At 71.4% G+C, this 44,667-nt stretch carries 30 protein-coding genes and 1 pseudogene; 21 read left to right on the top strand and 10 right to left on the bottom strand.

The window, feature by feature from the left end:
• The 6 genes from ABZ826_RS33335 to ABZ826_RS33310 all read left to right on the top strand — a co-directional run.
• On the top strand, positions 1-834 hold an 834-nt coding region (locus ABZ826_RS33335), incomplete at its 5' end, for a transposase (protein WP_361456882.1).
• Positions 835-999: 165 nt separating this feature from the next.
• Complete coding sequence (locus ABZ826_RS33330; protein ID WP_361456879.1) at positions 1,000-1,224, top strand: ferredoxin; 225 nt, start codon at positions 1,000-1,002, stop codon at positions 1,222-1,224.
• Positions 1,225-1,375: 151 nt separating this feature from the next.
• On the top strand, positions 1,376-2,962 hold the full coding sequence (locus ABZ826_RS33325; RefSeq protein ID WP_361456876.1) for an ABC transporter substrate-binding protein: 1,587 nt from the start codon (positions 1,376-1,378) through the stop codon (positions 2,960-2,962).
• Positions 2,959-3,909 (top strand): ABC transporter permease, encoded by a 951-nt coding sequence (locus tag ABZ826_RS33320; protein WP_361456873.1) that lies wholly within the window; start codon positions 2,959-2,961, stop codon positions 3,907-3,909. The genes ABZ826_RS33325 and ABZ826_RS33320 overlap by 4 nt, the downstream gene beginning before the upstream one ends.
• A complete protein-coding gene (locus tag ABZ826_RS33315) occupies positions 3,906-4,766 on the top strand; it encodes an ABC transporter permease subunit (RefSeq protein ID WP_361456870.1) in 861 nt (286 codons plus the stop codon). Before ABZ826_RS33320 ends, ABZ826_RS33315 begins: the two co-directional genes overlap by 4 nt.
• Positions 4,763-6,343 (top strand): ATP-binding cassette domain-containing protein, encoded by a 1,581-nt coding sequence (locus tag ABZ826_RS33310; protein WP_361456867.1) that lies wholly within the window; start codon positions 4,763-4,765, stop codon positions 6,341-6,343. The genes ABZ826_RS33315 and ABZ826_RS33310 overlap by 4 nt, the downstream gene beginning before the upstream one ends.
• A gap of 68 nt (positions 6,344-6,411) precedes the next feature.
• Here the strand turns inward: ABZ826_RS33310 and ABZ826_RS33305 are convergent, their stop codons facing one another.
• Positions 6,412-8,076 (bottom strand): (2,3-dihydroxybenzoyl)adenylate synthase, encoded by a 1,665-nt coding sequence (locus tag ABZ826_RS33305; protein ID WP_361456864.1) that lies wholly within the window; start codon positions 8,074-8,076, stop codon positions 6,412-6,414.
• Between the two features lie 259 nt (positions 8,077-8,335).
• On the opposite strand from ABZ826_RS33305, the gene ABZ826_RS33300 reads away from it, so the two are divergent.
• The 10 genes from ABZ826_RS33300 to ABZ826_RS33255 all read left to right on the top strand — a co-directional run bounded on the left by ABZ826_RS33300 (position 8,336) and on the right by ABZ826_RS33255 (position 31,914).
• Entirely contained in the window at positions 8,336-15,016 is a 6,681-nt protein-coding gene (locus ABZ826_RS33300; protein WP_361456890.1) for an amino acid adenylation domain-containing protein, read from the top strand.
• Positions 15,013-20,583, top strand: coding sequence for an amino acid adenylation domain-containing protein (locus tag ABZ826_RS33295; protein WP_361456861.1), 5,571 nt, complete (start codon positions 15,013-15,015; stop codon positions 20,581-20,583). Before ABZ826_RS33300 ends, ABZ826_RS33295 begins: the two co-directional genes overlap by 4 nt.
• Positions 20,580-21,752: a saccharopine dehydrogenase NADP-binding domain-containing protein gene (locus ABZ826_RS33290; protein ID WP_361456858.1), complete on the top strand. Its 1,173-nt coding sequence runs from the start codon at positions 20,580-20,582 to the stop codon at positions 21,750-21,752. The genes ABZ826_RS33295 and ABZ826_RS33290 overlap by 4 nt, the downstream gene beginning before the upstream one ends.
• The gene (locus ABZ826_RS33285) at positions 21,749-23,920 is read left to right on the top strand and encodes a Gfo/Idh/MocA family oxidoreductase (protein ID WP_361456855.1); all 2,172 of its coding nucleotides are present in this window, start codon (positions 21,749-21,751) and stop codon (positions 23,918-23,920) included. Before ABZ826_RS33290 ends, ABZ826_RS33285 begins: the two co-directional genes overlap by 4 nt.
• A 9-nt stretch (positions 23,921-23,929) precedes the next feature.
• Entirely contained in the window at positions 23,930-25,189 is a 1,260-nt protein-coding gene (locus ABZ826_RS33280; protein WP_361456852.1) for a cytochrome P450, read from the top strand.
• Positions 25,186-26,019 (top strand): alpha/beta fold hydrolase, encoded by an 834-nt coding sequence (locus ABZ826_RS33275; RefSeq protein ID WP_361456849.1) that lies wholly within the window; start codon positions 25,186-25,188, stop codon positions 26,017-26,019. Before ABZ826_RS33280 ends, ABZ826_RS33275 begins: the two co-directional genes overlap by 4 nt.
• 73 nt (positions 26,020-26,092) lie before the next feature.
• Positions 26,093-26,821: a class I SAM-dependent methyltransferase gene (locus ABZ826_RS33270; protein WP_361456846.1), complete on the top strand. Its 729-nt coding sequence runs from the start codon at positions 26,093-26,095 to the stop codon at positions 26,819-26,821.
• A gap of 32 nt (positions 26,822-26,853) precedes the next feature.
• A complete protein-coding gene (locus ABZ826_RS33265) occupies positions 26,854-28,704 on the top strand; it encodes an ABC transporter ATP-binding protein (protein WP_361456888.1) in 1,851 nt (616 codons plus the stop codon).
• A complete protein-coding gene (locus tag ABZ826_RS33260; protein ID WP_361456843.1) occupies positions 28,701-30,458 on the top strand; it encodes an ABC transporter ATP-binding protein in 1,758 nt (585 codons plus the stop codon). The genes ABZ826_RS33265 and ABZ826_RS33260 overlap by 4 nt, the downstream gene beginning before the upstream one ends.
• Positions 30,459-30,516: 58 nt before the next feature.
• Complete coding sequence (locus ABZ826_RS33255) at positions 30,517-31,914, top strand: salicylate synthase (RefSeq protein ID WP_361456840.1); 1,398 nt, start codon at positions 30,517-30,519, stop codon at positions 31,912-31,914.
• Positions 31,915-31,941: 27 nt separating this feature from the next.
• Here ABZ826_RS33255 and ABZ826_RS33250 read toward each other — a convergent pair whose 3' ends face one another.
• Positions 31,942-32,622, bottom strand: a complete 681-nt coding sequence (locus ABZ826_RS33250; protein ID WP_361456837.1) for a class I SAM-dependent methyltransferase — start codon at positions 32,620-32,622, stop codon at positions 31,942-31,944.
• 260 nt (positions 32,623-32,882) lie between these two features.
• On the opposite strand from ABZ826_RS33250, the gene ABZ826_RS33245 reads away from it, so the two are divergent.
• From ABZ826_RS33245 to ABZ826_RS33230, 4 genes are all read left to right on the top strand, one after another.
• On the top strand, positions 32,883-34,391 hold the full coding sequence (locus ABZ826_RS33245) for a Y4yA family PLP-dependent enzyme (protein WP_361456834.1): 1,509 nt from the start codon (positions 32,883-32,885) through the stop codon (positions 34,389-34,391).
• Entirely contained in the window at positions 34,388-35,728 is a 1,341-nt protein-coding gene (locus ABZ826_RS33240) for a pyridoxal-phosphate dependent enzyme (protein WP_361456831.1), read from the top strand. The genes ABZ826_RS33245 and ABZ826_RS33240 overlap by 4 nt, the downstream gene beginning before the upstream one ends.
• Before the next feature lie 2 nt (positions 35,729-35,730).
• A complete protein-coding gene (locus tag ABZ826_RS33235) occupies positions 35,731-36,939 on the top strand; it encodes an aminotransferase class V-fold PLP-dependent enzyme (protein WP_361456828.1) in 1,209 nt (402 codons plus the stop codon).
• 78 nt (positions 36,940-37,017) lie between these two features.
• Complete coding sequence (locus ABZ826_RS33230) at positions 37,018-37,785, top strand: class I SAM-dependent methyltransferase (protein WP_361456825.1); 768 nt, start codon at positions 37,018-37,020, stop codon at positions 37,783-37,785.
• 33 nt (positions 37,786-37,818) lie between these two features.
• Here ABZ826_RS33230 and ABZ826_RS33225 read toward each other — a convergent pair whose 3' ends face one another.
• The 8 genes and pseudogenes from ABZ826_RS33225 to ABZ826_RS33190 all read right to left on the bottom strand — a co-directional run bounded on the left by ABZ826_RS33225 (position 37,819) and on the right by ABZ826_RS33190 (position 44,087).
• The gene (locus ABZ826_RS33225; protein WP_361456885.1) at positions 37,819-38,355 is read right to left on the bottom strand and encodes a GNAT family N-acetyltransferase; all 537 of its coding nucleotides are present in this window, start codon (positions 38,353-38,355) and stop codon (positions 37,819-37,821) included.
• A 173-nt stretch (positions 38,356-38,528) separates the two neighbouring features.
• Positions 38,529-38,958, bottom strand: a pseudogene (locus tag ABZ826_RS33220) (TIGR03943 family protein); the annotation flags it as partial.
• Between the two features lie 279 nt (positions 38,959-39,237).
• On the bottom strand, positions 39,238-40,119 hold the full coding sequence (locus tag ABZ826_RS33215) for a metal ABC transporter permease (RefSeq protein WP_361456822.1): 882 nt from the start codon (positions 40,117-40,119) through the stop codon (positions 39,238-39,240).
• The gene (locus tag ABZ826_RS33210; RefSeq protein ID WP_361456819.1) at positions 40,116-40,985 is read right to left on the bottom strand and encodes an ATP-binding cassette domain-containing protein; all 870 of its coding nucleotides are present in this window, start codon (positions 40,983-40,985) and stop codon (positions 40,116-40,118) included. Before ABZ826_RS33210 ends, ABZ826_RS33215 begins: the two co-directional genes overlap by 4 nt.
• An 11-nt stretch (positions 40,986-40,996) precedes the next feature.
• Positions 40,997-41,935: a zinc ABC transporter substrate-binding protein gene (locus ABZ826_RS33205; protein ID WP_361456816.1), complete on the bottom strand. Its 939-nt coding sequence runs from the start codon at positions 41,933-41,935 to the stop codon at positions 40,997-40,999.
• Positions 41,936-42,052: 117 nt separating this feature from the next.
• Complete coding sequence (locus ABZ826_RS33200; RefSeq protein ID WP_361456813.1) at positions 42,053-42,499, bottom strand: transcriptional repressor; 447 nt, start codon at positions 42,497-42,499, stop codon at positions 42,053-42,055.
• A gap of 290 nt (positions 42,500-42,789) precedes the next feature.
• Complete coding sequence (locus ABZ826_RS33195) at positions 42,790-43,758, bottom strand: GTP-binding protein (protein ID WP_361456810.1); 969 nt, start codon at positions 43,756-43,758, stop codon at positions 42,790-42,792.
• Positions 43,759-43,799: 41 nt separating this feature from the next.
• A complete protein-coding gene (locus ABZ826_RS33190; RefSeq protein ID WP_361456807.1) occupies positions 43,800-44,087 on the bottom strand; it encodes a hypothetical protein in 288 nt (95 codons plus the stop codon).
• A 222-nt stretch (positions 44,088-44,309) separates the two neighbouring features.
• Between ABZ826_RS33190 and ABZ826_RS33185 the strand changes: the two genes are divergently transcribed.
• Positions 44,310-44,462, top strand: coding sequence for a hypothetical protein (locus ABZ826_RS33185; protein ID WP_361456805.1), 153 nt, complete (start codon positions 44,310-44,312; stop codon positions 44,460-44,462).
• Positions 44,463-44,667: the final 205 nt, after the last annotated feature.

The following is a 44,667-nucleotide window of genomic DNA, read 5'->3' as shown; positions in this document are numbered from 1 at the left end:
GAGGGCGAACTCCCCTATGCCAGACGGCTTCTGCCCGCACTGGACACGACGATGCTCCTGCTGGCCGACGCGGCCTTCGACGGCAACGAGTTCCTCGACACCGTCCATCGGAGCGGGGCGCGGTTCCTGGTCCGTTCCGGGGCCCGCCGCGTCCCCACCCCGGTCGCGCACCTGGGCGACGGCTCCTACCTCGCCCGCATCGGCTACGGCGTCCTGCCCAAACTGCTGCCGGTGCGCGTCATCGAGGCCGCCCTCACCGTCACCCTGGCCGACGGCACCGTGCGCACCGAGCAGTGGCGGCTGATCACCAACCTGCTGGATCCCGTCCGCTACCCGGCGGCCGAACTCGTCGATCTCTATCACCGCAGGTGGGAAGCGGAAACCGCGTATTTCTCGATCAGGGCGACGATGCTCGACGGCCGTGTCCTGCGCTCCCGCAGCATCGACGGCCTCGACCAAGAGGTCTACGCCCTGCTCACCACCTACCAGGCCCTGACACGCGCCGGCAGCGACGCTCTCACGGGCCACCCGGAGATCCCCCACCAGCGGATCAGCTTCACCGTCACGCTCACCGCTGCCGCCGATACTGTCACCGCCGCCCGCGGAATCTTCCCCGAGACAGTCGTCGGCCTGGTCGGCGCGATCGGCCGGGCCGCCCTGGACGACCTCCTACCCGCCCACCGCCGTCAACGCGTCAAGGCCCGCACCCGCAAGAACCCCACCAGCAAGTACGGACCCAACGCCGGACAGCACCCCCAGCAAGCCCAGAACTACACCGTCCGCGCCGACATCGGATTCTTCGAGCACGGCCTCAGCAGCCGCTCAAGGCGCTAACGCGACGGTGTTGGACTCTCAGTACCAAGGCGATCAAGGCGGTCGACAACATCGGCATCGAAGCCGCGGTCGCCCGCCTATCTTGTTGAATATGGATGTCGTTTTCGACTATTGTCTGATTGTCGCATTGGCGACCGCGTGCGTGGCTGCAGGGGAGGGGCCCTCATGACCTTGACGGACCGAGCGTCCGGAGCCGGGAGAGTCAGTGCGGAGCGGGATCGGCGCGTGGGGGCGGGACAGTGCGTGCTGCTCGCCGCGCCGGCCGTCTTCGACCAGGACGAGGAGGACGGGCTCGTGCTCCTCCTCGCCGAGTGGCCGTCGGCGTCCCAGTCGGACGCCGTACGCGACGCCGTGTGGGCCTGCCCTGCCGGGGCGCTCACACTGCGGTAGTCAGCAGTCGGTCCGGTTGTGGCGAGGTCGGTACAGCTCGTCAGCACGCGCTCGTCGTCCACCAGCCACCTCCCAGTGCTTTGGCATCACTTCACGCGCCGCGGACGTCTCCCGGTGCTCGGTTGAGTTCAGCAGAACGTCAAGGAGAAGCATGTCCAGACAGATCGATCGCCGTGTCTTCCTCCGCCGCGGCGCGGCGGGTGCCGCGGCTCTGGCGGTGGGACCCGGCCTGCTGGCGGCGTGCTCCACCGACGAGCCCGGCTCCGACCGGAAGTCCGGGTCAGGTTCCTCGCCCCGCTCGGGCGGCACGCTACGGGCCGCCTTCGTCGGAGGCGGCGCTTCCGAGACGCTCGACTTCTTCAACGGCCCGTCCGCTCTGGACCTGGTGCGCGCCCGGGCCTGGCACGGCACCCTGGGCAACCTGGACCCCAGCGGGCCCGACGGGGTGCGCTACGGCGTGCTCAAGGGCATCGACATCTCCGACGACCTGTCGACCTACACGCTGCATGTGCGGCCCGGCGTCCGCTTCACCGACGGCTCCGAACTGACCTGCGCCGACATCCTGCACTCGCTCAGCGCCCTCGCGGCGCAGAGCAAACTGCCCGTGTACCGTCTCGCCGCCGCCAACTTCGACCTCGCACACGCCAAGGCCGACGGTGACCTGAAGGTCGTACTGCCCACCCTGCGGCCCATCGCTGACGGCCGGATGATCCTCTGCCAGGGCAACTTCCTCGTCGTCAAGGACGGAACCAAGAGCTTCCGCAAGGGCATGCCCAGTTGTGGCCCCTTCCGGCTGACCGAGTTCACGGCCGGCCAGGGATCGGCGTTCGAGCGCTACGACGACCACTACGGTCACGTGCCCCATCTGGACGGCCTGGAGCTGCGGTCGATCGCGGACTCGACCGCCAGGGCGGGCGCGCTCACCAGCGGTGAGATCGACTTCGTCCATGACCTCTCACCCGTTACCGCGCGCACGCTGGACGGCAACGGGAAGGTCGAACTCGTCCCCACGAAGAGCCCCTATCTCGTCGGCCTCTCCTTCCAGATGAACATGAGCGTCAAGCCCTTCGACGACCCGCGGGTGAGGGAGGCGTTCAAGCTCGCGGTCGACCGGGAGGCCATGGTGAAGACGGTGTTCTACGGCAACGCCGAGGTCGGCAACGACCTGCCCTCCATGGGCTTCTCCGACTACGCGGAGAGCCTGCCCCAGCGCGCCCACGACCCGGAGCGGGCCCGTGCACTCCTCAAGGAGGCCGGGGCCGACGGGATGAAGGTGACGCTGACGACCGGCCCCGAGACGCCGGGCATGGTGGAGATGGCCGCCCTCTTCGTCGAGGACCTCAAGAAGGTCGGCGTCCAGGCTTCGGTCCGCGAACTGCCCGCGGGACAGCTTTACGCCGACTTCCCCGCGTACGCGGCGCTGCCGCTGGTCGGTTCGTACCAGATACCCATTCCCGCACTGTCGACCTACCAGATGAGCACGGCGGGCGGATCGCCGTCGGCGTTCGGCTGGAAGGAGGCCGGGACCGACGCCCTTGTCGCCAAGGCCCGCGCCGAGAGTGACAAGGCCGAGGCCAAGAAGCTGAGCACGCAGGCGCAGCGCCCGCGCTGGGAGGACGGCAACCAGGTGTTGCCGGTCTTCAAGCCGAACCTGAACGCCCAGGCCCAGGGGGTCAGCGGGATACGCGACGATCTCTTCGAGCAGTTCCCCGGCTTCTCCCAGGCGTCGCTGGCGTGAGCCTGGTCGCGTTCATCGGCCGTCGCCTCGCGGGGGCGGCCGTCCTGCTGGTGCTGCTGTCGGCCGCGATCTTCGCGGCCACGGCGGTCCTCCCGGGAGACGCCGTCAGCGCGGTCGCCGGGGTGGACGCGTCCGAGGCCCAACGCGCCGAGGTCCGAGCCGAACTCGGGCTGGACCGGCCGGCCGCCGAGAGGTACGTGGACTGGGTGGCCCGCGCGGTCCGGGGGGACCTGGGCCACGGCTTCGTGGGGGAGCGGCCGGTCGCCGAGGTCCTCGCCACCCGCCTGCCCAACAGCCTGCTGCTTGCCGGACTGACCCTCGCGGTCACCGCGCCGCTCGCCGCGCTGCTGGGCCTGTGGACCGGGTTGCGCGGGGGCAGTGCCGACCGCCTGGTCTCGACATCGGCCCAGATCCTCGCCGCCGTACCCGAGTTCGTCATCGCCGCGCTGCTCGTCGCCGTACTGGCGGTGTGGCTGGAGGTCCTCCCACGCGTCTCCGTCATCCCCCTGGGAGGTGCGCCGCTCGACGCCCCGCGCGCGCTGATACTGCCCGTGCTGACGCTCAGCGCGGTTGGTCTCGCGGTGGCCACCAGGCTGCTGCGGGTCTCCGTCGCGGACACGGCGGCCACCCTCTACTGCGAAGCCGCACGGCTCAACGGCGTACGCGGCGTGCGGCTCGCGGTCCGTCACATCCTGCCCAACGCCGCCGGACCCGCCGTTCAGGCGCTCACCCTCACCACAGGGGCGCTGGTCGGCTCGGCGGTGGTGGTGGAGAACGTCTTCGACTACCCGGGCATCGGCCGGGAGCTGCAACTGGCCGTCGCGGCACGGGACGTACCGATGGTGCAGGGCATCGCCACCGCTTTCGTCGCGGTGATGCTCACGGTGCTGCTGCTGGGTGACATCTGCGCGCGTCTGCTGGGCGCACGGGAGGAGAACGGCCGATGACGACGGTCCTGACCCCACCGCGGAGGCGGACACGCACGGCCCGTCCCGGCGCGCCCGGTCGCCGCCGACCACTGCTCCTCACCGGGGCGGGCACACTGCTCGTCCTCCTGCTCGCCCTGCTGGGACCGCTGGCCGCGCCGCACAGCCCCACCGCGCAACTCGCGGCGCCCTTCCAGCAGCCGGACGGTCAGTTCCTCCTCGGCACCGACGTGCTGGGCCGGGACGTGGCGAGCCGGGTGCTCAGCGGCGGCCGCACCATCGTGCTCACCGCGCTGGCGGGGACGGCGGCGGCCGGAGCCGTCGGGATGACCGCCGGCGTCCTGGCGGCCATGGTGTCCCGCAAGTTGGGCGACCTGCTGATCCGCTGCGTGGACGCCCTCGCCGTCCTCCCCGCCCCCCTGGTCGTCCTCGTCCTGGCCGCCGGATTCCCCGGCAGTGACACGGCCCTCCTGGCAGCCGTCGCCCTGGCCACCGCGCCCTTCTCGACCCGGGTGCTGCGTGCCGCGGCGGACACGGTCCTGCACAGCGGATACGTCGAGGCCGCCTTGGCCCGGGGCGACACCCGGCGGGCCGTTCTGCGCCACGACGTGCTGCCCAACATCGCCGGACCGGTCCTGATGGACACCGCGCTGCGGTTGGTCGCCTCCCTGCACCTCACCGCAACCGCGGGCTTCCTCGGTCTCGGACAGGGAGGGGCGGCGCCGGACTGGGGTCGCATGGTGAGCGAGAACGTTCCCGGGGCGACACTGGCCGCCACGCCGTTCCTCGCTCCGGCGCTGCTGCTGGTGCTGCTGTCCGTCTGTGTCGGCCTGCTGGCCGGACGGCTGGCGGACGCGGTGGGGCGGGGTGCCGCATGACCGGCCAGGTGACCGCCCGCCTGTCAGGCGTCGGTCCGCTTGCCGAGATCAGCGGGCTGACGCTCGGCCCGGCGGCCGGAGGGCCGCCCGTCCTGCACGACGCCTGCCTCTGGGTGCCGCGCGGGCAGGTGCTGGGGGTCGTAGGCAGGTCGGGATCGGGTAAGAGCAGCCTGGCGTACAGCCTCCTCGGACATGTCCGCCCTGGCCTGGAGGTCCGTGGCGGAACCGTCCGGGTGGCCGGCCTCGATCCGTTCGACGGCGCGGACGCCCGTCGCCTGCGCGGCCGGGTGGTGTCCTTCCTGGGGCAGGACCCCGCCTCGTCGCTCAACCCCGCGCTCCGGATCGGCACGCAGATCGCCGAGGCGGTGCGCCTGCGCTCGCCCGTGAAGGGTGGAGACGACGTCCGTGCTCGGGTCGGGGAACTCCTGATGTCCGTGCGACTGCCGGATGACCGGGCGTTCCGGAGACGGCTGCCCCGGCAGCTGTCGGGAGGACAGGCCCAACGCGTTGCCCTCGCCCTCGCGTTGGCGGGCCGACCCAGCCTGCTGGTCCTCGACGAGCCCACCAGTGGCCTGGACCCGGTCCTGGCGGACGGGATGCGTGGTCTGCTGGCCGAGGTCCTGTCCGAGGGGGACCGTGCCGCGTTGCTGGTCAGCCACGCCCCGGCGTGGATCGCGTCCGTGGCGGACGACGTGATCCGCCTGGACGGGGGCCGGATCGTCGCGGGCGGGGTGCCGGGGGCGTCGTCGCCCGTCCTGCCGTCCGGGAGTTCCCGGACCGGTGGCCCCCGCTCCAAGGCCCCACGCGTCGCTGCCGCTGACCCCGCCGTCGTCGGCCGGCTGTTCGTGCGGAGCCTGTACGCCGCCCATGGGCGGGTTTCCGCGTTGCACGACGTTTCCCTCACCGTTCCGGCGGGCTCCTGCACCGCCGTCGTGGGTCCGTCGGGGTCGGGGAAGACCACCCTTGCCCGATGTCTCGCGGGGCTTCACCCGCCCGCACGGGGCAGTGTCGACTGGCGGGACGACGGTGCGCAGCGGGGGCGCGGGGCTCCCGTGCAACTCGTCGCGCAAGACGCCCACGGCGCTCTCAACCCACGGGAATCCGTGGGCGACGCGCTCATGCGCCCCCTCCGGGGGGTGCGCAGCCGGTCAGCCCAGGAGGCGTCTTGCGAAACCGTGCGACTGGTCGGACTGGTCGGGCTGGGCGCGGATGTACTGACACGCCGGCCGGGGGAGTTGTCGGGCGGCCAGCGTCAACGCGTCGCACTGGCACGGACACTGGCCGCCGAGCCGCGCGTCCTGGTCTGTGACGAGATCACCTCGGCGCTGGACCCGGAGACGGCGAGCGGGGTCCTGGACCTGCTGGACTCGCTGCGACGGGCGACGGGCCTGACGGTCGTGATGGTGACGCACGACCTGGCGGCCGCGGCCGCTCGCGCGGAGCAGGTCGTCGTCCTGGACGCGGGACGGGTGGTCGAAGCCGGACCTGCCGACCGCGTGCTGGTGACCCCGGAGCACCCCGTCACCCGGGAACTGCTTGCCTGCGAGGACGGTCCCGCCCTCGCCGTGCCGGAGTAGCGGCGGGTGAGGGCCTATGGCCGGCAGGAGGAGCGCCCCGCCCACAGGGCGCTCCTCCGCGCCACGTCTCACGGCCGGAGCAACTCCCGTGCCAGCGCCGCCTTGTCGACCTTCCCGACGGCGGTGAGCGGGAGGCCGGGCACCTGGACGACCTCGTCCGGCGTCTTGTATCCGGCCAGCCCGCGCTCTTTCAGATGGGCGGCGACCTCCCGCGCGCCGGGGGCCGCGCCCGCGCAGACGACGAAGGCGACGGTCCGCTCACCCCGCCGCTCGTCCGGCACACCGACCAGCGCCGCCGCCGTGATCGCCGGATGCGTCAGCAACTGCTCCTCCACCTCGACCGCGGCGATCTTCTCGCCGCCACGGTTGATCTGGTCCTTGATCCGCCCCACCACCACGAGGTGCCCGGTCGGCAGACGCCGCACCACGTCACCGGTCCGGTAGTAGCCGTCCGGAGTGAACGCCGTGCGGTTGTACTCCTCGGCGCGGTAGTAGCCCCGCAGCGTGTACGGGCCCCGAGTGAGCAGCTCGCCCGCCGTACCGTCCGGCACGGGCCTGCCGTCGGTGTCCACCACGAGGACCTCGTCGTCCGGCGAGACGGGCCGGCCCTGCGTGGCGCAGACGAGGTCTTCGGAGTCGTCGAGGCGGGTGAGGTTGATCAGTCCCTCCGCCATGCCGAAGACCTGCTGCACGGTCACCCCGAGTGCCGGTCCGAGCTTCCGCGCGTGGTCCTCCGGCAGCCGCGCCCCGCCGACCTGCACCACCGCGAGACTGCCCAGGTCCCAGGAACCGGAGGCGGCCTCGTCCGTCCAGTGGGTGACGAGCGGCGGAGTCAGGGAGGTCAGGGTCACACCCTCCCGCTCGACAAGGGTGAACGCCGTCTGCGGACTGGGGTCCGGTGCGACCACGACGGTCCCTCCGGCCATGAGGGTGCCCAGCACACCGGGGCAGGCGAAGGTGAAGTTGAACCCGATCGGCAGCACCGCCAGGTAGACGGTTCCCGCGTCGAGCGCGCAGACCTCGGCGCAGGCGCGCGCGTTGTAGGCGTAGTCGTGGTGCGTCCGTGGGATGAGCTTGGGAAGCCCTGTGGTGCCGCCGGACAGCAACAGGAGGGCGACATCCGAGGGGTCCGCTCCGCCGTCGTCGGCGCCGGGCACGGACAGGGCCTCCGTCGCGGTGAGGCCGGACGCGGACGGTTGGTCCACCCGCAGCGACTCGAACGGGACGAAGCCGTCGTCCGGGCCGGGATCCCCGACCACGACGACGTGCCGCAGCGAGCCGCCGGGCCCCTGCTCCGCCCGCACCTCGCGCATCAGCTCCCGGTGGTCGAACCGGGCGTGCCGGTCCGGCACCACGCAGGCCACGGCATCCGCAACGCGCACCAGATGGCCGATCTCCCGGCGCCGGTGGCCGGGCATGGCGTGCACCGGAACCGCCCCGAGCCGCTGCAACCCGAACCAGACGAGCACGAACTCGGCGCAGTTGGGGAGCTGGACCACGACGTGGTCACCCCGCCCGATACCGAGCCCGCGCAGTCCGCGGGCGACGCGGTCGGCCTCGGCGTCCAGATCGGCGTAGCTCCACCGCCGGTCCCCGTCGACCAGGGCCACACGGCCTCCATGGTGGGCTGCCGCTTGGCGCAGGCGGGTGCCGAAGGTCACTTCCTGCCAGTGTCCGGCGGCCCGGTAGTGCGCTGATTCCGCCTCGGACCAGGTCTTTTGAGCGTCGGTCATGGGTTTTTGCCTCTCATTGCCGGGCCTCGGGCTCTGGCTCCGAGTCTCGTTGTGTGACTACGATGTGAAGTGTAGAAATGATAATCATTTCAATCTAGGGTGGGGTCGGCCCTCCGCGAGGGAGGTCCCGGCGCCCACCCTCGCCCCGGCTCCAGCCCCGTCCGACCGGAAGGTCTCAGCAGTGAGTGATGAAGCAGTCGTCCAGGCACGGACAGCGGAAGGTGACACCGGAAGCCGTGGCCTTCCCGCGTCGGCGGCGGTGCGTGAAGCGGTGGCACGTGCGCTGGAGATCGCGCCACAAGAGCTGGACGACGACCGGGACCTCTTCGAACTCGGCCTCGACTCACTGATGTTGATGTCCCTGGTCGGCGCATGGCGGCGCCAGGGCAGCACGGTCACCTTCCAGGACCTCACCCGCAGCCCGACTCTGGGGGCGTGGACGGCCCTGCTCGGGCAGGAGCGTCACGGCGACGCGCCCGCCACCGTGCGGCCCGCCCCGCCCATGGCGCTCGACGCGGCGGTGGCCGAGGCGCAGACGGATACGTTCCCGCTGGCCACGATGCAGCACGCCTACTGGGTCGGACGCCAGGACGGTCAGCCCCTGGGCGGCGTCGCCGCGCACTTCTACGTCGAACTCGACGGCCACGAGGTCGATCCGGTCCGGCTCGACACCGCCCTGCGGGCTCTCGTGCGGCGGCACGGCATGCTGCGGGCCGTCTTCGACGAGGAGGGCCGCCAGCGCTTCGGTGCTCCGGGCGCCCCGCTCACCGTTCACGATCTGCGTGAGCGCACCGCCGACGAGGCCGAGTCCGCGCTGGAGGCGCTGCGCGAGCACAACACCCACGCGCGCCCGGACATCGCCGCCGGCGACGTTTTCCGCGCGGCCCTGTGTCTGCTCCCCGATGGCAGGACCCGCCTGCAGATCGACCTGGACATGATGGCCGGCGACGCGCTGAGCCTGCGGGTCCTCCTGTCCGACCTGCGCCGCTTCTACGACTGTCCTGACGACCCGCCGCGCGAACTCGGCCTGGACTACCGCCGGTACCTCGCGGAGCACGACGTCCGGCGAAGGGCGGAGCGCGAGCAGCACGCCGTCTGGTGGCGGGAGCGCCTGCCGGATCTGCCCCGCGGCCCACGGCTGCCGACGACCGTCGACCCGCTCACCCCGGTCCGTGCGGACGACAGCGTGCTGACCCACTCCCGCCGCCTGCACCACTGGCTCGGCCCCGCTGAGAAGGCGGCACTCATCAGCGCTGCCCGACGGCACGGCATCACCCCCGCCGCCGCTCTCGCCACCGCCTTCGCCGAGGTCATCGCCGCCTGGAGCGACAGCCCGCGCTTTCTCCTCAACCTCCCGCTGTTCGACCGGGAGATGTTCACCCCGGAAGTCGCCCGTCTGGTCGGGGACTTCAGCAGCTCGGTCCTGCTCGACGCGGACATGAGCGCACTCCTGCCGTTCTCCCGTCAGGCCCGCGGTCTCCAGGAGCGCCTGCAGGAAGGCATCTCCCACGGCGCGTACGGCGGCGTCGAGGTGCTGCGCGACCTCGCCCGCGCCGAGGGCTCCCCGGTGCTGGCCCCGGTCGTCTACACCAGCGCCATCGGGCTGGGCGAGATCTTCGAGCAGGACGTCCAGAAGTCCTTCGGCCGCCCCTCCTGGATCATCTCCCAGGGCCCCCAGGTCTACCTGGACGCCCAGGTCACCGAACTCGACGGCGGCCTCCTCCTCAACTGGGACGTACGGGACGGCGTGTTCGAGGCCGGCGTGCCCGACGCCGCATTCGACGCCTACCGCGGCCTCATGACCCGCCTCCTGACGGACCCCGACGCCTGGGCCCGGCCGATGGACGGCCTGCTCGCGCCCGACGTCCTGCCCCGGCGTGCGGTGGCGGCCCAGCCTCCCGCCCCTGTCCCGGACCGTGCCCTGCACACCCGCTTCTTCCGGATCGCCGAGACCGAGCCGGGCCGCACCGCGGTCGTCCGCACCACCGGCGACACGCTCACCTACGGCGAACTCGCCCACGCGGCACGCCGGATCGCCACGATGCTGCGCGACCACGGCGTACGGGAGGGCGACACCGTCGCGGTGACCCTGCCCAAGGGCGCCGACCAGATCACCGCGGTCCTCGGCATCCTGGCCGCGGGCGCGGCCTACGCCCCCGTCGGCGTGGAACAGCCCGCCGTACGCCGGCAGCGCATCCACTCCGTCGCCGATGCGTCCGCCGTGCTCACCGATCGGGACCACGCCCACCTCTGCGCGGACGTCTCCCCAGCCCCCGTGCTGCTCCTGGAGGACGCGTCGGGGGCCGAGCCCGCACCGGTCGTCCAGCCGGAGCCCGCCCTGCCCGCCTACGTGCTGTTCACGTCCGGCTCGACGGGGCTGCCCAAGGGTGTCGAGGTGTCGCACCGGGCGGTCGTCAACACGATCGAGGCGATGGAGGAGCAGCTCGGCCTCGGTCCCTCGGACCGTACTCTCGCGATCTCCGCGCTGGACTTCGACCTCGCCACCTGGGACATCTTCACCCCGCTGTCCCTCGGCGGACAGGTGGTCGCCGTAGGACAGGAGCACCGCCGGGACGCCCACCACTGGGCGCGGCTGGTGCGTACGCACGGGGTGACGCTGGTGCAGTGCGTGCCCGCCCTGCTGGACCTGCTGATGGCCGCCGGAGAGGGCGAGGGCCTCGGAGACTCCCTGCGCATGGTGCTGCTCGGCGGGGACTGGGTAGGGCTCGACCAGCCCCGCAGGCTGCGCTCCCTCGTGCCCGGCTGCCGTTTCGTGGCACTCGGCGGCATGACGGAGGCCGCCGTCCACTCCACGGTGTTCGAGGTGGCGGAGACCGACCCGGCCTGGAAGTCCGTCCCCTACGGCGTTCCCCTGCGCAACATGCGGGCCCGCGTCGTGGACGGACGGGGACGCGACTGCCCCGATCTCGTCCCCGGCGAGCTGTGGATCGGCGGCCCCGGTGTGGCGAACGGCTACCGTGCGGACCCCGAGCGCACGGCGGAACGCTTCGTCGAGCACGACGGTGAACGCTGGTACCGCAGCGGCGACCTGGCCCGTTACCGGCCCGACGGGGTGCTGGAGTTCCTCGGCCGCGCCGACCACCAGGTGAAGATCGGCGGCCACCGCATCGAACTGGGCGAGGTCGAGTCCGCGCTGGAGGACGACCCCGCCGTCCTGCACGCGGTCGCCACCGTCCTCGACACACCGGCGCGTCACCTCGCCGCGGCCGTGTCCGACCGCAGCGGGGCGACCGACCCGGACGAGGTCCGCCTCCGGGTGGCGGAACGACTGCCCGCCTACATGGTCCCCGAGCGCGTCCTCGTCCTGCGCGACCTGCCGTTGACCGCCAACGGCAAACTGGACCGGGCTGCTGTCCGCCAGGCGCTGAACGAGGCCGCCGGCCAGGACGGACCTCGCACGTCTCCACCGGTAGGCCCGGTGGAGACCGCCGTAGCGGCCGAGTGGGCCGAACTGCTCGACGTGGCCCAAGTGGGGCGCGAGAGCAGCTTCTTCCTGCTGGGTGGCGACTCGCTCGTCGCGACGCGCATGATCGGCCGACTGCGTGCCGCCGGTTTTCCCGGCGCCCGCGTGGCCGACCTCTTCGCCCGCCCGGTACTCCAGCACTTCTGCGAGACGCTGCATCCCGCGACGACCGCCGACGACGAGCAGGTATCGGCCACCGGCCCCGTCCTCGTGCCCGACCCGGACCACGCCCACGAGCCCTTCCCGCTGACGGACGTCCAGGCCGCGTACCACACCGGCCGCGACCCCCGTTTCACCCTCGGAGGCGTCGGCACCTGGCACTACACGGAGTTCGACGGCACGGACGTCGACCTGGACCGGCTGGAGCACGCCTGGAACACCCTCGTCCGGCGGCACGGCATGCTCCGGGCGGTCGTCGAGGACGGACACCAGCGGGTCCTGCCCGAGGTATCGCCGGTGCGCATCCCGGTGGAGGACGCCCGTGCCGGCGGCGCGGCCGAGGTCCTGGCCGGCCTGCGCACCCGCCTGTCCCACCAGGTCCGCGATCCCGCCCGGTGGCCGCTCTTCGCGGTCGAGGCGGTGCGCTACCGCGAAGACCAAGGTGCCGAGGAGAACGATGGCGAGGTACGGACCCGTATCGGCGTCGGCCTGGACTACCTCGTGCTCGACGCGCTCTCCATCACCACGCTCTACGCCGAACTCAACGCTCTCTACGCCGACCCGGACCACGAACTACCGCCCGTAGACGTGTCGTTCCGCGACTATCTGACCCGCCTCCCGGCGGACCCGGAGTCCGCCGGGCGGGCCCGCGCCCACTGGCAGGCCCGCCTGTCCGAACTGCCGCCCCCTCCCGCCCTGCCCTTCGACCAGGACCCGGCGACGCTCGACGCGCCAGCCTTCACCCGGCGCCGGCTGGGCCTGCCCGCCGAGGACTGGCAGGCCGTCAAGCGGAGCGCGGCCCGGCACGGCCTGACCCCCTCCACCGTCCTGCTGGCCCTGTACGCGGAGATCCTGGCGGCCTGGAGCGGCACCGACGCCGTGACCGTCACGCTCACCCTCTTCAACCGGCGCGACGTCCATCCCCACATCCACCGGGTGCTGGGCGACTTCACCTCTCTGTCCCTCGCGGGTCACCGGCGCGAGGGCGCGTCCTGGCTTGCGGCGGCGGTCGCGCTGCAACGCCGTCAGGCGGAGGACCTCGACCACGCCGACGTGCCGATCGACTGGCTGCTGCGGGAGTTCGGCCGCCGCACGGGCACGGTCGACGCCGCCGCACCCGTGGTCTTCACCAGCGCCATCGGCGTCGGTGACGCGACGCTGGCCGGACCGGGCACCGGCTTCCCCGCGAAGGTCTGGGGCATCTCCCAGTCCCCGCAGGTCTGCCTGGACAACCAGGTCACCGAGGAGTCCGGGAATCTGATCGTCACCTGGGACGCCGTGGAGGAACTGTTCGCCGAGGGCGTGCTGGACGCGATGTTCGCCGCCTACGAACGTCTGCTGCGACACCTCGTGGCCGGTGACTGGGAGGCACCGCTCCCCGACCTGCTGCCCGCCCCTCAGTACGAACGGCGGGCTGCCGCCGCACGGGAGGCCGCCCTGGAACCGGTGACGCCGCGCCCGCTGCACGAGACGTTCTTCACCCACGCGACGGCCACCCCCGACCGCACCGCCCTCGTCACGACGGCGGGGGAGGAGGTGACTTACGGAACCCTCGCCGAACAGGCGCTGCGCACCGCCGCCGCGCTCGGCGACGCGGGCGTACGGCCGGGCGGCCTGGTCGCGGTCACCCTGCCCAAGGGCCCGGAACAGATCGCGGCGGTCCTCGGCGTCCTCGCGGCCGGCGCCGCCTACGTTCCGCTGAGCCTCGAACAGCCCGCCGCACGGCTGGAGCGGGTGCACGCCACCGCCGGTTTCCCCGTCGTCGTGGGCAGTTGGCCTGCCGTGGAAGGAGGCGGTCCCCGCCCCCTGTCCTTCGCGGATACGCAGGGCCGTGAGCCGCTGCCCGCGCCGTGTGAAACGTTCCCCCAGGCGCTCGCCTACGTGATCTTCACTTCGGGTTCCACGGGCGAGCCCAAGGGAGTCGAGATCTCCCACGCCGCCGCCTGGAACACGATCGCGGACGTCAACGCCCGGCACGGCATCACCGGGGACGATCGCGTTTTCGCCCTGTCGGCACTGGACTTCGACCTGTCCGTGTACGACGTCTTCGGCCTGCTCGCCGCGGGTGGCTCCCTCCTGCTGCCCACCGAGGACCAGCGCCGGGAACCGGCCCGCTGGCCGAGTCTGCTCGACCGGTACGGCGTGACCGTCTGGAACACCGTCCCCGCCCTGCTCGACCTGCTGCTCGACGCCGACGAACAAAGCGGACCGGACGGTGGTCGGACAGGAAAGCTGCGGACCGCACTGGTCTCCGGCGACTGGATCGGCCTCGACCTTCCCGCCCGGCTGCGGGCCCGGACCGCGCGGCCCTGCGCCTTCGTCGCCATGGGCGGAGCCACGGAAGCCGCCATCTGGTCCAACACCCTCACCGTCGCCGAGCTGGACCCCAGGTGGGTGTCCATCCCCTACGGACGTCCCCTGACCGGCCAGCACTACCGCGTGGTCGACCGGGACGGGCGGGACTGTCCCGACTTGACGCCCGGCGAACTGTGGATCGGCGGCCGGGGACTGGCACGCGGCTACCTGGCCGACCCGGTCCGCACCGCCGAGAAGTTCGTCGAACAAGACGGGCGACGCTGGTACCGGACGGGTGACCTGGGCCGGTTCCGGGGCGACGGACTGCTGGAGTTCCTCGGCCGGCTCGACAGCCAGCTCAAGATCGCCGGCCACCGCATCGAGGCGGGCGAGATCGAGGCCGCGCTGGAGGCACACCCGGCCGTCGCGCGGGCCGCCGTCGTGGCCGTGGGGGAGCGCACCGCCAAGCGCCTGGTCGCCTTCGCCGTACCGCAGGACCTCACCGTGGGCAGCGCACCCGCTGACAAGCCGGTTCCCACCGAGTCCGTCGCGCCCGTCGAGCACCCCGAACTCACCGAGAGCCTCTTCGGCCTGCTGGCGGAGCGGGTGCCGGTCTACGCCGTCCCGTCCCGCATCCTGCTCCTGCCCGCCCTGCCCCTCACCGCGAACGGCAAGGTCGACCGGGCAGCCTTGGCCGGCCTGGCGGGACCGGAGACGGTGTCCGTGGGTGCCGAGCCGCCACGGGGCGAGACCGAGACGGCCCTCGCCGCGCTCTGGCACGAGTACCTGCCGCACTGGGCGCCGGACCGCAACGCCAACTTCTTCACCGTCGGTGGCGACAGCCTCACCGCGCTGCGCCTGCTCGCCGCGATCGAGCGCCGCCTCGGGGCCACCGTGCCCGTCCGCCGCTTCTTCGCCGCACCGACCATCGCCGCGCTCGCCGCGGACGTCACCCGAACGATCGCGGCCCACGCGACCGCCTACGAGACCGGAGAGCTGTGAACATCGCTGAACTGCTGGCCCGATACGCCGACGAGGGCGTGGTGCTGTGGGCCCAGGACGGACAACTGCGTTTCCGGGCCCCCCAGGGCCGGCTCACCGACACGCACCGAGCCGAACTGCGCACGCACAAGGAAGCCATCCTCCGCCACCTGGAGGCCGGGGAGCCCGCCCTGCGCGGCGACCCCGACAACCGCCACGAGCCCTTCCCGCTGACGGACATCCAGGCCGCCTACCTCATCGGCCGCACCGACGCCTACGCCTACGGAGGTGTCGGCTGCCACGCCTACGTCGAACTGGAATACCCCGACCTCGACGTGGACCGCGTCACTGCCGTGTGGCGGGAGCTGGTCCAGCGGAACGACATGCTGCGCGCCGTCATCCACCACGACGGCTACCAGCAGGTCCTGCCCGACGTGCCCGCCCTCTCCGTCGGGGCCGACGACCTGACCGCGCTCCCGGCGACCACCGCCGAGGCGGAGGTGGAGCGAACCCGAGCGCGTCTGTCCGCCCGCGAGGCGCCCACCGACCAGTGGCCGCTCTTCGACGTGCACGTGACCCGGACCGCCGAGCGGGCCGTGCTCCACCTCGCTTTCGACATGCTCGTCGTCGACCACGCCAGCCTGCGCATCCTGCTCGCCGAGTTCCAGCGGAGCTACGGCGGTGCCGCCCTCTCCGAGGCACCGCGGATCACCTTCCGCGACTACGTCCTGGCCCGCCGGGCTCTCGCCGACACCGACGGCTACGCCCGCGACCGCGCCTACTGGACCGAACGGCTCGACACCCTGCCGTCCGCCCCCGAGCTGCCCCTCGCGGAAGCCTGGGAGGCCGCCGTGAGCGGCTCGGGGGAAGCGGGCCGCCCCCCGGCTTCCGGTGACGCGGTGACGTTCCGCCGGCTGGAGGTTCTGCTGGCCGCGGCCGACCGGGACCGGCTCACCGAGCGGGCCGCGCGGCGCGGGCTGACCGTCTCGACGGCCCTGCTCACGGCGTACGTCGAGACGGTGGGAGCCTGGTCGCGGACCAGCCGGTTCACGCTCAACGTGCCCACGGTCGACCGACCCGACCTGCATGAGGACATCGACCGTCTCATCGGTGACTTCACCTCGCTCGAACTGCTCGCTGTCGACCTCGACGCCCCGGCCACCTTCGCCGAGCGGACCAGGTCGGTGGGGCAGCAGCTCCTCGAAGACCTGGCACACCCGCTGTTCACCGGCTCGGAGGTGCTCGCCGAGCTCTCCCGCAGGGCCGGCGCCCCGGTGCTGATGCCGGTCGTCTTCACCAGCGCCCTGGGCAACGGCGTCACCTCCGAGGGCGTACCCCCCGAGGTGACGTACGCCGTGACCCGGACGCCACAGGTATGGCTCGACTGCCAGGTCATGCACCGGGGTGACACGCTGAGCTTGTCCTGGGACATCCGGGAGGGCGCGCTCAGCGCGGGCGTCGCCGACGCCATGTTCGAGGCGTACACGGCACTCGTGCGGTCGCTGTCGGCCAAGGGCGAGGCCGGTGAGGCCGCCTGGGGCGCACCGGCCGGCATCCCCCTGCCCAAGGCGCAGGCAGCGCGCCGGAGCAGGGCCAACGCGACCGAGGGACCCCTGCCGGACGCCCTGCTCCACGACCCCGTACTGGCCCAGGCACAGGCCACACCGGACGCGATCGCGGTCCGCACACCCGAACTGGCCCTCTCCTACCGGCAGCTCCTCGCCCGCGCGAGCGCACTCGCCGAGGCGCTGATGGTGTCCGGACTGCGCCCCGGCGAGCCGGTGGCCATCTGGATGGACAAGGGCTGGGAGCAGGTCGTCGCCGTCTTCGGCACCCTCATGGCGGGCGGCGCGTACCTGCCCGTCGACACGGCCCAGCCGCCGGCCCGCAGGGACACGATCATCGCGGACGCGGGCGTCCGCACGGTCCTCACCCAGTCCTGGCTCGCCGAACTCGAAGACCTCCCGGCGAGGGTGTCGGCCGTCGCCGTGGACCTCGTCGAGGAAACCACCGTGGAGAGTACGAGCGCCATCGCCCGCCGGGATCCGGACGACCTCGCCTACATCATCTACACCTCGGGCTCCACCGGCACGCCCAAGGGCGTGATGATCAGCCACCGGGCCGCCCTCAACACCGTCGAGGACATCAACCGCCGCTTCGCCGTCACCGAGCGCGACCGCGTCCTCGGCATCGCGGGCCTCGGCTTCGACCTGTCCGTCTACGACCTGTTCGGGCCGCTCGCCGTGGGCGCCACCCTGGTCCTGCCCCAGGCCGACCGGCGCGGAGACCCCTCCCACTGGGCCGAACTCGTCCGCGACTTCGGCGTCACGGTGTGGAACTCCGTGCCCGGCCAGCTCCACATGCTGTGCGACTGGCTCCGCTCCGAGCCCACCGAGGACGGCTCGCTGCGGCTCGCGCTGATATCCGGCGACTGGATACCGGTCGCCCTGCCCGACCAGGCCCGTGAACTCCTGCCGGGGCTGGAGATCATCTCGCTCGGCGGAGCCACCGAAGGCTCCATCTGGTCCATCGCCCACCCGATCGGTGAGGTGGACTCCACTCGCCCGAGCATCCCGTACGGCAAGCCCCTGACCAATCAGACGTTCGCCGTGCTCGACCGGCATGTGCGGCCACGGCCCGAATGGGTTCCGGGCGAGCTGTACATCGGCGGCACAGGCGTCGCCCTGGGCTACTTCGGCGACGAGGACCGCACGGCACAGCGGTTCCTCACCGACCCCGTCACCGGCCGGCGGCGCTACCGCACAGGCGACCTCGGGCGGTACCTCCCCGACGGGACCATCGAGTTCCTGGGCCGGGAGGACGCCCAGATCAAGATCCGCGGTTACCGCGTCGAACTCGCCGAGGTGGAGGCCGCTGTACAGGCCCACCCGGCAGTGGCGGCGGGCGCTGTCGTCGTCGACGACTCGGCGGCGGGCGGACGACGCCTGGCCGCGTTCGTGGAGATGGCACGCAAGGACGGCGAGACGGCGCGCGCAGAAGGAGGTACGGCGCGCAAGGACGGCGGTGAGCCTGCCGCGACGAGCAGGGAACGGGCGCGCGCCGCGGCCGCCGACGCCGTACGCGAAGCCGCCACGGCCGTCGACGCCGCACGGCTCAAGGACTTCCTGGCCGCCCTCGACGAGGTGGCGCTCGCCGAGATGACCCGCGTCCTCGCGGCCTCCGGGGTGTTCGCCGAGGGCGCGGCACGCACGGCGGAGGAGGTGGGCACGGCCCTACGCGCCACACCCCGCCACCGGCACATCGTGCGGCGCTGGCTGCGCGCCCTGGCCGCACGGGACCGGCTCACCCACCAGGACGCGGACGACACCTACGCCGCCCTCGTCCCTGTCCCCGAGCCCGAGGCGGAACACGGCTGGCGGCTGGCCGCCGAACTGGAACACGAGATCGGGTGGAGCACCGAGCTGCTCACTGTCATGCGCACCTGCGCCGCGCGGCTGCCCGAGCTGATCTCCGGGGAGGCCGGCATCCGGGAACTGCTCTTCCCCGGCGCCGCGACGGAGGCCGCGGACGCCGCCTACCGCGACAACCTCGCCATCCGGCACCTCAACCGCGCGGTGGTCGCCGCGCTGCGCGAGATCGCCGCGAGCCACACCGGCGAGGAGCGGCTGCGCGTGCTGGAGGTCGGCGGCGGTGTCGGAGGCACCACCGGCGAACTGGTGCCCGTTCTCGCCGAGTACGGGGTCGACTACCTGTTCACGGACGCCTCGGCGTTCTTCCTGGGCGAGGCCCGCGAACGCTTCGCCGATCACACCTGGGTCCGGTACCAGCGCTTCGACGCGGACGAGGACCCGCGCGCCCAGCACTTGCTGCCCAACACCTTCGACGTCGTGGTCTGCGCCAACACGCTGCACGCCGCCGCCGACGCCGACGCCGCCGTGGGCCGGCTGCGGGAACTGCTCGTCCCCGGCGGACAGCTCGTGTTCGTGGAGAACACCCGCGACGAGAACCTCCCGCTGCTGGTCTCCATGGAGTTCCTGGAGGTCGCCGGCCGGACGTGGACCGACGTGCGCGAGCACACGGGCCAGTCCTTCCTCACCCACACGCAGTGGCGTGAACTTCTCGACGGGCAGGCCGCGTCCGAGGTCACCTCGCTGCCCGACCCCCAGGACGCCCTGGCGCTCACCGGGCAGGAGGTCTTCTTCGCCACGATGAAGGACGACCGGCACCATGTGCCGGTGGGGGAACTGGCCCGCATGGCGGCCACCCGGCTCCCGGAGTACATGCTCCCCTCGGCGTGGCAGGTCGTCGACTCCCTGCCCCGCACGGCGAACGGCAAGACCGACCGCGCGCGCCTGCGGTCCTGGCTGCCCCGGGAGAGCGCACCGGTCGTCGTGGACGAGCGACCGAAGGACGAGCTGGAGAACAGCCTGGCCGACCTGTGGACGGAACTCCTCGCGGTCGAACGCGTCACCCGCAACGACGACTTCTTCGACCTCGGCGGCGACTCTCTCCTGGTGGCCCGGATGGTGGGCCGACTGCGCGAACGCGTACCGCAGGCGGCGGACCTGGAGTGGGAGGTCGTCCTGCGTCACATGCTGCGCCGCCCCACGGTCGCCGGTCTCGCCGGGTTTCTGCGCGGCCTGACCGGGCCGGAGGACGCGCCGGCGTCCGGTGCCGTGCGCACGGACCCGGTGATCCATCTGCACGGCGCCCGTTCGGACGACGAGCCGACGACCGTGCTGGTGCACGCGGGAACCGCGACGATCATGCCGTACCGGGCGCTGATCACCGAGATCAGGCGCCGCTCGCCTGGCCTGGCCGAGGTCGTCGGCGTGGAGGTCCCGGACCTGAACGGGTTCCTCGCCGCCCCGCCGGAGGGACTCATCGAGCAGATGGCGGCCGACTACGCACGGGCCCTGAGGGCGGACGGGCGGAGCCGCTTCCACGTCGTCGGCTACTGCCTGGGTGGTCTGATCGCCACCGAGGTGGCCCGCAACCTGGCCGAATCCGGGGCAGAGGTGGAGAGCCTCACCGTCATCAGCAGCCACAGCCCCCGCTTCCGGCTGGACGACGAACTGCTCGCCGAGTACTCCTTCGCCGTCATGATGGGCATCGACCCCGCCGACCTCGGCTTCCCGGACGACCAGTACCGGGTGGCCGCGGCGGCCGACGCCGTCCTGGCCGGCAGCCCCGGCGTCCTGCCGGACGGCGGACTCGCCGCGCTGCCCGAGGAGTTCGAGGACGTCGCGAGCTGCTTCCGGCGACTCGCCGATGTGCCTCGCGCCACCCGAATCGCCCGGATGTGCGAGGCGGTGCCCGCTTCGGCCGGCACCTACGAGCCCGACCACATGACGCGGCTCTTCCTCGCCTTCCGGCAGAGCGTTTTCGCCATCACCCGGTACGAGGCCGAACCCTACGCGGGCGACATCACCTTCCTGCGGCACGACGGCGCCTACCCCTTCCCGGGAAGCAAGGACGCCGTCACCACCTACTGGGAGGAACTCACCCTGGGCGACCTGGACATCGTCGACATCGGCGGCGACCACTACAGCTGCCTGTCCGTCGAGCACGCGCCCGGCATCCTCAAGACACTCGGTGAGCTGACCCAGGGGGCGATCACCCGATGACACGGAACACGAAGACCGGGAACAAGCCCCTGATCGGGGTTCTGGGCGCCTCCGGGGCGGTCGGCCGGGCCGCCGTACGGGAACTGCGCGCTCTCGGCCGCACCGGGCTCCGCCTGGGCGGCCGGACCGCGGCGGCCCTCTGCGCGGTTGCCGAGGAGGACCCCACCAGCCATGACGAGACCGTCTGGGCGGACGCCACCGCACCGGACGGCCTGAGCGCCTTCACCGAGGGCTGCGACATCGTTCTCAACTGCGTCGGCCCCACCTACCTGCTGCGCGCCACGGTGGCCTCGGCGGCACTCGCCGCCGGAGCACACTGCGTCGACGTGGCAGGGGACGACCCGGCCGCCGAGGACCTCCTCAAGGACGGCGATCCGGCCCGCGACGGCCGCACGGTCGTCCTGTCGGCGGGAGCCCTGCCCGGGCTGTCGAGCCTCCTGCCCCGCTGGCTTGCCCGGCAGGGCCTGGACAGCGCCTCCGCGCTGACCGCGTACTGCGGTGGCCTGGAGACCTGCTCGCCGACGGTGGCGCGCGACCTCATGCTCTCCCTCACCTCCGGAGGCGCGGACGGTGCGGCCTACGGCGAAGTGCTGGCGGCCGTCCGCGGCGGCCGGCGTGTCCCCCGCGCGCTGCGCATCGCCGAGGACGCCGAACACGGGGCCTTCCCGGGCCGGGTGGCCCTGCAGCCTTACCTCAGCGGGGAGAGCGAACGGCTCTCCACCACCCTCGGCCTCGACCGGCTCGACTGGTACAACGTCCACCCCGGTCCCGCCGTACGCGCGCTGCTCAGCCTGCTGCCGGGCCGCCTCGCCGCCGGGGACGACCCTGCGGAGCTGGCGGAGAGGCTGATCCTCGCCGCCGACCTCGACCTGGCCGGACGCAGGCCCTACTACGTCATGGACTTCACACTGACAGGCACCGCGTCCGGGCAGCCGGCCGCGGCGGGACTGACGCTGCGCGCGGCCAGCAGCTACCGGCTCACTGCGACCGTGGGCGCGCTGGCGGCGGACGCGGTGCTCCGGGCCGAGGTTCCGGCGGGCGTGCACTTCGCCTGCGACGTGCTGGACCCCGACACCGTGGTGCGGCACCTGCACTCCCATGGGGCCGCGGACCTCCGGCTCAGCGGAGCGGCGGCCGTCGCCGAACAGGTCGAAGAGGGGGTGCTGTGAGCGTCTCGACGCCGCTGCGCGTGCTGGTGTGCGGTACCAACTTCGGCCGTTTCTACGCCGAGGCGGTGCGCCGGCGCCCTGGATACGCCCTGGCCGGCATCCTGAGCCGGGGGTCGGTCGCCTCCCGTGCGTACGCGGAGAAACTGGGTGTTCCCTGCTACACGGACGTCAACGACCTCCCGGGCGACATCGACGTCGCGTGCGTGGCGGTGAGCTCCTCCATATCGGGCGGCGAGGGAACCGAGCTGGCCAAGGCGCTCATGGACCGCGGCATCCACGTGCTCCAGGAACACCCTGTCCACCTCACCGAGTTGACGGACAACCTCAAACACGCGCGCCGCCGCGGCGTTCAGTACCGCCTCAACACTCACTACCCGCACGTAGCTCCGGTCCGCGGCTTCATCGACGCGGTCCGCAGGCTCGTCGCACAACAGCGACCACTCTTCGTGGACGCCGCCACCCCGGTCCATTTGATGCACCCCCTGGTGGACATCCTGGGACAGGCGATGGGCGCCCTGCGTCCCTGGCGATTCGCGGACCCGGCACCACTGCCCGCCGAGATCGGTTCGCAGCCGTTCCGCTCCCTGCACGGAGTGTTCGCCGGCGTACCGCTCACCCTGCGGGTGCACCACCAACTCGACCCGTCCGACCGGGACAACCACGCCCTGCACTGGCACCGGATCTCCCTCGGCACGGAAGGCGGAGTCCTCACCCTGGCCGACACCCACGGGCCGGTCCTGTGGAGCCCCCGCCTGCACATCGGACGCGATGCCGACCGGCGCTTCGTCCTCGACGGGCCCGGCACCGGCCGCCTGGGGCTCGGTACCACGGCCGTCATCGGAAACACGGGAACTTTCCGGACCGTCTTCTCCGACCTGTGGCCGGAAGCGATCGGCAGCGCTCTCGACGGGCTCCGCGAGGCCGTCGCGCAGGGTGGCGACGCTCTGCGCACGGGGCAGTACGAGCTGGCCGTGTGCCGCATCTGGACCGACCTCGCGGCACGGCTCGGACCGCCCGAGATCGTCCGACCGGCTGTGCCGCGCCCCTTGGCGGTCAGCGACGTCTTCCCTGCTCCGGAACAGAACTGCGCCGAAGTGGACCGTGCCCGCGCCGATCGGAGCCCCACGGGAGCCCGTCGCGGCTCCGGGTTCCGGCGTCCGGACACGCTCCCCGGCAACGGGCGCGCTCCGGTGCGGGAACAGTCGGCCACGTCCCCTTGGCCGGCTGTTCCCAGCTCCGTGGGCGTCGCGGCCGAGTCGGACCCGCACCGTCGTGTGGGCACCATGCCCGGCATCGATCCGTCCGGCCTCGCGGAACCCTCGCCGTACACCCCGTCGGCGGAGTTCTTCGATCTCGTCGCAGCCGAGCACACCGCGACCTCAAGCGTTCCGGCCATCGTCGAGCTCTTGGCGGACGTCGACCTCAGTGGGGGGCCGGTGCTCGACATCGGCGCCGGCACCGGCCTGGTGACCGAGGCCGTCGCCCGGGCCAGGCCGGACGCGGAGATCCTCGCTTGCGAACCGGCGGTCGGCATGCGCGCCGTGCTCACCAGCCGGGTCTTCAGCGATCCGGACCTGCGTTCCCGGGTCACCATCACCGCGGACGCCGCTCCCGACCTGGACCTTCCGGACCAGGTCAGCGTCGTCCTGCTCTGCGGGGTCCTCGGCCACCTCGACGCGGACGGACGAGCCCGGCTGTGGCGGGAGCTGATCCGACGACTGGCCCCCGGCGGGCTCATCGTCGTCGAACTCATGCAGTTCGAGGAGCCGTTGACCCTCCCCGAGACCAGGCTCGCCACCGCCACCGCCGGACACCACCGCTACGAGTGGTCGTTCAGCGGAGCACCGGACGAGACGGAGGACGGCGTGATGCGCCTGCACTCCACCTGGCGGGTCTATCGGGACAGTGCCACGGAGGCGGAGCGCGAGGTGCACGACTCCTACCGTTGGGCGCCCTTCGCACTGAAGGACGTGATGGCCGAATCCGGCATGACCGCACGTGCCCTGCACACCCGCCCCGGAGCACCTCCGCTGGCCGTACTCACCCGGGCGCCGGACGCGCCGGAGACGGCGAACGAGCCGGGTCCGCCGAACGCGCGGACCGCGCCGGACGCCTCGGACTCCCCGCGCACCGCCACCCCCCTTGTCTCCTCCTTCACCGACAACTGAGGACCATCCATGACAACCCCCCTGTCCCCGACGTCGTCCGACACTCCCGACGGGCCCGCCGCCGATCCGGACCCCGCCGCCCTGCCCCGGGACTTCCCGATCCGGCGCGGCTGCCCCTTCACCGCACCCGCGGAGTACGACGTGATGCGCGTCGACGATCCGGTCGCCCGCGTCACCCTGCCGACCAAGCGGGAAGCCTGGGTGGTGACCCGCTACGACGACGTCCGCGAACTGCTCTCCGACCCCCGCGTCAGCGCCGACATCCGCCGCCCCAACTTCCCCGCGCTCGGCGAGGGCGAACAGGAGGCCGGGGCCAGGTTCCGGCCCTTCATCCGCACCGACGCCCCCGAGCACACCAAGTACCGGCGGATGCTCCTGCCGGTGTTCACCGTGCGCCGGGTCCGGGCGATGCGGCCCGCCGTGCAGGAACGCGTCGACGAGATCCTGGACGGCATGCTGGCCGCGGGCGGCCCGGCGGACTTCGTCTCCGCGTACGCCAACGCCATCTCCACCTCGGTCATCTGCGAACTGCTCGGCATCCCCCGGAAGAACCTGGAGTTCTTCCGCGACGTCACCCGGATCTCCGGCTCCCGCCACAGCACCGCCGAACAGGTCTCCGAAGCCCTCGGCGGCCTCTTCGGCCTGCTCGCCGAACTGGTGACAGAGCGGCGTGAAGAACCCCGCGACGACCTGATCTCCCGGCTCGTCACCGACCATCTGGCCACCGGCAACGTGACGATGGACCAACTGCTGTCCACCCTGGGCATCACGATCAACGCCGGCCGTGAGACCACCACCAGCATGATCGCCCTGAGTGCCCTGCTCCTCCTGGACCGCCCGGAGCTGATGGAGGAACTGCGCCGTGACACCTCCCTGATGCCCGCCGCCGTCGACGAACTCCTGCGCGTCCTGTCCGTCGCCGACTCCATACCGCTGCGCGTCGCCGCCGAGGACATCGAGCTGTCCGGCCGGACCGTGCCGGCCGACGACGGCGTCATCGCCCTCCTCGCCGGGGCCAACCACGACCCCGAGCATTTCGACGACCCGGAGCGGGTCGACTTCCACCGCACGGACAACCACCATGTCGCGTTCGGCTACGGAGTGCACCAGTGCATCGGGCAGCAACTGGCGCGGCTGGAGCTGGAGGTCGCCCTGGAGACGCTCATCCGCCGCGTCCCCACGCTCCGCCTCGCGGGGGACCGGGACCAGGTCGCCTTCAAGCACGACTCGGCCACCTTCGGCCTCGAAGAGCTGATGGTGACCTGGTGACCGCCCCTTTCCCGCCGAACGTCCCGGCCCGCTCGGCGCGCGCAGACAGCCCGTGGATCAGACGATGGAGCGACGGGCCCGCGTCCCGGCTCACGCTGATCTGCCTGCCTCACGCGGGCGGCAGCGCGGGCTTCTACCGGCCGTGGGCGGCCCTGATGCCACCCGAGGTCGAACTCGTCGCCATCCAGTACCCGGGCCGCGAGGATCGCCTCGGCGATCCGGGAAGCGTCGACATGGGCGAGCTGGTGACCGCGGTGGCCGACGCCGTCCAGCCCCTGCTCGACCGGCCGTACGCCCTCTTCGGACACAGCATGGGCTCCGCCGTGGCCTGGGAACTGGCCCACGAGCTGGGACGCCGCGGAGGCCCGGGCCCGCGCCGGCTCTTCGCGTCGGGCCGGGCCGCGCCCGGAACCGCGGTGACCGGGCAACTGCACCGCCAGGACGACGACGTCCTGTGCGCGGAACTGGGCCGGCTCGGCGGCACCAGCCGGGAGATCCTCGACGACTCCGGGCTGCGCTCCCTGATCCTCACGGCCGTGCGCCACGACTACCGGATCATCGAGACCTACCGGCCGGAAGGCCGACCGCCGCTGTCCTGCCCGATCCACGTGCTGACGGGCAACGCCGACCCGGAACTCGGTTCGGAACGCTGTCGCGTCCGGGCCGGCGGCTGGGCGGACCTCACCACCGCCCGTACCGAGGTACGCGCCTTTCCCGGTGACCACTTCTACCTCACCCCGCGACGGCGCGAGGTCGTCGCCGCCGTGCTGCGCAGGCTGGACCCCTCGCTGACCACGGGCGGCGCACGCGCCTGGCCGAGCACCCCGTGAGCCCCCACCGACCGGCCGTCCGCACCCGGCACGCCATGTGCGCCCCTTCGGCCGCCCCCGCCTGGAGACTGTCGTGATCGACTACTACTCGACCTCGGCCGAGTTCTACGAGCTGGTCGCCACCCGGCACACCGCCAGCAGCGGCCCGCCGTTGACCCGCGTCCTCACGGGCCTGGACACGTCGCACGGCCCCGTCCTGGAGATCGGCGCGGGCACCGGACGCGTGAGCGAGGTCATCGCCTCCGCGCTGCCCGGGGCGGAGATCCTCGCGGCCGAACCGTCGGCCACCATGCGAGCCATGCTCACCTCCCGGGTCGCCCGCGACCCGGACCTGCGGCGCCGGGTGACGGTGGTCGACGGCGCCGCCCAGGACCTCGTCCTTCCCGAGCGGCTCTCCGCCGTCGTCGTCTTCGGCGTGGCGGGCCATCTCACCGTCCCCGAACGCGTCGCGCTGTGGAAGCGACTCGCGGCCCGCCTGCCGGACGGGGCGCCCATCGTCGTGGAACTGATGGGGGTCTCCTCACCCCGCCTCATCCCACCGGTGATGTCCCTCAGGGAGACCATCGGACGCCAGACGTACGAGTGGTGGATCGGCGGCGAACCCACCGAGGGCGACGCCATGCGGTTCACCACCACCTGGAAGGTCCTGCGCGAGGGACGCGTCGTGCGCGAGGTCGCCGACAGCTACGACTGGCACACCTTCGACGTCGCCCGGCTGGCCCGCGAGGCCGGCATGACCAGCCGCCGCATCACCGAGGCGGGCGGCAGGCCCATCCCCGAAATCGGAGTACTCGTCAAGTGAAGTCACAACCATCCAAGCCCGGAACGGACTTGGTGTCCGAAGACCCGGCAACCCCCGGCACGGGCACCGGGTCGCCCCCGCCCCCGCTCCGCGCGCTGACCGAGCCCGTTCGGGGCCGACTGGCCGTCGCCGTCGCCCTCCAGACCGTCGCGGCCCTCGCCGGAGTGGTGCCGTTCATCGCCGTCTCCCGGATCGCCGGCCGTCTCACCGGTGAGTCCCTCGCCGACGGTGACGCCCTGTGGCCGCTGGTCAGCCTGGCCTGTGCGGCCGGCCTGCTCGCCCTGGCGTGCGGCACTGCGGCCGGCGCTCTCGCTCACCTTGCGGACAACGATCTCCAGCTCTCCCTCCGTCGTCGCCTCACTCGGCACGTCGGGCGGCTGCCGCTCGGCCGGCTCACCGACCGGGGCACTGGCGAGGTCAAGCAGGCCGTGCAGGACGACGTGAGCGCGCTGCACACGCTGTTCGCCCACACCCTGCTCGATGTCGTCGCCGTCCTCACCGCCCCGGTGCCGGCGCTGGCCTACCTGTTCACGGTCGACTGGCGCCTCGCTCTGGTCAGCGTCGTGCCCCTGCTGCTGGGCGTGTTCCTGTTCAGCCGCGCCATGGCCGGTGCGGCGGCACAGATGGCCGATTTTGGTGCCGCGCTGGGACGGATCTCGGCCGCCGCCGTGGAGTTCGCGACCGGCATCGCCGTGTTCAAGAGCTTCGGACGGGGACGCAAGGCCCACGAGCGTTTCGTCGACGCGACCGAGGGCTTCGCCGACTTCTTCTCCCGCTGGGTCCGATCCACCCTGGTCAGCTCCACCGCCGCCGTGCTGGTGGTCGCCCCGGCCGTGGTCCTGCTGCTGCTGTCCGTGGTGGGCGCGGTGTTCGTCACCCAGGACTGGATGACCGGCGCGGAACTCGTCCCGTTCCTGCTGCTGGGCCCCGCCGTCGCCGCCCCCATGGGCGTCGTCGGCCCCCGCATCCAGCAGATCCGGGCCGGCCAGGCCGCCGCCGTACGCGTCACGGGGCTGCTGCACACCCCCACGCTCCCCGAACCAGCGACCCCCGCCCTGCCCGACGGCCACCACGTGTCGATGCGCGGGGTGTCCTTCTCCTACGACGGCCGCACCGACGTGCTCCGCGGAGTCGACCTCGACCTCGTGCCCGGCACGGTCACCGCGCTGGTCGGACCCTCGGGTTCGGGCAAGTCCACCCTGGCCTCGCTGCTGCCCCGCTTCCACGACGTCACGGCCGGCACGGTGACCCTGGGCGGTGCGGACCTCCGCGACATCCCCGCCACCGAGCTGTACCGCCGGGTCGGCTTCGTCCTCCAGGACGTACGGCTGCTGCGGGCGAGCGTCGCCGACAACATCCGCCTGGGCCGCCCCGACGCCACCGACGAGGAGATCGAGCGGTGTGCCCGCGCCGCCCGCATCCACGACCGCGTCATGGCTCTCCCCGACGGTTACGCGACCGAACTCGGCACGGGCGTCACCCTGTCCGGCGGTGAGGCGCAACGCCTGTCCATCGCACGGGCGTTGCTCGCCGACGCCCCCGTTCTCGTCCTCGACGAGGCGACCGCGTACGCCGACCCGCACTCCGAGGCACTGATCCAGGACGCCCTGTCCGCCCTCGCGGCCGGCCGCACCCTGCTCGTCATCGCCCACCGGCTGTCGACCATCCGCTCCGCCGACCGGATCGTGGTGCTGGAGGACGGACGCGTCACCGAACAGGGCCGCCACGACGACCTGCTGGCCGCCGGTGGCCGCTACGCCGCGCTGTGGGAGGCCCAGCGGACCGCGGAGCCGGACGAGGCCGATGGCGGCCTCAGCCGCCTGTCCGCCCCCGCCTGTGCGGACCGCGCGGCGGACGACATCCGAGAGGGAAGTGCACGATGATTCGTCAGCTCTACCGCGTTCTGGGGCCCGAGGGCTCCCGTCCGCTCAACCGGCTGCTGGTCCTCCAGTCCGGCGCGGCCGTCCTCCAGGGCGTCGCCTTCGCCCTCCTCGTGCCCGTCCTCAGGGCCCTGCTCGGTCCGGATCCCGACGACGTGTGGCCCTGGCTGACGGCGTTCGTCGGCTGCGTGCTCGCGTACGCGGTACTCCAGGGCGCGGCCGTCAGCGGCGGATTCACGGTCGGTTCCCAGCTCTCCCGGGTGCTCCACCGCCGCATGGCCGACCAGGCCCTACGCCTGCCCCTCGGCTGGTTCACCGCCGGCCGCACGGCCGAGTTCAGCCGACTGGCCGGACAGAACGTCATCCAGGTGATGAGCACACCGGCCCACCTGCTGCGCCCTTTCATCAGCTCACTTCTCACCCCGGCGACGCTGGTGGTCGCCACCTTCTTCTTCGATGTCCGCACCGCCCTGGTCCTGCTGGTCTGCGCGCCCGTACTGTTCGCCGTCCAGCAGGCGAGCACGTCGCTGATGCGCCGACTCGACCTCGGCCGCGACGCCGCGATCGGCGAGTCCGCCGACCGGGTCCTGGAGTACACGCGAAACCAGCCGGTGCTGCGCGCGTTCGGCCGGACCGCGGAGGGCTACAGGGCGCTGGACGACGCCCTGGTGGCCGAGGCCCGCGCCGACCGGCGGCTCATCGCGCGAGGTCTGCCCGGACTGGTCTCCTTCAGCTTCGCCACCCGGCTCGTCTTCGCACTGCTACTCGCGCTGGGCGTTTCCTGGCAACTCGACGGATCGCTCACCGTGCCCACCCTGCTGGCCCTCCTGGTGCTGCTGGTCCGCCTGATCGACAGCGTGTCGTCCGCCGCCGAGGCCGGCGCGGGTATGCGCATCGCCCGCAACACCCTGGAACGCCTCGGCGCCGTCCTCGACGAACCGCCGTTCCCCCAGCCCGCCGAGCCGAAGAAACCCCGCGACACGAGCGTGGAGTTCACCCGGGTCGGCTTCCGCTACGACAACGGGACGGCGGAGGGAGCGGCGGCACGGCCGGTCCTGAACGACGTGACCTTTTGCCTGCCCGAGCGCAGCATGACGGCCCTGGTCGGGCCCTCCGGCGCGGGCAAGACCACGATCGCCGGCCTGCTGGCCCGCTTCCGGGACGCCACCGAGGGCACCGTCCGCGTCGGGGGCGTCGACGTCCGCGAGATCGCCCCCGACGACCTGACAGCCCACGTCTCCCTCGTGTTCCAGGACGTCTACCTCTTCGACGGCACCATCGAGGAGAACGTCCGGATCGCCGCCCCCGACGCGAGCCCCGGCGAACTGGACACGGCGGCGGCCCTGTCCGGGCTCGACCGCGTGGTCGAGGAGCTGCCCGACGGATGGGCCACGAAGGTGGGGGAGGGCGGCGCGCGACTGTCCGGCGGACAGCGCCAGCGCGTGTCCATCGCCCGGGCTCTGCTCAAGGACGCCCCGATCCTCGTCCTCGACGAGGCCACCGCCGCCCTCGACCAGGAGAACGAGGCACTGTTCGCCGAGGCCGTGCGGAGGCTGGCGGAGCGAAAGACCCTCCTGGTCATCGCGCACCGGCTGAGCACCGTCGCGAGCGCCGACCAGATCCTCGTTCTGGAGGACGGCGAGATCAGCGAACGAGGCACCCACGAGGAACTGGTCGCGGCAGGCGGCACGTACGCGGCCTTCTGGGAGCGGCGGGCCCGGGCCCACGGCTGGCGACTGGAGGCGACGCCGTCGTGACCCCACACCCGGCACCAGCGATCGACCGGACACAGCGGCAGAGGAAAGGCAGGGCACGATGACCACCGGAGTCCGGAGCACCTGGGAGACGTGGGCGAGTTCCATACCCCCGCTCGCCCGCACGAGCATCCGTGAGCCCTGCCACGACCCGGCGGCGACCGCCACCCGCCTCGCACAGGCGCGACTCGCCGACCAGTACATGGTGTACGAGGGGGAGGGCGGCGTCTGGCACTTCGCGGCGGGGTCGGCCGTGAGCGTCACCGCCGACGCCGGCGCCCTCACCGCGCAGTCCGCCGGACGGACCTGGACTTCGCGCACCGACCGGAAACCACTGACGGCGTTCGCCACCGCCCTGTCCGCCCTGCACGACGTCGGCGACGAAGCACGCCACTTCTACGGCTGGGCGGCCTTCGAACTCGCCCACCTCCTCCACGCGGACCCTGCAACCGCCGGAGACCAGCCCCTGCTGCACGCGATGATCCCGTCCGTCGAAGTGACCCTCACCGGCGACCGGACGGTGGTCCGCGCGGTGGACGAGGCATGGGCACGCAAGGTCGCCGACCTCATCGCGGAGTCCCCGCGAGGACGGACCGCGCACGGCGAAACGACGCCGGAGAGCGCCGAGGGCGTCATCGCCGCCGGCACGGCCGCCTACGGCCGGGCCGTGTCCCGGACGGTCGCGGACATTCATGCGGGGCTCCTGGAGAAGGCAGTGGTCTCCCGGAAGGTCCCGCTGCCCGCCGAGCCCCGCCCGGACTTCCCCGCCACCTACCTCGCGGGCCGACGGGCCAACACACCGGCACGCTCCTACCTCATGGATCTCGGCGGTTACCAGGCGGCCGGGTTCAGCCCCGAGACCGTTCTGGAGGTCGGGGAGGACGGACGCGTCAGCACCCAGCCGCTCGCGGGCACCCGCGCACTCGGCGCCGACCCGGCGGAGAACGAGCGCCTGCGCGCGGAACTGCTCGGTGACCCCAAGGAGATACACGAGCACGCCGTGTCCGTCCGTCTCGCCTGGGACGAGATGGCAGCCGTGTGCCGCCCCGGCTCCGTCGCGGTCGAGGAGTTCATGGCCGTCAGTCCGCGTGGATCGGTGCAGCACCTTGCCTCACGGGTCACGGGCCGACTGCGGCCGGACGCCGGACCGTGGGACGCCTTCGCCTCCCTCTTCCCCGCGATCACCGCCACCGGCGTCTCCAAACGCGCCGCGCTCCAGGCCCTGGCCCGCCACGAGCAGGGACCACGAGGGCTGTACGGCGGCGCCGTGTTCCGGGGGAGCACCGGGGGCGCCCTGGACGCCGCTCTCGTCCTGCGTACCCTCATCGGCGCGGGGAACGAGGCGTGGCTGCGGGCCGGCGCCGGGGTCACCGGTCAGTCCAGCCCTGAGCGGGAGATCGAGGAGACCTGCGAGAAATTGCGCAGCGTGGCTCCGTTTCTCAGGTTCGCCGAGAACTGAGTCGGCATCTTCCGAAGATCTGCCCGGTCAGCCGACCGTCGGCCCCCGGCGGACGAGCAGCACGTGGTCGGTCACGGTGGCGGTCCGCCCACCCGGGCCGGTCGCCTCCCGTTGCGGCGCTTCGGCTCGCTCGACGGCCCAGTCGGAAGCGGGCAGGGCGAGTGCCGCGTACGTTTCCCGCGGCGTGGCGAAGTGCGTGTCCGGATCCTGGTTCCAGGACCAGGGCGCGATCGACCCGTGGTCCACCACGAGGAGCCGTCCTCCAGGGCGCAGGGCCTCGGCCGCGGTGCGGAGGATCGCGTCGCGGGGCAGCTGGTACGGGGTGTGCAGATACTGGACCGAGACGAGGTCGAAGTCCCCGGAGGGGAAGGTCTGCCCAAGATCGTGGCACTCGGCCGTGACGAGATCATCGAGGTTCTCGGCGTGGGCCAGCGCGGACACACGCTCCACCGCGGTGGGCGAGATGTCCACCGCGGTGACCTTCCAGTCGTGGCGGGCGAGCCACAGGCTGTCGCCACCCGTTCCGCACCCGAGATCGAGCGCGGCCCCGGGAGTCAGCCCGGAAGCCACCTCCTCCAGCACGGGATTCACCCGGCTCGCCCAAGCCGACCGGTCCTGCGCACGCTGCCGGTAGAGGCCCTCCCAGAACTCCTCGGGCTTCTGCGCGGCCAGGTCGGCGGCTGTGGGGCCGTGAGGCTGCTGTGCCATGAAGCATTCTCCTTTCGTCGCGACCGCTCGGAGTGTGCCGCGAGGTGTCGGTAGAGTCACTGTCACCGAACGACCCGTCGTCACGCGACACCTCTTGCTGTTTCGGCAACAGCCGGAGGTTCGGCATCGTTGCGCGCATCGCGTCGTAGCCCGCGGTCGTGCTCACGTAAGAGGCTTAGCAACGCGTGTAGTTGGAAACGACTATCACGAGCTGAGCGGCTGAAAGAAGACGCGACGACCGACTGACGTGGGGGTACTTCGTGAACGACGCGCCCTTGTACCTGCGCCCGCGAGTGGATCCACCGCTCGCCTCACTGCTGGAGAACGCGCCTTTCCTGCACACCCTGGTCGACGCCCTCGGCTCTCCGTTGAACGTGCTGCTTCCGGAGGTCGTCGCCGAGAACGCGGAACGCTTCGGGGCCGTCTACCGCCGCCACCACCTCTCCGGGAGGGTGTACTTCGCCCACAAGGCGAACCGCTCCAGCGCCCTGGTGCGCAGGCTCGCGGCGTGCGACCCGTCCGCCGTCGGTATCGACGTGGCCTCCCTTGAGGAGCTGCGGCACGCGCTGGGCTGCGGCTTCACCGGGGACCGGGTGCTGGCCACCGGCCCGAAGGACCCGGAGTTCCTGTGGCTGGCCGCCCGGGTGGGCGCGACGGTGAACGTCGACTCGGTCACCGAGCTGGAACAACTGGCCGGTCTGGTAGGCGCGCACGGTCTGGGCAGGACGGATGTGCTGGTGCGGCTGTCCGGGTTCGAGTCGGACAATGGCTCCGAAGGCGCGGGTACGCGGGTGCTGTCGCGCCGTAGCCGCTTCGGTACACCGGTCGCCGAGGCGGACACCATGTGGGCGGCACTGGAGCGGCACGCGGACAGCGTCGAACTGGTCGGCCTGGCCTACCACTTGGACACCACCGGCCTGGAGGAGAAAGGCCGGGCCCTGGAACGCTGCGTGCTGCTCATGGACGAGTGCCGTGCCCGGGGCTTCGCGCCGCGCGTGGTGGACATCGGCGGCGGCTTCGGGGTCGGCTACATCGAGGACGCCGGCGAGTGGGAGCGCTGGACCACCGCGCTGAGCGAGGCGGTTCTTGGCATCCGGCCACCCTTGACCTGGCGCGGCCACGGATACGGACTGCGCAACGACAACGGCACCGTGCGCGGCACAGCCGCCCTCTACCCGGCCCACCGACCCGTCGCCGGCCCCGGATATCTCGACGAGCTCCTTTCACACCCCACTCCCGTTCTCGACCGCGCACCGGCCACGCTGCTCCTGGAACACCTCCACGACCTTTACGTCGAACCAGGCCGCGCGCTCGTCGACCAGTGCGGCCTGTCGCTGGCGCGGGTGCTGGAGGTACGCCCCCTGGGGGATGGTCCCGGCCGGTACCTGGTGCGCGTCGGCATGAACGCCGCGGACGTGAGCCTGGAGGAACACGGGGTGCTCGTCGACCCCGTACTGCTGCCGCGTGGCGGCCCCCGGCCCGCGGCAGCGGAGGAGGGCCCGGTTGGGATTCATCTTGTCGGCAACCTCTGCCTGGAGGCCGACCTGATCACCCGCCGGCTCGTTTTCCTCCCTCACGTGCCGCACGTCGGAGACCTGTTGGCCTTCGTCAACACCGCCGGATACGTCATGGACTTCCACGCTCACCACGCGCAGCGTCAGCCATCGGCGAGGACGGTTGCGGTCACGCAGGAGGCAAGCGGCGCCTGGCGCTGGTGCCCGGACGAGAACTACTGGCCGCTCACACATTCGCAGGGAAGGCCATCATGAGGTACGACAGCATCACGGAAGCCATCGGCAACACACCTCTGGTCCGCATCGACCCGTCGGTGCACGGTCTGCGCCACATCGATCTCTACGCCAAGCTGGAGATGCTCAACCCGTTCGGATCGGTCAAGGACCGGCCGGCCTGGCACATGGCCCGCCCATATCTGGAAGACGCGGCCGGTGGTGACGAGACGGTCGTGGAACTCTCCAGCGGCAACACCGCCAAAGCCCTCGCCCTGCTGGCCGGAATGCACGGGCTGAGGTTCAAGAGCGTGACCAACCGGATGCGTGTTCCCGAGATCAAGGACCTGCTTCTGCTCCTCGGCGCCGAGATCGAGGAGTTGCCCGGACAGAGTGAGTGTCTCGATCCCACCGACACGGACGACCCGCTCACCCGCTTCCACCAAGCGCTCTCGGAGCCTGGCAACGCCTATCTGCACACCGACCAGTACTTCAATCCGCGCAACGTCGAAGCGCACGCTGCCGGTACCGGCCCCGAAATCGTCAAGGACCTCGACGGGCGGGCGCCGGACTGGTTCGTGGCGTGCGTCGGCACGGCCGGCTCCTCCACCGGCGTCGCCCGCGTCCTGCGCGAGCACGACGATGCCGTACGGGTTCTCGGACTGGTCGCCGACAAATCCGACTTCATACCTGGGATCCGGACCATTGACGAGGTGCACCAGGTCGGCCTGTTCGACCCCGCGACCTACGACTCCCTCGCCCCGGTCACCTCGCAGCAGGCCATCGACGGAATGATCACGCTGATCCGCCGCTGCGGACTGCTGTCGGGACCGACCGGCGGCGCCGCCTACCAGGGGGCCGTACGCCATCTGGCGTCCGTCGATGCCGAACTGGATGGCACCGGGCGCCGCCAGACCGCTGTGTTCATCGTCTGCGACCGGGCCGAGAGCTACCTGAGCTATGTGCGCCAACGCCGCCCGGAGCTGCTGGGCCGGCCACGGCGCGGGCACTCGCCGTCGTCGGTCAGCGACGAGGAGATCAGGGCGGAACAGGCCCGCGCGGTGGATGTCGACGGCGCACGGCGCTGGATGACACAGGGAGAACCCCGTCCGCTGGTGGTGGACCTTCGTGGCCCGCACGCCTATGCCGCCCTGCACATTGAGGGCTCGGTCAACATCGTCGACGAGCTCTTCGATGAACTGGTGTGCGGTGGACTGCCGTTCAGCAAGCGCACTCCGGTACTGCTCGCCTGCCCCGTGGGGGAGAAGTCGCTGCGCTACGCCGCGTTGCTGTCCCGCTTGGGCCACCCGGACGTCAGGAGTCTGGCGGGCGGGATCGTCGCGTGGCGGGACGCCGGCGCACCGCTGGTGAGGGAGTGAACATGCCGGAACGGAAGCCCGGTGAAGTCGTCTCCTGGGCACAGAAACTGAGGGCCCAGTTCCCGATCGTCACCACGCATCCGGAGCTGACGTACCTGGACAGCGCGGCGACCTCGCAGAAACCGCGAGCCGTCCTGGAGGCCGTGGAGACCTACCTCACCACGTCCAACGCCAACGCGGGCCGTGGCACCTACCCCTGGGCCAACCGCACCACGGAGCTGGTGCAGCGGACCCGCGAACGGGTCAAGGAGTTCCTGGGCGACCGGCAGCCGGAGCGCTCGACCGTCCATTTCACCAGCGGCGCCACCGAGGGTCTGCGCGTCGTCGCCCGTGACTGGCTTGTCCCGTACCTCTCGGACGGCGACGAGATCCTCGTCCCGTTCACCGACCATCAGGCCAACCTGGAACCCTGGCTCGAAGCCGGGCGTCTGCTGGGACAGCGAGGTGTCCACGTGACGGTACGGGCTCTTCCCGTCCAGGCGTCGTCCGGCGACTACGACCACCGCGCTCTCGCGCAGATGGTCGGCCCTCGCACCCGGTTCGTCGCGGCGACCCACGTCCACCACGTCTACGGCGGGGACATGAACGTGCACCGCCTGCGAGCCGCCGTCGGCCCCGACGTGCCGGTCTGCCTCGACGCCGCCCAGAGCATCGGCCACCTCCCCGTCCGGGTCTGTGATCCGGACCTCGACGTCGACTTCGTCGTCTTCTCCGGGCACAAGGCGATGGCCCTGCCCGGCACGGGAGCCGTGTGGGCGCGCAACACCCGAGGGCCGCAACTGCGGCCCACCGGCTGGCAGGGCACCCCCAACACGGCGGGCATCGTCTCGCTCCTGGCGGCGCTCGACTGGCTGGACGAGGCCGGCCCCGAGCGCATCGCCCGTCACGTCACCCGGCTGGCGACTCGCCTGACCGACCGGCTGCACCACCTGGACTCGTACGAGATCCTCGGCTGCCCCGCCAGCCTCGCCGCGGACAGCGGGCTCCCCACGGCCCAGCGGCGGCACGGCATCGTCACCTTCCGGCACCGCGGCATCCCCTCCGACGACCTCGGCTTCATCCTGTACAGCCACGGCTTCATGGTCCGGGCCGACAGTCTCTGCCAGGCCGGCGCCGACGAGAAGAGCGGAGCTGTCCGGGTCAGCCTGCATGTCTACAACACGGACGAGGAAATCGATCGCCTGCTGGCTGTTCTCGGCTCCCTGGAGTGAATGGCTATTGATAACCGTTTCCACCTGTAGATTGCGTGGCAGTCGAGACCGGTGAGAGACGGACGAGGTGACACGGTCATGGGCTTGAGCATGGCAGCGGCCGGTATGTGGGTGGAGCGCTGGGAGCGGCAGCAGCGCCGCTACGCATTGGACCGCGAGGAGCGGTTCGCGGTGATCGCCGACGCCACGGAACACCTCTGCGCCGACCGGGACCGCCCCCTCCTGCTCGATCTGGGCTGTGGCCCCGGCTCCCTGTCCGCGCGGCTCGCCCGGCGGCTTCCGGACGCGGAGATCGTCGCGGTCGACATGGACCCCGTACTCCTGGAGCTGGGGCGCACCCACCACGCGGACGCCGCCCGGTACGTGGACGCGGTGATCGGCGAGGACGGCTGGACGGATGCACTCCAGCTGGAACGGAGCGTGGACGTCGCGGTGACGACGACAGCCCTGCATTACCTGCCCGCCGACGTTCTCCTCCGCACCTATCGCGCTCTGGCCACCCTGCTCCGTCCTGGCGGCGCCCTGGTCAACGGAGACCACTTTCCCCCGGACGGGGCGCCCTGCTCGGACCTGACCGCCCATGTGGGGCTGCGCCGTGCCGAGCGGACCGTCGCGCATGGGCCCGAGGACGAGGACTGGGGGGCGTGGTGGCTGGCCGCTGCCGCCGACCCGGAGCTGGCCGATCTGTTCCAGCAGCGCGCGAAGAGGTATCCGTCCTCCAGCGACGGCAACCAGCACCTCTCGGTGGAGCGTCACACCCAACTGCTCCGTGGGACGGGGTTCGCCCATGTCACGACGGTGTGGCAGGTCGGGGACAGCTGCGTACTGGTGGCTCAGAAGGACTGACGCACACCCGGGGGCCCGGCCGGTGGGCGATGGTCACAGGGCGATACTCATGAGGATCTCGTCACGGTCGTCCCCGGGTGCCAGGCGCAGCACTCCCGGCCACCGGCCGACCTCCGTCCACCCGGCCTTCCGGTAGAAGTGCTCCAGGCCCAGTCCCGCTCTCGCCGTGAGCTTGAGGCGTTCAAGGCCCATCTCCTCCCGTGCGATGTGGTGGACACGGTGCATCAGCGCGGCACCGATGCCGAGACTCCTGAGGTGAACCTGTGTCTGTACGTGGTTGACCATGCCGCAGTGTGCCTCCAGCGGATGTGCTTCGCGGCGGACGACCAGCCAGCCCGCGAGCACGCCGTCGAGCGAGGCCGTGAGCAGCCTGCCGTGATCGGATGCCAGGCTGTCCGCGATGCGGTTCACTGCGGCTCCCACGTCGGCCGGTGCCACAGGCGGCGGGGGACAGTCCGGCGGAATGACCGCTCCGCCGGCGTTGACCACTCCCGCCCAACAGGCAGCCAGATCCCGCCGAAGCGGGCCGGTCAGGTCGGACGAGCGGATGAACTGGCTGAATGTGGGCACAGCGACTTCGAATGACGTCACGCACAAAGGCTGGCATGACGCCTGCCCGCGCGTGCGGCGTTGACGAAGTCAAGAGGCCGATCAGCACACTGGCTCCCGAGTAAGTTCGTCTGCAACGAGCAGTGCGGTCGCGTCGCGTCGAGAGCGGTACGGACACCCGCAGTCCTCATGGATCAGCGCTTTTCGTAAGGGTCCGTCGGTTGCTTCACCCGCCTGACCGTCTTCGCGTTCAGCACCGGGGGCCAGGCCGCCGACGAACCCAGCCTGCCCTCCGGGCGCCAGACGCCCGGGACCGTCACCCAGGTGTCCTTGGCCGGGGCGTCCGCAGCACGGATCTGCACTTTGCTCGTTGTAGCGTCGGCCGCGCAGCAGGACACCAGCAGGCGGGTCACGTACCAGCGGTCGTCGTCATCCCCTGTGACGAAGCCGGTGAGCCTGACGGTTCGCCCTTTCAGGGAGCTTCCGCTGTCGTACACGGCCCGTGAACTGAACTGGGCGACGGTCAGGTTCAACCGGGACACCGGCGGGCAGTGCCGGGAACGTGCCGACGCCTTGCGCCTCGCGTTGCGCCTGTTCACGTTCCGCGCTGTGGGAGCCGAGCGCGAGCACTGGTCCGAGGAAGCCGACGACTGTGCCGAGCGTGGCGAGCGAGAGCCCGCCGAGAACCACAGACACGACGGCCCGTACCAACAGGCGCACGGCGTCGGCAAACCCGAGCCGGTGCCCCGTCGTTCTTCTGCTCGCTCACACCACTCGCTTCGCCGGACAGGACCACGACCGTGCCGCACTCCAGCGACGGCGGCCGTGCGCCACGCGGACTTCCGGTCGCAGAGGGCCGTCATGAGGAGTGCCCCTTGACAACAGGCGTACCGAGACCAGGTCTCAGGCGGGCTGTGGAGCCGCCGTGCGGCTGCCCCACCGTCGGGCACGGTAGGTGCCGGCGAAACGGCAGACCACATAGATGCCGAACGAGATGGTGGTGACGTAGGGGCTGATGGGGATGGAACTGCCCAGCGCCAGCAGGATGCCACCCTCGATCGAGGCCACGGCGAAGACCACGCTGAGCAGGGGAAGCAGCACTGGCGAGGCAGTGACCCGGGACGCGGCGGCGGCCGGGGTGACGACCAGTGTCAGGACCAGCAGTGCGCCCACGACCTGTACGGAGAGGGCGACCGCGAGCCCGAGTACGATCATGAAGGCGAACGAGAGGCCGCGTACCGGGACTCCTCGCGCCGCAGCCACGTCAGGGTCGGCGCTGGCGAACGTCAGCGGACGCCACATCACCACCAGCGCGGCGAGAACCACCGCGGAGGTTCCGAGCAGCCAGGCGGTCCGAGGGGTGTCCACGGCGACGATCTGGCCGGTCAGCAGGCCGAACTTGTTCGCGGCCCGGCCTTTGTAGAGGGCGAGGAACAGCACGCCGAGGCCCAGGCCGAAGGGCATGAGGATGCCGATGGCCGAGTTGCGGTCGCGGGCACGCGTCCCGAGGAGGGCGATCACGGCAGCCGCGAGCAGTGAGCCCACGATGGAGCCCGCGACGATGTTCGTGCCCAGCAGCAGCGCGGCCGAGGCGCCGGCGAAGGACAGCTCGCTGATGCCGTGGACCGCGAAGGGCAGGTCGCGCATGATGACGAAGATCCCGGCCAGGCCGCCGATCAGGCCGAGCGCCGCGCCGGCGATGAGGGAGTTGCGTACCAGGACGAGGAGCTCGCCGTAGTTCTCGAAGCTGAAGATCTGCTGCCAGATCCCGTCGGCGAACGTCATGGACGTACTTCTTCCCTTGCGTCGGTGTGGTGGGGTGGGGCGGCCGGGTCGTCGGGTGTACCGACGACCACGATGCGGCCGCGTACCCGCACGACGTCGACCTGGGTGTTGTAGAGCCGGGACAGGGACTCGGAGGTGAGTACCTCGTCGGGGGTACCGACGCGGTGTCCGCCCGGTGCCAGGTAGAGGACGCGGTCGACGAGGTCGAGCACGGGGTTGATCTCGTGGGTGACGAAGACGACCGCCGTGTCGTGGGAGCGGCGGCGGGCGTCGACCAGTTCGGTGATCGCCCGTTGGTGGTGCAGGTCGAGCGAGGTCAGCGGTTCGTCGCAGAGCAGGACGCTCGGGTCGGTGGCCAACGCCTGGCCAATGCGCACGCGCTGGCGTTCGCCGCCGGAGAGCATGCCGAGGGGGACGTCGGCGTAGGCGGCGGCGCCCACCGCCTCCAGCATCTCGTTCACCCGGTGGCGGACGGCGGCCCGGCGCCGCCCCGGCCCGAAGCGGTGTCCATCGATGCCGAAGCGGACCAGGTCGCGGGCGCGCAGGAGTGCCTGGGCGGACAGTTCGGCCTGCTGGGGGATGTAACCGATGTGTCGGGCGGCCTCGCGAGCGGAGCGGCCGAGGACGGTCAGCGTTCCGGCGGACAGGGGCTGCCGGCCCAGCAGGGCCCGCACCAGGCTGCTCTTGCCCGATCCGTTCGGCCCGAGCACGGCCAGGAACTCGCCCGGCCGTACGTCGAGATCGAGGTCCTGCCACACCGTGCGCTCGCCATAGGACAGGGCTGCGCCGCGCAGACCGATCACCGGGGCGGAGCCGTTGCCCCGGTGATCGGTGCTGCCCCGGCGGGCCTGAGGGACGGAGGCCATGACGTGCTGCCTCATTTGTCCAACGCCGTTGCGAGCGCGTCGACGTTGGACGTCATCCAGCCGAGGTAGTCCTTGCCCTCGGGCAGGGTCTCGGTGACGGGGACGATGGGGATGCCCGCCGCCTTGGCCGCATCCTTGACCTTCTCGGTCTGGACCCCGGAGGTCTGCGCGTTGTAGACGAGTGCCTTGACCTGCTTGTCGTTGTACAGCTTCAGGGTCTCCTGCAGGATCTTGGGGGAGACGTCGTCGCCTTCCTCGATGGCCTCGCTGAATTCGTCGGGCGTCTTGTTCACCAGCCCGCTCGCCTCGGTCAGGTACAGCGGCACGGGCTCGGTGATGCCGATGCCCTCGCCGCTGTGCGCCTTCTTGATGTCTGTTTCCTTCGTCTCCAGCCCGGCGAGCTTGTCCTTGAAGGTCTCGGCGTTCTTGGTGAAGGTGGCGGCGTCCGCGGGGTCGGCCTTGCCGAGAGCGGCGGCGATCCGGTCGGCGATCTTGGAAACGGTGGGGAAGTCGTACCAGACGTGCTCGTTGAGCTCACCGCCCTTCGGAGCGGCCTTGCCGGAGACCTTCACCGCATTGATCAACTCGACGGAGGAGTTGTTGCTGCTCTTGAGCATGCGGTCGATGAAGTCGTCATAGCCGCCGCCGTTCTCGATGACGACCTTCGCCTTGGAAAGGGCCAGCTGGTTCTGAGTGTTGGCCTCGAAGGAGTGCGGGTCCTGGTCGGGGTCACTGATGATCGACGTGACGTCGACCTTGTCGCCGCCTATCTGCTCGATGATGTCGCCGTAGACGTTGGTGGAGGCGACCACCTTGACCTTCGACGCGGACGTGGCGGCCTGGGCTGTGCTGCCGTCGTTGCCGGAGTCGGACGAGTTGCCGCAGCCGGCCAGCAAAGCCAGGGAAGCGCCGGTGATCAGCGCCAGGCGCCGGGACGGGAACGTGGACATGGGGATCCTTCAGGACTCAGGGAAAGAGGTAGGTGTTCCACGCTAGATGAAAACGAATGTCACCACCATCTTTGGATCTGAGTAATATGAAAATCGTTGCCAAGTCTTGACGTCCGGCTATGGATGCGGGTCCTGCCCGTCGGGCCGTTCCTTGCAGCGGTCGCAGATTCCTGTGAGTTCGACGATGTGCTCGATCTCGGCGAATCCGGTGGCCATGGCGACGCCGCCGGCCCAGCGTTCGACGGCCTCCGCCTCCACGGCCAGGCTGAGGCCGCACGTCCGGCAGACGAGGTAGTGGCGGTGGTGTCCGTCCGTGGGGCGGGGGCGGTACAGGCGCTCTCCGGTCTGTTCCCGTACGACGTCCACGTGTCCGTCCCGCTCCAGCATCCGCAGGGTGCGGTACACCGTGGTCAGCCCCACCAAGGCCCCGTCGGCGGCCAGTAGCGCGTGCAGTTCGCGTGCGGACACGAAGTCGCGGCAGTCCAGCAGTGCTTGCAGGACGGCGGCCCGCTGACGGGTCGACCGCCAGGTCGATGGAAGTGCGCCGGTCGATACACCGTGCATGATGCCTGCCTTCCGCGAGGGCTGGGCAATGATCCACTATGCAAGGCTAGTTGAAAATGAATTCCATGACTACTCCCCTCCGGGAGCCCGAGAGCGCCCTGCTGTGGCGGCGACGGCCGGCAAGGGAACGTACGGGGTGCCCGGCTTCGGCAGCCGTGACGCTCGGCATCGAGGACGTTCACGGTCTCCACCGGCCCCGGCGCCGGCCCCCGAACGTTGGGCGCGCCGAGGGAGGCGGCGCGTCGTCGACGCTGAGCGTCCCAGGCGAACGGAGCCTGGAAACACCGTGCTCACGCCATTGCTTCCGCTGTGGCCAGGCAGTTGGCGAAGCCGCGCTCCAGGGCCTCGCGATCGAGGCGGCGGCCGATGAGCACCAACCTGTTGCGGCGTACTTCGCTCCCCCGCCAGATGCGTCCGAATTCGCCGTCCAAGAGCGTGTGCACGCCTTGGAAGACATACTGCCTGGGCTCTCCGGCGATGGCGAGGACGCCCTTGGAGCGTATGAGGCTGACGCCCTCGGCGTGCAGCAGGGTGTCCAGCCAGGCGTCGAGCCGGTTCTGGTCGAGTTCACCCTCGAGTTCGATGCCGACCGAGGTGAGGGCGGTGTCGTGCTGGTGCTCGGTCTCGATGAGGAAGGAGGGGTCGTCGGTGAGCGCCCGCTCCAGATCGAACGCGCTTACGTCCAGCACCTCGTGCAGGGCGATGCGCGCGAAGGTGGCGGGGACGATCCGGACGCCGGGGTTGATGGCACGGATACGACGGACGCTCCGCACGATGGCGTCATCGCCGGCCATGTCTGTCTTGTTGAGGACGATTCGGTCGGCGAAGGCTATCTGTTCGACAGCCTCGATCCCGGCTTCTCCTGGTTTGACCTTGTTGAGATGCTGAACGATGTGGGTTGCGTCGACGAGGGTGATAACGGCGTCCAGGCGCAGCTGGGAGGCGATCGCGTCGTCCATGAGGAACGTCTGGGCGACGGGAGCCGGGTCGGCCAGTCCCGTTGCCTCGATGAGAATGCGGTCGAATGTCTCGCGCCGACGGATGAGCGTACCCAGGATGCGGACGAGATCTCCGCGCGCGCTGCAGCAGATGCAGCCGTTGGTCATCTCGAAGATATTCTCCTCGGCGCCGAGGAGGAGTGCGGTGTCGGCATGGGCCTCACCAAGGTCGTTCTTGATGACGGCGATCTTCAGGCCGCGGTTCCTGCCGAGGATGTGCTGGAGGAGGGAAGTCTTGCCGGAGCCAGGCAGGCCGGTCACGAAGGTCACGGGAACGCGCTGGTGATGGGGTTCGGGGGAAGTCACATCTGCTTCCTGTCAACGGGTCGATCGGGGAGCAAGACGGCACGCAGGTCGTCCGCGGTGAGGTGTTCGACTGGCCGGTGCAGTCGCCATCGGCTTGGTTCACCGTCCATGGGGAGCACGGCGACGACCGTCTCGTCTGCTGGACGGCCCGGTTCGGTGCAGGTGAGCCGGCGGACCGTGACGGCGATGTCGTCGTCGAGGTCGAGCAGCCTGCGCACGGTCTCTTTCAGCTCGCGTAGGTGCGGATTCGGTACCGTGATACCTGGACGCGATCCAACTGGCATGGCAGTTCCTCTCCTTCAACCCCGGTCGGGCGGCGTCCGTCCGTGCGCGGCAGACAGCCGGTGCGGATGTCGGCGAGTGCGACGGTGCGCCTGATCGCGGGGACACTGGTGTAGGCGGCGACTTTTGCCGCCCTGTCCTCGGCGAACTTCGGGGTCTCCTGGCGGCCCCATCCGCAGCCCACACACATCAGACGGTGGCGGTACCCCGTCGGCCGAACGCGGGTGGTAGAGCTGTTCGCCCGAGTAGTCCTGTACGACGTCGACGCCTCGGGCGCGTCCCGTGCGCGCAACGAGAGGTGGACGGTGGTCAGGCTGATCACGTGGCTGCAGGCCGCCAACGGGGTGCACAGCTCCTGGACGGACACGGAGTCCTGACAGCCCATGAGGGGGAGTGACCGCCCCGCCCCCCTGTGTCGTTCGCTCGCCTGACCGGGCCGGGTGGTGCCGTGGCTGCGACCACCACCCGGCCCGGAGTCCTCAGAGCTTGTCGGGCGGCCTCTGATCGGGCGGCCACGCCCTGGCACGCACTCCCCCAAGGCCTTGAGGGCCAGGGGGACCCCCTCCCGCGTTGCCGAAATGC

Origin of the sequence: Streptomyces sp. NPDC047515 (assembly GCF_040643055.1) — a bacterium.
Taxonomy (GTDB): Bacteria; Actinomycetota; Actinomycetes; order Streptomycetales; family Streptomycetaceae; genus Streptomyces.
This window is presented reverse-complemented; position numbering and strand designations above follow the sequence as displayed.

Coding starts and splice junctions, on each gene's coding strand:
- ABZ826_RS33235 (WP_361456828.1), top strand. CDS start 35,731: ATGCCGGAACGGAAGCCCGGTGAAGTCGTCTCCTGGGCACAGAAACTG.
- ABZ826_RS33200 (WP_361456813.1), bottom strand. CDS start 42,499: ATGCACGGTGTATCGACCGGCGCACTTCCATCGACCTGGCGGTCGACC.
- ABZ826_RS33260 (WP_361456843.1), top strand. CDS start 28,701: ATGATTCGTCAGCTCTACCGCGTTCTGGGGCCCGAGGGCTCCCGTCCG.
- ABZ826_RS33330 (WP_361456879.1), top strand. CDS start 1,000: ATGACCTTGACGGACCGAGCGTCCGGAGCCGGGAGAGTCAGTGCGGAG.
- ABZ826_RS33290 (WP_361456858.1), top strand. CDS start 20,580: ATGACACGGAACACGAAGACCGGGAACAAGCCCCTGATCGGGGTTCTG.
- ABZ826_RS33210 (WP_361456819.1), bottom strand. CDS start 40,985: ATGGCCTCCGTCCCTCAGGCCCGCCGGGGCAGCACCGATCACCGGGGC.
- ABZ826_RS33315 (WP_361456870.1), top strand. CDS start 3,906: ATGACGACGGTCCTGACCCCACCGCGGAGGCGGACACGCACGGCCCGT.
- ABZ826_RS33230 (WP_361456825.1), top strand. CDS start 37,018: ATGGGCTTGAGCATGGCAGCGGCCGGTATGTGGGTGGAGCGCTGGGAG.
- ABZ826_RS33215 (WP_361456822.1), bottom strand. CDS start 40,119: ATGACGTTCGCCGACGGGATCTGGCAGCAGATCTTCAGCTTCGAGAAC.
- ABZ826_RS33205 (WP_361456816.1), bottom strand. CDS start 41,935: ATGTCCACGTTCCCGTCCCGGCGCCTGGCGCTGATCACCGGCGCTTCC.
- ABZ826_RS33280 (WP_361456852.1), top strand. CDS start 23,930: ATGACAACCCCCCTGTCCCCGACGTCGTCCGACACTCCCGACGGGCCC.
- ABZ826_RS33325 (WP_361456876.1), top strand. CDS start 1,376: ATGTCCAGACAGATCGATCGCCGTGTCTTCCTCCGCCGCGGCGCGGCG.
- ABZ826_RS33255 (WP_361456840.1), top strand. CDS start 30,517: ATGACCACCGGAGTCCGGAGCACCTGGGAGACGTGGGCGAGTTCCATA.
- ABZ826_RS33310 (WP_361456867.1), top strand. CDS start 4,763: ATGACCGGCCAGGTGACCGCCCGCCTGTCAGGCGTCGGTCCGCTTGCC.
- ABZ826_RS33240 (WP_361456831.1), top strand. CDS start 34,388: ATGAGGTACGACAGCATCACGGAAGCCATCGGCAACACACCTCTGGTC.
- ABZ826_RS33250 (WP_361456837.1), bottom strand. CDS start 32,622: ATGGCACAGCAGCCTCACGGCCCCACAGCCGCCGACCTGGCCGCGCAG.
- ABZ826_RS33190 (WP_361456807.1), bottom strand. CDS start 44,087: ATGCCAGTTGGATCGCGTCCAGGTATCACGGTACCGAATCCGCACCTA.
- ABZ826_RS33305 (WP_361456864.1), bottom strand. CDS start 8,076: ATGACCGACGCTCAAAAGACCTGGTCCGAGGCGGAATCAGCGCACTAC.